This is a genomic window from Streptomyces sp. NPDC044921 (assembly GCF_056432865.1).
This window is the reverse complement of the sequence record NZ_JBWKIF010000004.1, coordinates 397,627-455,129: the sequence shown is the minus strand read 5'-3', so window position 1 is coordinate 455,129 and position 57,503 is coordinate 397,627. Positions and strand designations below refer to the sequence as shown.

Below are 57,503 nucleotides of genomic sequence, written 5' to 3'. Positions count from 1 at the left end.
CCTGGGAGCGCACGAAGTGCTCCGAAGCGAAGACCTGGACGGGCCGGCGCACCACCGCCGGCGTGCCCAGGCCGTTGGTGCCGACGACACTCTCCCGCCAGTCCGCGCCCAGTTCGAAGCCGAGCCCGTCCGCCCGGCGCAGCACCGGCGCGCTGCCCTCGCGCCACAGCACCCGGCCGTCCTCGTCGGCCACGACCATGATGTGGTGGGCGATGTCCGCCGCGGCCAGCAGGCCCTGCCGCAGCACCGGCAGCACGTGGCGCAGCGCCGACGCCTCGCGCCGCCGCTGCACCTCCTCGCGGGAGAGCGGATCCGCCCGGACGTCGCGCTCGGGATCGACGCCGCTGCGCAGCATGCGTTCCCAGGACTGCTCGATCACGGGCCGTGGCCGCACGGGGGAGGGCTGCCCGGACAGCCGGGCGGAACGGACCTCGCTCAGGACCCGGGCCGCGCGCGTGGTGTCCACAGCGGCCAGGTGCGTGACGTCCATGCGCGTGCGCCCCCCGAAGTTGCATTTTTGACCGTCTGTCTCATAGTGCCGTCTGCCCCGGGGGGTGCGGGCACAGTCCGCACACAGTCACCAGCAAGTTGCAACCCCCTGCAACCCTGGTGGACGGCCCGGCCCTGACCGAAACTTGAGCCGCGCCGTCCCGAGCGGCGTTCAGCGGCTCGAACGGGCCAGTGCGGCGGGGGTGGTGCCGTGTCGGCGCAGCACCACCCCCGCTCCCCGCGCGCGGGTCAGGACGCCGCGTCGGTCTCCGGCCGGGCCCGCTCCACCACCGACGCCAGGCCGAGCGTGTGCGGCAGCGTCCCGAAGGCCGCGCCCCCGTCGCCGCCCAGCCGCGCGGCACAGAACGCGTCGGCGACCTCCGGTGGCGCGAAACGCACCAGCAGCGAGCCCTGGAGCACCAGCGCGAGCCGCTCCGCCAGGCGCCGCGCCCGGCCCTCCACGCCCTCCAGGTCGGCGAGTTCGGTCAGCAGGTTCTTGATGGCCCCGTCCAGCCGGTGGTCGGCGCCGCGCGCCTGACCGACCTCCCGCAGGTAGGCGTCGAACGCCCCCGGCTCCCGCCGCAGCGCCCGCAGCACGTCGAGCGCCTGGACGTTGCCCGCGCCCTCCCAGATCGAGTTCAGCGGCGACTCGCGCACCAGCCGCGGCATCCCGGACTCCTCGACGTAGCCGTTGCCGCCCAGGCACTCCGCGGCCTCCACCGCGACCGCCGGGCACCGCTTGGTCACCCAGTACTTGGCCGCCGGCACCGCGATCCGCAGCAGGGCCCGCTCCTGCTCGCCGCCGTCGTCGCAGGCCGCCGCCAGCCGCAGCGCCAGGGTCGTCGCCGCCTCCGACTCGATCGCGAGGTCGGCGAGGACGTTGCGCATCAGCGGCTTGTCGACGAGCTTGCCGCCGAACGCCTCGCGGTGGGCGCTGTGGTGCACGGCCTGCGCCACCGCCTGCCGCATCAGTCCGGCCGAGCCGAACACGCAGTCGAGCCGGGTCGCCGCGACCATCTCGATGATGGTGCGCACCCCGCGCCCCTCCTCGCCGACCCGGCGCGCCCACGTCCCGTCGAACTCGACCTCCGCGGAGGCGTTCGAGCGGTTGCCGAGCTTGTCCTTGAGCCGCTGGATCAGGAACACGTTGCGCGTGCCGTCCCGCAGTACCCGCGGCACCAGGAAGCAGGTCAGCCCCTGCGGGGCCTGCGCCAGCACCAGGAAACCGTCGGACATCGGGGCCGAGCAGAACCACTTGTGCCCGGTCAGCTCGTACGTTCCCGCCTCGGCGAGCGGCCGCGCGGAGGTGGTGTTGGCCCGGACGTCGCTGCCGCCCTGCTTCTCCGTCATGGCCATCCCGAACAGGGCCCCGGCCTTCAGGTGCGCGGGCCGCAGCTCACGGTCGTAGATCATGGACGTCAGCCGCGGCTCCCACTCGGCGGCCAGGTCCGGATCCGCGCGCAGGGCGGGCACGGCCGCGTGCGTCATCGACAGCGGGCAGCCGTTGCCGGCCTCGACCTGCGTCCACACCACGAAGGCGGCGGCCCGCCGCAGATGCCCCGCGGGCCGTCCCCAGGCCGCGGTCAGGCCGGCCGAGACGCCCTTGCCGAGCAGCCGGTGCCAGGCCGGATGGAATTCCACCTCGTCGACGCGGTGGCCGTACCGGTCGTGCGTGCGCAGCCGCGGCGGGTTCTCGTTCGCCTGCGCGCCCCACTCCTGCACCTGGGCCGAGCCGGAGGTCCGCCCGAGCGCCGACAGCTCCCCGAGCACCTCCTCGCGCAGCTCCGGCTCCAGATGCCGTTCGACCGCGGCGGCCAGGGCCCGGTCCGCGGAGAAGACGTCGTACCCGACCAGCGGCGGGACCTGGTTCGTCACGAGGTGCGTGCTGCCTGCCATGGTGCGAACGTACCCCGCGGTAGCACCCCGGTCACCAGCGGACCCGGCCCGGCCGGCGAAGAGACGGCCTGTGGGTGAGTGGGGCCGGGCTCGACGGATACCGTTAGGGGGTGCAGCCAGCAAGTGAAATCCCCGACACGCCCTCCGGGCGCCTCCACCGGGCACGGGCCCTCTACCGGAACGTCTCCAAGCGCAGGACCGCCTGGCTGCTGCTCAAGGACACCGTCAACTCCTGCATCGAGTACCGCATCCTGGGGCTCGCGGCCGAGGCCGCCTTCTTCACGCTGCTGTCGGTGCCGCCGCTGCTGCTGAGCATGATCGGGCTGCTCGGCTACGTCGACGCCTGGACCGGCGCCGACACCATCCAGAGCCTGCGCACCAACCTCCTGGAGGCCTCGCGCACGGTGCTGTCCGACCGCGGCGTGCGCGAGATCGCCGAGCCGATCCTGCACGACGTGATGAAGGGCGGCCGGGTCGACGTCATCTCCCTCGGCTTCCTGATCGCGCTGTGGTCGGGCTCCCGCGCGGTGAACGTGTTCATCGACACCATCACCGTGATGTACGGCCTCGACGGCGTCCGGGGCATCGTCAAGACCCGCCTGCTGGCCTTCCTGCTGTTCATCGTCGCCCTGCTGATCGGCTCGGTCGCGCTGCCGCTGATGGTGGCGGGCCCGGACGCGGTGGTGGACATCCTGCCCTGGTCGACGACGGTGGTGCAGGTCCTGTACTGGCCGGTGGTGATACTGCTGTCGATCGTCTTCCTCACCACCCTGTACCACGTGTCCGTGCCGGTGCGCTCCCCGTGGATCGAGGACGTGCCCGGCGCGCTCGTCGCCCTCGGCATGTGGGTGCTGGGCAGCTTCCTGCTGCGGATCTACCTCCAGAACACCGTCGAGGGCGCCACCATCTACGGCTCGCTCGCCGCCGCCGTCGCCGTCCTGCTGTGGATCGGCGTGTCCGCGTTCGCCGTGCTCGTCGGGGCCGCGGTGAACGCCGCCATCGACCGGGTCTGGCCGGCCGCCGCGACGGCCGCGGCCCGCGAGGCCAACGAGCGGATGCGGCAGGCGCAGGTCGCCGAGTACGTGGCGCGCGCCGCCGCCCGCGGCGAGACCGACCCCGACATGCCGTCCGAGTTCCCCGAGCGCTGGTCCCGCTTCCTGCCCCCGGAGGACGTCACGGCCCGGCTGCGCACGCAGGTGAAGTCCACCCACACCAAGAACGGCCACAGCCACGGCAACGGGGAGGGGCAGCCGCCCGCCGAGAAGTGACGCGCCGGCCGGTCTCAGGCCTGCCAGGTGCCGGCCGCCGCCTCCTCCCGCACGAAGTCCGCGAAGTCCCTGGGCGCCCGGCCCAGCACCTCCTCGACCCCGCGCGAGAGGTGGGCGTTGCGGCCGTCGAGGAGCGTGCCGAAGATCCCCGTCAGGGCCTCCACCTCCCGCGGCGGCACCCCGAACCCGGCCAGGACCTCGCCGTAGTCCCGCGTCGTGACCGGCCGGTACGTCAGCGGCCGCCCCGTCGCCGCCGCGATCTCCGCGACCGCCTCCCCGAAGGTCAGCAGCCGCCCACCGGACAGGGCGAGGATCCGCCCCGCGTACCGGTCCCCGGCCGTCAGCGCGGCGACCACCACGTCCGCGACGTCCCGCACGTCCAGGAACGGCTCGCGCACCCCGTCGGCCGGGAACACCAGTCCGCCGCGGTCCCGCAGCTCCACCGCCAGCGGACCCTCGCTGAAGTTCTGCGCGAACCACGCGGCCCGCACCACGGTCCAGTCCGCGCCCGAGGCGCGCAGCGCCTCCTCGGCGGGCAGGGCCTGGTCCTCGCCCCGCGCGGACAGCAGCACCAGGCGCCGCACCCCGAGCCCGGCCGCCTCCCGCGCGAGCGCCCCGACCGCCTCGGCCGCACCCGGTGCCCCGACGTCCGAGGGGACCGCGAGGTAGGCCGCGTCGGCACCGCGCAGGGCGTCCGCCCAGGTCGAGCCGTCCCACCAGTCGAACCCGGTCGCGCGTGACGCCGCCCGCACGGTCAGCCCGGCGGCAGCGGCGGCGCGCGCCACCCGGCTGCCCGTGCGGCCGGAGGCGCCCGTCACCACCAGCGTCCTGCCCTCGGCGGGTCCCGTCGTGTTCCGTGTCGCGCCGCGCGCCGTGTTCGTCATGCCGTCGACTCAACTGCCCCACGCCGGACGGAACCATCGCTGAACGGCTCGTTCCCATACGCCCGCGTCTACGCTGGCCGCATGGACGCTCTCGCAGGCCTGCTCGAAGGCCCCCGGGCACGCGGCGCGTTCATGATCAGGGCGTGCTTCGACCCGCCCTGGGCGGTCCGGGTGGCGGACCGCGCGCCGCTCACCGTGATGCTCGCCGTGCGCGGCGAGGCCTGGGTCGTGCCCGACCGGGGCGAACGCACCCGGCTGCGCGCCGGCGACCTCGCCATCGCCCGCGGCCCCGACCCGTACACCTGCGCCGACGCCCCCGACACCGCCCCGCAGGCGCTGATCCTGCCCGGCCAGGAGTGCCGCCACCCCGACGGACGGCCCCTCAACGGCTCGATGGACCTCGGCGTGCGTGCCTGGGGCGACCGGCTCGACGGCTCCACCGTCCTGCTGATCGGCACCTACCCGATGCCCGGCGAGATCGGCGGGCGGCTGCTGGACGCCCTGCCGCCGCTGCTCACGCTCACGCCCGAGGTGTGGGACTGCCCGCTCACGCCCTACCTCTGCGCGGAGGTCGCGCGGGACGAGCCCGGCCAGGACGTCGTCCTGGACCGCCTGCTGGACCTGCTGGTCATCGCCGCGCTGCGGGCCTGGTTCGCCCGCCCGGAGGCGGCGGCGCCGGCCTGGTACCGGGCGCTGGCCGACCCGGTCGTCGGCGGGGTGCTGCGCCTGCTCCAGGACGATCCCGCGCACCCGTGGACGGTCGCCGGGCTCGCCGCCAGGGCCGGGGTGTCCCGGGCCGCGCTCGCCCGCCGCTTCACGGACCTGGTCGGCGAACCGCCGATGACGTACCTCACCGGCTGGCGCCTCGCCCTCGCCGCCGACCGCCTGCGCGGCTCCGACGACACCCTCGGCGCGGTGGCCCGCACGGTGGGGTACGGCAGCGCGTTCGCCCTGTCCACGGCGTTCAAGCGCGTGTACGGGGTGAGCCCGGCGGAGTACCGGCAGCGGCCGGTCTAGGGTCCCGGCGTCCCGGCCCGGCCCCTCGGACCGGCTCCCGGCCCGCGCGGGCCGCCGTCCCGCACGCCGGCGGCGTAGCCTGGCCCACGTGTATGCGGAACGGGCGTCGCGGCTCGCCGGGGCGGTCGTGTGGACCAACACCCCGGAGCGGTCCGGGGCGGGGCGGGTGCTGCCGGACGGGTGCATGGACCTGCTCTGGCACGACGGGCGGCTGCTGGTCGCCGGACCGGACACCCGGGCGTACCTCACCGGCGGCGCGGGCGGCCCCTGGTCCGGCATCCGCTTCCCGCCGGGCACGGCCCCGGCGCTCCTCGGCGTCCCCGCGCACGAGCTGCGCGACCGCCGCGTCGAACTCGCGGACCTGTGGCCCGCCTCCGAGGTGCGCAGGCTGGCCGCCCGCGTGCACGCGGCACCCGACCCCGGGAGCGGCCTGGAGGAGCTGGCGCTGCGGCGGGCGGCCGACACGGACCCCCCGGACCCGCTGCTGCGGCAGGTCGTCGCCGCCCTCGACGCGGGCCGCCCGGTCGCCGCCACCGCCGACGAACTCGGCATCGGGGCACGCCGGTTGCACCGCCGCTCCCTGGCCGCGTTCGGCTACGGACCCAAGACCCTGGCCCGCATCCTGCGGCTGCGCCGCGCCCTCGCGCTGGCCCGGGCCGGCACGCCCTTCGCGGAGACGGCCGTCCGGGCCGGGTACGCCGACCAGGCGCATCTGGCGCGGGACGTGAAGGAGCTGGCCGGGCTGACGCTGAGCGAGCTACTGCCCCGCGGCGGCTAGCGGGGCGAACAGGTCCACGCCGTTGCCGTCCGGGTCGAGCACCACGGCGTACCGCTGGCCCCAGAAGGCGTCCCAGGGCTTGAGCTCACCGCGGTAGCCGGCGCCGGTCAGCTCCGCGTACAGCGCGTCCACCTCGTCAGGTCCGTCGCACCGCAGCGCCAGCGAGGCCCGGCCCCCGCCCGGCGGGGCCTGCCACGCGGGCAGGAAGGAGCGGACCGTCTCCTCGGTGTCGAGCATCAGCCGCAGCCCGCCGGGCAGCCCGGCCTCGGTGTGCGGCTGCCGCCCGGCGTCCTCGGGGAAGGCGAACCCGAGCCGGCGGTAGAAGGCGACGGAAGCGGCCATGTCGGAGACGACCAGGCCGATGGCATCGAATCGTGCGGTCATGGGCGCACCGTAGGCGGGCCCGCGGCGACCGGTCTTGAAGGAAACGGACACCGGCGGCACTGTCCGATCCGTCCAAGACCGCCCCGCGGCCGGCCCGTAGCGTCGCCGCCATGACGACCACGACACGGCCATCGAGGCACCTGAGCGTCTCCATCGACCGCCCGCCGCGGGAGGTCTACGACTACGCCCGCGACCCCGCCCACATCCCCGACTGGGCACCCGGACTGGCGAGCTCCCTGCGGCCGGTGGACGGCCGGTGGGTGGGGGAGTCGCCCCTGGGGCGGATCGTGGTGGACTTCGCGCCCCGCAACGACTTCGGCGTACTCGACCACGACGTCACGCTGCCCTCGGGGCAGACCGTGCACAACCCCATGCGGGTGATCGCCGACGGGCCCGGCTGCGAGGTGGTGTTCACCCTGCGCCGGCAGCCGGGGACGAGCGACGAGGAGTTCCGCCGCGACGCGGAGGCGGTCTCCGCCGACCTGGCCACGCTCAAGCGGGTGATGGAACGGGGCTGAGGGCGGCAGGGGAGGCCGGAGCCCGTGGGGGCGAAAGTTTTCGGCGGCCCCGCGCCCTCCCGGCCGACCCGGATCTCCTAGGTTCGGGTGCCATGGCACCACGACTGCTCGTCCACACCCGCACCACCGGATACCGGCACGACTCCATCCCGGCCGGCGTCGCCGCCCTGCGCGCCCTCGGCGCGTTCGAGGTGCACGCCACCGAGGACCCGGCGGCCCTGGAACGGCCCCTGGACGGCTACGCGGCCGTCGTCTTCCTCTCCACCAGCGGCGACATCCTCACCCCGGCCGGCCGGGAGCGGCTCGCCGCGTACGTCGAGTCGGGCGGCGGCTTCGCCGGCGTCCACGCGGCGGCGTGCACGGAGTACGGCTGGCCGTACTACGGCGAACTGCTCGGCACGTGGTTCGACCGGCACCCCCGCCTCCAGCCCGGCAGGGCCGTCGTCGAGGACCACGACCACCCGGCGACCCGGCACCTGCCCGCGGTCTGGGACTTCACCGACGAGTGGTACGACTTCCGCACCAACCCGCGCGGCTCGGTCCGCGTCCTGGTCACCGCCGACGAGTCCTCCTACGAGGGCGGCGGCATGGGCGAGGACCACCCCCTGGTCTGGTGCCGCGACCACGGCCGGGGCCGGGTCTTCTACACGGCCCTCGGGCACGCCCCGGAGGCCTACGACGACCCCGTCTTCCGGGCGCACCTGCTGGGCGGCATCTCCTGGGCGGCCGCGCTGCCCCTGCCCTGACAGGGGCAGCGCGGCCGCCGAGTGCGCCGGAGCGGGGCGGGGAGGCGACGCTCAGCCGGCGTCCGGCACCGCGGGGCGGACCGCGACCGCGTCGACCTCGAACAGCATGCCGGGCAGGGCCAGTGAGGCGACGCCGCTCAGGGTCTGCGCCGGGAGCCGGTCGCCGAAGCGGGTGTGCAGGGCCTTGCCGAGCACCTCCAGCTTGCCGGGGTCGTGGTCGACGACGAACGTGCCGAGCCGGACGACGTGTTCGAAGCCCAGCCCCACCCCCTCCAGCGCCGACCGCAGCCGGTCGAAGGCCAGGTCGACCTGTGCGGCGAAGTCCCCCGGCACGGGCGCGCCGGTGGCGTCGGACGCGTACTGGCCGGCGATGAAGACCGTCTCGCCGGGGGCCGAGACGGCGTGGCTGTAGCCGAACGGGGTGGGGTCGTGGAGCGTGGCCGGATTGGTGATCGTGCGCGAGTCGCGCGTCATGACCGGGCAGTCCTTTCGCGGTGTGCGGCCGCCGCCCGCGGCGGCCCTGTCCCTCCTGCCAACTCCCGGCGTCCACGGCCGCATTCCGCGCGTGGCGGGCTCCCGGCGCACGCGCGTCACGAACGCCCGCCGTCCGCAGGGGCGGGACTCCCCCTACACCCCCGGCGCGGCCGTGCTCGCCCGTTCCACCAGGCGCGTCGACAGCTCCGTCCGGGTGCTCTCCGGCCGGTGCCCGTCCATCAGGCGCAGCAGCGACCGCAGGGCCGTCGCGGCCATCTCCGCCAGTGGCTGGCGGACCGTGGTCAGCGCCGGGGACGCCCAGCGCGCCTCCGGCAGGTCGTCGAAGCCGACCACGCTCACGTCGTCCGGGACCCTCAACCCCCGTTCGGCGAGGGCCTGGTAGACCCCCAGGGCCATCCGGTCCGAGCAGACGAACACGGCCGTCGGCGGCTCGGGCAGGTCGAGGAGCTCCAGCGTGCGGCGCCGGGCCTGGAGTTCGTCGAACCCGGCGTGGCGGACGTACTCGGATCGCTGCCGGACCCCGGCGGACGCGAGCGCCGAGCGGTAGCCGGCGACCCGGGCGCTGCTGCACAGGGTGCGCCGGGACCCCGCGACCACGGCGATCCGCTGGTGTCCCAGGCGGAGCAGGTGCTCGGTGGCCGTCAGACCGCCCTGCCAGTTCGCCGCCCCCACCGACACCACGCCCTCCGGCGGTTCCTGCACCGGATCGATCATCACGAACGGGATCCGGTGCTGTTCGAGCCAGGCGTACTGCGAGGCGCTCAGCTCGGCCAGGTTGAACAGCACCCCGGCGGAGCCCCGGGCGACGAGCTTGTCCAGCCAGCCGCGTTCCGGGCGCCCCGCCCGGGAACGGGTCAGCGCGGCCGACACCACGACCTCGAGGCCCGCGTCGTGCGCCGCCTCCTCCGCCCCGTGCAGCACGGCGCCCGACCAGGAACTCTCCAGCGAGTGCACGACCAGGTCGACGAGCCTCGGTGCCTTCGCCGCGTCGAAGCGGGGCCTGCGCACGTAACCGAGCCGGTCGAGCGCCTCGGTGACGCGGCGGCGGGTCTCGGGCGCGACGTCCTCGCGGCCGTTGACCACCTTCGAGGCGGTCGGCACCGAGACCCCCGCCTCGCGGGCCACGACCGCCAGCGTCGGACCGGCCGCCGCGCTCGCACTCGCCGTACGCACCATCGGGAACCCGCCTCTCCGGCCCGCCCGAGGGCCGTGGAAAGTTTCGACCAGCGCTGACCGCCGCGGTCCGGCTCCGACCCGGCAGAAAGCGCTTCCTACTGTAGGTGTGGCGCAGGACGGCGGGAAGACGGGCGGATTCACGGGTTCACGCCGGTCAAAACTTTCGAAACCCCGAACAACCCCCTCACTTGGGTGTCCACGTCCGCCGGAACCCGTGAAGTCCGCGGCCCGGGCCGGCCCCGCAGCCGGATCCGGCCCGGGCGGGACCTCGTGCCGGCGGCGACGCTCGCCTCACCACTGATGCCGTACGCCCCGTCACCGGTTACGCCGAACAGCCCTCGCACCCGCTCCCGTGCCGGAATACCGGGCCACGATGAGTTGCTCTGATCCTCACGGTGCACGAGCGCGGTGAGGAGGCTGGTGGACGCATGACGGCACACCGGACGGACCCCGTGGTGAGCACGCCGTACGGTGCCCTGCGGGGCAGGTACGAGCGCGGCGTCGCGGTCTTCCGCGGCATCCCCTACGCGGCACCCCCCTTCGGGCCGCGCCGATTCCGCCCGCCCGTGCCCCCGCCGCCCTGGGACGGCGTCCGCGACGCCGGTGCCTTCGGCCCCACCCCGCCCAAACCCCCGTACTCCGAGGCCTTCGCCCGCTACCTGTCCGACCCCGTCGTCCCCGGCGACGACATCCTCAACCTCAACGTCTGGACCCCCGACCCGGATCCCGGGGCGCGCCTGCCCGTCCTCGTCTGGCTCCACGGCGGCGCCCTGACCCGCGGCTCCTCCGCGGTACCGGTGTACGACGGCCACGCCTTCGCCCGGGACGGTGTCGTCTGCGTGTCGGTCAACTACCGGCTGGGCGTCGAGGGCTACGGACTGTTCCCCGACACGCCCCCCAACCCCGGCCTGCGCGACCAGATCGCCGCCCTGGCGTGGGTCCACGAGGCCGTCGAGGCGTTCGGCGGCGACCCCGGCCGCATCACCCTCTCCGGCCAGTCCGCCGGCGCCATCAGCGTCGGTGCCCTGCTCGCCGCCCCGCAGACCCGGGGCATGGTCCGCCGGGCCGTGCTGCAGAGCGGGCCGCCCGAGGCGTCCGAGCGGGCCAGGGTCCGCCGCATGGTGCGCCGGATGGCGTCCCGGCTGAGGATCCCCGCCACCGCCGAGGCCTTCGCCGCCGTCGACCGGGACCTGCTGCTGCGCACCCAGGCCGAGGTGGGCCGGCTCAGCAGCCCGGTCGTCGGCGGCCCCGCCTTCGGCATCGTCGTCGACGGCGACGTCGTCCCGCGCGACCCGCTGGACGCCCTGGTCGACGGCGCCGCACCCGGCGTGGAGCTGCTGCTGGGCTGGACCCGGGACGAGCACCGGCTCTGGCTCGTCCCGGGCGGCCTCGCCGAGCGCGTCGACCGACTGGGAGCCGTCGCCCTGGCCGGTGCCATGGCCCGCTGCCGCTGCGGCGGCGAGGTCGCGCGCGGCTACCGCGCCCTGCACCCCGGCGCCGGGACCGCCGACCTCGTCGGCCAGCTCGTCACCGACCACCTCCTGCGCGTCCCCCTGCACCGGCTCGCCGACGCCCGTGCGGAACCGTCGTACGTCTACGAGTTCGCCTGGCCCTCGGACCTCCCCGGCCTCGGCGCCTGCCACGCGCTGGAACTCGGCTTCGTCTTCGACACCGGGGACGCCCCCGAGTCCCGCAAGCTCGCCGGGGAGGGCGCGCCGCAGGAACTGGCGGACGCGATGCACGGGGCGTGGGTCCGGTTCGCGGCGGTCGGCGACCCGGGCTGGCAACGCTGGGACGCCACGCACCCGGTGCGGGTGTTCGGCGACAGGGCCCCCGGCGCGCCGGACGCCCTCGCCCACACCGCGTACGGCCCCCGCGACCGCGAACTCGCCCTCTGGGCACGCGACGCCGCCACCCCCGACACCTTCGCCCCGCCCCCGGCCGACGCCGGGCTCCCACGCGGCACGGAACTCCGCGCGGCCGTACGACGCCTCCGCCGCTCCGGGGCTCTGCGCCGGCACTGACGCGACCGGCTGGTCCCCGGCGCGCGGCCCCGGGCACGGTCCTCGTGGCACAGGCGTGGCATCACCGCCCCGCTGTTCGACGTGGCCGCCGGCGGGGGACGCCCGCACGGGACCAGGCGGGAACCGGCCCAGGCGAGGGAGCCGGCCCTGCGGCGGGTGCGCTGTTCGCCGCGGCGGTCGTGCCCCGGCCTGCGTCGCCGTGGCGCCGTACCCGGCCGCCGTCGCGCACGCCGGTGCCACCGCGACCTGGCCGCCTCGGCCGCGGTGCCCGCGTCACGCCGCCGTCAGTGCCTTCGCGATCCCCGCGATCGCCTCCGGACCGACCCGGCAGCACCCGCCGATCAGACGGGCGCCCGCGTCGCGCCAGCTGTCCACCTGGGCGGTGGTGAAGGTGGAGCGGCCCGTCCAGGCCCGGGCCCCGGCGTCCCAGGTCTCGCCGCTGTTGGGGTAGACGACGACCGGCTTGCCGGTCACCCGGGCCGTGGTCGCCGCCGCTGCCTCGACGTCCTCGGGCGCGCAGCAGTTCACCCCCACCGCGATCACCTCCTCCGCGTCGGCGGCCAGGGCGAAGGCCTCCTCCAGCGGCTGACCGGCCCGGGTACGGTCGCCCGCGACCGAGTACGTCAGCCAGGCCGGCACCCCGAGCCCGCGTACGGCCCGCAGCAGCGCCGCCGCCTCCTGCGCGTCCGGGACCGTCTCCAGCGCGAGGACGTCGGGCCGGGTCGCGGCCAGCACCTCCAGGCGCGGGCGGTGGAAGCGCTCCAGCTCCTCCACGGTCAGCCCGTAGCGGCCCCGGTACTCGGAGCCGTCCGCGAGCATCGCCCCGTACGGGCCCGCCGAGGCCGCCACCCACAAGGGCCGGGAGGCCCGGGCCCGTCGTGCCGCCTCCCGCGCCGACTCCACGCTCAGCGCCATCAGCCGGGCGGCCCGGTCGTGGTCGATCCCGCGCTGGGCGAAGCCTTCGAACGTGGCCTGGTAGCTGGCCGTGATGGCCACGTCCGCGCCCGCCCGGAAGTAGGCCAGGTGGGCCTCGGTGACCGCCTCGGGCCGCTCGGCGAGCAGTCGCGCGGACCACAGCTCGTCGCTCAGGTCGTGCCCGGCCGACGCGAGCTGGTTGGACATGCCGCCGTCCAGGACGACCGGCCCGGCGGCGAGGGCTTCGGCGAGGCTGAGGGTGCTGGTCATGCCGTCGACGGTAGTCGACGCCGCCCGCCGCGCCCCAGCGCCTTGTGTCCATCACGTGAACAGATCGACCAGCATGTGGGACAGCGGGTTACGATCACCGGCCTCCCCCCTCCCCACCGCTCGTACAGGAACCCCCATGACCGTCCCCGAGGCCGCAGAACCCCTCCCGCCGTCCGAGGCCGCCCCCGCCCCCGGGGCCGCCGCGACCGCCGCCCCCACCCCCGAGGCAGTCGCGGCCACCGGCTCCTCCTCGGCCGCCGGCCGAACCGGGCCGGCGGGCGTCGCCGGGCCCGCGCCCCGCCGTACCTTCGGCCTCGCCGCGGCCACGGCCCTCGTCACGGGCAACATCATCGGCGGCGGCATCTTCGCCCTGCCCGCCGCGGTCGCGCCCTACGGCACCGTCAGCCTGGTCGCCTTCGTCGTACTGTCGGCCGGGGCCGTGCTGCTCGCGCTGCTCTTCGGCAGGCTGGCGCGGCGCAGCCCGGTCACCGGCGGCCTGTACGTCTACCCGCGCGACGCGTTCGGCGAGTTCGCCGGGTTCCTGTCGGCCTGGTCGTACTGGACGATGTGCTGGGTCAGCATCGCCGCCCTGGCCGTCGCGGTCGTCGGCTACGTCGACGTGCTGATACCGCTGCACGGCGACCGCGTCCTCGAAGCCGCCGTCGCGCTGGCCGCCCTGTGGCTGCCGGCCGCAGCGAACTTCGCGGGCACCCGGTGGGTCGGCACGGTACAGGTCGTCTCCACGGCGCTGAAGTTCGTCCCGCTGCTCCTGCTCGCCACGGTCGGCCTGTTCTTCGTCGACGCCGACAACTTCGGCCCGTTCAACGCCACCGGCCAGAGCGTCCCGGGTGCTCTGGCCGCCTCCGCCGCGCTGCTGCTGTACAGCTTCCTCGGCGTGGAGTCGGCGGCGGTCAGCGCGGGCGAGGTGCGCGACCCGGAGCGTACGGTCGGCCGGGCCGGTGTCCTCGGCACCCTCGCCGCGGCGCTGGTCTACGTGCTCGGCACGGTCGCCGTCTTCGGACTCGTCCCGCACGGCGAACTCGTCGGCTCGGCTGCCCCCTTCGCCGACGCCGTCGACGTCCTCACCGGCGGCGGCTGGGGCGGCACCGCCGTCGCCCTGGTCGCCGTCGCCTCGATCACCGGCTGCCTCAACGGGTGGATCCTGATGGCCGCCCAGATGCCGTACGCCGCCGCCCGCGACGGCCTCTTCCCCGCGCCGTTCGCCCGGGTCGGCAAGGGCGGCGTGCCCGGCTTCGGCGTCTGGGCCTGCGCGCTGCTCGGCACGCTCCTGATCGCGCTCAACCACACGGCGGGCCCGGACACCACGTTCCGCGTCCTGGTGCTGATCACCACGTTCACCGGCTGCGTGCCGTACCTGCTGTCGGCCGCGGCCCAGCTCCACTGGCTGGCCCGGGGCAGCCGCGAGCGGGTCCGGCCCGCCGGCCTGGCCCGGGACCTGACCGTGGCCGCCCTGTCGTTCGGCTTCGCCTTCTGGCTGATCGCGGGCGCCGGGTACGCGGCGGTGTACCAGGGCGTGCTCTTCCTGTTCGCCGGGATCCCGGTGTACGTGTGGCTGCGGGGGCGCGGGGACGGGACCGGGGCGTCGGCATAGCATCGGGGGATGCCCGAGGTCGCTGTCGCAGAAGCCGAAGTACGTGAGGTGCTGGGGGTCCCGGCGGACCGGGCGGTGTGCGAGCCGCTCACGCACGACCCCCGCGACGGCGTCACGGCCGGGGTGTGGCGGGTCACCGGAGGCGGCCGTGCGGCGGTGCTGAAGGTGCTGACGCGGACCAGGGAGACCGGCGTCGCGTGGGCGGCCACCAACGACCCACGGCACCGGAACTTCTGGCGTCGCGAGGCCTACGTCTACCGGTCCGGGCTCGCCCGGGTCTGGGAGCGGTACGGCATCCGCGCGCCCCGGCTGCTGGAGTGCGCCGAACGCCCCGACGGCGACGTGGCGCTGTGGCTGGAGGACGTGCCGGGCGCGCCGGCCACGGTCTGGTCCCCGGCCCGCCACGTCGAGCACGCGCACCGGCTCGGCCGGGCGCAGGGCGCGGTGGGCGCGGGGGAGGACCACCCGTGGCTGTCGCAGCACTTCCTGCGGGACCACACCGCCGGCCCGGCCACGGGCGAGCACCTCCCGGACGAGGACGAGGACGAGGCGTGGCGGCACCCCCTGGTCCGGCGGCGCTTCCCGCCAGGTCTGCGCGCCGACATGGTCCGCCTGCGCCACGACCGCGCGTGGTTCCTGCACGTCATGGAGTCCCTGCCGCGCGCCCTGTCCCACCTCGACCAGCGGCCGGCCAACGTCGTCTCCGGCGGCCCCGGCACCAGCGTCCTGCTGGACTGGGCGTGCGCCGGCGACGGTGCCCTCGGCGAGGACCTCGGCAGTTACCTGCCCGGCTCCGTCCTGGACCACTGCCTGCCCGCCGCCGAGCTCCCCGGCCTGGTCAAGGCGGCCTACGACGCCTACCTGCACGGCCTGCGCACGAGCGGCTGGCGCGGCGACGAGCACCTGGTCCGCCTCGGCGTGTGCGCCTCCGCGGTGAAGTACGGCCGGCTCGCCGCGCTGACGCCGCCCCGGGCGGACGACGAGCCGCTGGCGCACGGCGGTGCGGGTGCCGTCCCGGCCGACCTCCGCTACCGGGAACGGGGCCTGACGCTGGCGTACCTGGCCGAGTGGGCGGACGAGGCCAGGTTCCTGGCTCCCCAGCTCGGTTTCCCGCCGGCCCCGAGCGGGCGCTGACCGCCCGGACGGACGACAAGACCACGACCTCGGCCGGAGTGGCCCACGACCGCAGCCCCATGGTGTGAGCGAGGAGGACGTGTACCGCACACAGCGGCGCCGTTCCCGCCCGGCCGTCGTCCGCCCCGCCCCCACCCCGGCGGCGTCCGGCTCACGCTCACCGCGCCCCGGGCCGAGGCCCTGCGCCTCGCGGTGACACCTCCGGTCCCCGGCGGACGGTCGACGCGTTCGGCACCGCGTACCGGGCATCGACCAGGGTGCCAGCGCGTCGGCCAGCTGTGAGGACCTCCGGCCGGAGCCGAACGGCACGGGCCGAGGGCGCGGGGCAGGCGAACGACTGGTCCCGTCGGACCCGTTGACCTCCTCGTGCCACACCCTTACCTTTTCGGCGTTCGTAATGACAGATGGCGTTCGAAATCCCAAACGACGTCGTGTGTTCCCCCCATGAGAGGCAGGCCGCATGAGCCGCGACCCCGCTCTGCCCGAACCCCCCAGCCGCAGGCTGCTGCTCAAGGGCGCCGCAGCCGCCGGCGCCCTGGCAGCCGTGCCCGCCGTCCCCGCGGTCGCCCGGGCGGCCGAGCCCGCCCGGCCCGCCGCGCCGGCCCCCTTCGTCAACCCGCTCGTCCGCAACCGCGCCGACCCGCACATCCACCGGCACAAGGACGGCTTCTACTACTTCACCGCCACCGCCCCCGAGTACGACCGCATCGTCCTGCGCCGCTCCCGCACCCTGAACGGCCTGGGCGCGGCGGCCGAGTCCGTCATCTGGCGCGCCCACCCGACGGGCCCGATGGGAGCCCACATCTGGGCGCCCGAACTGCACCGCATCGGCGGCAAGTGGTACATCTACTTCGCCTCCGCGCCCGCCGAGGACGTCTGGGCCATCCGCATCTGGGTGCTGGAGAACGCCCACCCCGACCCCTTCAAGGGCACCTGGGTGGAGCGGGGCCAGGTCAGGACGGCCTGGGAGACCTTCTCCCTGGACGCCACCACCTTCACCCACCGCGGCACGCGCTACCTCGCCTGGGCGCAGCACGAGCCCGGCATGGACAACAACACCGGCATCTTCCTGTCCGAGATGGCGAACCCCTGGACCCTCAAGGGCCCGCAAGTGCGGCTGTCCACCCCGGAGTACGACTGGGAGTGCGTCGGCTTCAAGGTCAACGAGGGCCCGTACGTCCTCAAGCGCAACGGCCGCCTGTTCATGACGTACTCGGCCAGTGCCACCGACGCCAACTACTGCATGGGCCTGCTCACCGCCGACGCCGACAGCCACCTGCTGGACCCCATGAGCTGGACCAAGTCGCCGGTCCCCGTCTTCACCAGCAACGACACCACCCGGCAGTACGGCCCCGGCCACAACTGCTTCACCGTCGCCGAGGACGGCCGCACCGACGTCCTCGTCTACCACGCCCGCCAGTACAAGGAGATCAACGGCGACCCGCTGAACGACCCCAACCGGCACACCCGCGTGCAGAGGCTCGGCTGGAAGGCGGACGGCACCCCGGACTTCGGCATACCGGTCGCCGACACGGCCACGGCAGGTGACTGACATGAGACGCGCGTACGCCACCCTTCTCGCCCTGTGCCTCGGCCTGTTCGGCACCCTGGCCACCGCCGGACCCGCCCAGGCCGCGCCCCGGACCATCGCCAACGGCACCCAGTTCACGGACACCTCGGGCAGTCCCGTCCACGCGCACGGCGGCGGGGTCCTCAAAGTGGGCGCCTACTACTACTGGTTCGGCGAGCACCGCAACGCCGACAACACCTTCCGCTACGTCGACGCCTACCGCTCGACCGACCTGAAGAACTGGGAGTTCCGCAACCACGTCCTGACCGAGGCGAGCGACCCCGAACTCGCGACCGCCAACATCGAGCGGCCGAAGGTCATGTACAACGCCTCCACCGGCATGTTCGTGATGTGGATGCACAAGGAGAACGGCACGGACTACAGCGAGGCCCGCGCCGCGGTCGCCGTCTCCGACACCGTCGACGGGAACTACACCTGGAAGGGCAGTTTCCGCCCTCTCGGCCGGCACATGTCCCGCGACATCACGGTCTTCACCGACACCGACGGCGCCGGCTACATGGTCTCCGCCGCCCGGGAGAACTACGACCTGCACATCTACCGCCTCACCGCCGACTACACCGGCATCGCGAGCCTGGTCGCCAACCCCTGGCCCGGCGGCCACCGCGAGGCACCCGCCCTGTTCAAGCGCGACGGCGTGTACTTCATGCTGACGTCGGGCGCGACGGGCTGGAACCCCAACCAGCAGCAGTACGCCACCGCCACGAACATCGCCGGCCCCTGGTCGGCCATGAGGAACATCGGCGACGCGACGGCGTACGGCTCGCAGACCGCGTTCGTCCTGCCCGTGCAGGGCACCTCGGGCACCTCGTACCTGTACCTGGGCGACCGCTGGGGCAACTCCTTCGGCGGCACCGTCAACGACTCCCGGTACGTGTGGCTGCCGCTGACGTTCTCCAACCCGACCACGATGTCCATGTCGTGGTCGCCCGAGGTCACCGTCGACACGGCCGCCGGAACCGTCTCCGGCACCAGTGCCACCTACCACACCCTGATCGCCCGCCACTCCGCCCGCTGCGCGGACGTGACCAGTCAGTCGCTGTGGCAGGGCGCCCAGATCAAGCAGTACGACTGCAACGGCGGCACCAACCAGAGGTACTGGTTCAAGTCCGCCGGAAGCGGCTACTACCAGCTGGTGGTGCGCAACAGCAGCCTCTGCGTGCAGGAGAACGCGAGCACGGTCACCCAGGAGAACTGCGACGCCTCGGCGGCCGGCCAGCAGTGGTCGCTGACCACCACCGGTTCGTACGTGAACGTCAGGTCCCGGGCGAGCGGCGAGTGCCTGGACGTGAACGGCGGCTCCACCGCCAACGGAGCCGCGATCATCACGTACACCTGCAACGGCGGGACCAACCAGCAGTGGACGCGCGGCACCTGACCGCCCCCGGGTGAGCGGGTCGCCCCCGTGCGGCGTCCGTCCTTCGGGACGGGCGCCGGAACTCCCATGGCATGAAAGGGCTTTCACGCCTTTCGGGCCCGCAATGACATGAATACCGGCCAAGCCCTAGAAAGCGCTTGTCCCGAAGGGTACGGTCCACCCCTGGTCCTGTTGTCCACGGGGAGGAACCGAGAGTGAGACGTTTCAGTATCGCCGTCGTGGCGGCGGTGGCCCTGGGAGCCGCGCTGCCGCCCGCACCGGCCACGGCCGCCGAGGCCCGCCCGGGCCCCGCGCAGTGCACCGGAGGTGTCTGCCGCTTCGACGTGCCGCCGGGCACGTACGACGTGCGGGTCGAACTCGGCGGACCCGGCGCGTCCCGCACGAGTGTCGGCGGCGAGACGCGCCGCACCCTGCTGCCCGAGACGGCCGTCCCGGCCGGCGAGCGCGTCACCCGCAGCTTCACCGTGAACGTGCGCACCCCCGAGGGCGAGCCCACCGGCCCCGACGGGACGGCCGGCCTCGACCTGCGGATCGGCGGCTCGGCCCCCGCCCTGGCCGGCATCCGGGTCACCCCGGCGCGGCACGCCCGCCAGATCTTCCTGATCGGCGACTCCACCGTCTGCGACCAGCCCGGTGATCCGTACTCCGGCTGGGGACAGCAACTGCCCCAGTACCTGCGCAAGGGCGTGTCCGTCGCCAACTACGCCGATTCCGGGGAGAGTACGGTGTCGTATCTGGGGAACCCGAGGCTGTGGGCCACCGTACGGCCCCTGATCCGCCCCGGCGATCTGGTGCTCGTCCAGCTCGCCCACAACGACAAGACCACGGACGAGGCCACCTACCGGGCCAACCTGGAGACCTTGGTGGCGGGCGTCCGGGAGCGGGGCGGACAGCCGGTCCTTGTCACTCCGATCGTGCGCCGCTGGTTCAACGCCGACGGCACGCTGAACAACGGAACCGCCCTGCTGGTCAACGGACTCGGCGTCGACCACCCGGCGGTCGTCCGTTCCGTGGCCGCCGCGCGGGACGTCCCGCTGATCGACCTCACGGCGAAGACCAAGCAGCTCGTGGAGTCGCTGGGCGCGGAAGCGTCCAAGGCGCTCTACCTCACCACCGAGGCACGGGACAACACCCACACCTCCGTGCGCGGCGCGACCGCCTACGCGGGCCTGGTCCGCGACGAACTCGTCGCCCGGCGCCTGGTGCCGCAGGGCAAGGTGCGGGTGGGATGAAACCCCTGGGGCGCCCCGACCGGAACCGGGGCGCCCCAGGCCCGGCCCGTTCCGACCGGTCAAGCACGAGAGAGAACCGATGCAGCTGCCCCCCGCCGACCGCACGGCGTCCCCCTTCACCGGCTACACCCGCGCCCACTGGGAGGCGGCCGCCGACGCGCTGCTCGCCGCCGTCGAGCCGTACGCGTCCGAGGACCGCGCCCTGTACCACCTGCCGGGCGACCGCGCGAGCTGGTCCGGGCACCTCTCCGACGGCCTGGAGGGCTACGCCCGCACCCTGCTGCTGGCCGCCTTCCGCCGAGACGAGAACGCCCTGGAGCGCTACGCCACCGGTCTCGCCGCCGGAGTGTCGGGTGTCTGGCCGCGCATCGAGGACCGCGGCCAGCCCCTGGTGGAGGCCGCGTCCGTCGCCCTGGCCCTGCGCCTGACCCGGGACCTGCTCTGGGACCGCCTGGAGGACGCCGTGCGGCAGCGGGCGGCGGCCTGGCTGGCCGACGCGCTCACGGCGGAACCCTGGCCCTGCAACTGGGAGTTGTTCCCCGTCACGGTCGGCGGCTTCCTGGCGGAGACCGGCCACGAGCCGGAGGCGTCCCGCGCCGCGATCGACCGCGGCCTGGAGCGCATCGAGCAGTGGTACCGGGGCGACGGCTGGTACACCGACGGCGACGGCCGCAAGTACGACTACTACAACGGCTGGGCGATGCACCTCTACCCGGTGCTGCACGCCTGGCTGGAGCGGGACGAGCACCTGCTGGAGCGCTACGGGAGCCGCCTCGAACGCCATCTCGCCGACTACGCCCGCCTCTTCGGGGGCGACGGCGCGCCCGTGCGCCAGGGACGTTCCCTGACGTACCGCTTCGCGACGACCGCCCCCCTGTGGCTGGGCGCGCTGACCGGCCGGACACCGCTGGAGCCGGGCGAGACCAGGCGCCTGGCCTCCGGCGCGCTGCGGTACTTCCTGGACCGGGGCGCCGTCGACGACCGGGGCCTGCTGACCCTCGGCTGGCACGGCCCCGACACGTCCGTCCTGCAGGGCTATTCGGGCCCTGCCTCCCCGTACTGGGCGAGCAAGGGCTTCCTCGGCCTGCTCCTGCCGCCGGAGCACGAGGTGTGGACGGCACCGGAACGCCCCGGGCCGGCCGAGCGCGAGGACGCCGTCACGCCCGTCGGACCGCCCAACTGGCTCCTGCAGTCCACCCGTTCCGACGGAGTGGTCCGCCTGCACAACCACGGCAGCGAGGACGTCCGCTACGACCCGCACTACACGCGCCTCGCCTACTCGACCGTGACGGCCCCCGCCGCGTCGTACGACAACAGCGTGATCGTGGGCGGCGACCCGGGCCGCACGGAGATCGAGCCGCTGGGCGCGGGCACGGGCTGGGCGGCCTCGCGGCACACGGCGGGCGGGGGAGCGCGGGTGACGAACGTGGTGCTGGCACGCGGGGCGGTGGAGGTGCGTGCCCACCTGGTCACGGGGGTCCGGCCCGGGACGGCGGTACGCCTGACCGGGTGGAACGCCCCGGACGGCGTCCGCGCGGAACTCCTGCCCGCCGTCGGCCTCGACGACGACCTCCGCGGCGTCACCACCGGGGACGCCACCCTGTTCGTCGCGCTGGCCCGGCTCACCGCCGACGCGGACCCGCCCGCGCTGTCGGACGCGGTGGGCGTCACCGCGGACGAGGACGGCGGGGTGACGGTCCGCTGGAGCGCCGGGCCGGAGGTGCGGGTCCGGCTGGACGGGGCCGGAGTGCACGTGAGCTGACGTGCGCGGACGGCGGCCGTCCGGAGCCCGCCGAAACGACCTGACGTGCGCGGACGGCGGTCGTCCGGCGCCCGCCGAAACGACCCGGGCCGACCGCGGCGGCACGACCGCACCCCCCGGCGCCCCCCCCGGGCACCCTCCCTCGGCGCACCCCCCGGGCACCCTCCCTCGGCGCACCCCCCGGGGCCCACCCTCCCCGGGCGCACCCCGTCCGTCACCGCCTTCGCCGCGCTGCGCCACCCCGGGGGCGACTGCCGCTGCCCGACGCGCGGGGACTTCGCCCCCGCCGGGGGCCTGGCCGGGCGGGGGCTTGCGGGCCATGGCGGGAGGGGGCGAGCCTCCGCGGCGCGGCCGCCACGGGCCTGCCCGACGCGGCGGCCACGACCGCGAGGAGGCGCCGCGACCGGCCTGCGCCCTCGGCTCGCGGCCGCCGCTGCTGTCCGTCGACGCCGGGAGCGGCCGCCCCGACGAGCCGGACGAGGTCGCGCGGTCCGCGCGGGTTCCGTACGGGCCGTACGCCGTCGGCGTCGCCGGGATCGTCCCGGAGGACGGCCCCGGGCCCGCCGGACGGCCGGCCGGTGACCGGCCGCGAAGATCGCCGCGGTGCAGGAGGCCGTTCCGGTCTCTTCGTCGACGCCCGCACCGGCATCCCCTGCGTTCAGGCGCCGGGGGTCCTCTCCTCGCGGGGCCAGTGGAGCAGCAGCACGTGCAGGGCGTCGATCGCCTTGTCCCAGGAGGCCTGCAGGTCCCGGGGCGCACCGAAGGCGCCGGTGGACTCCAGGGCGCAGTAGCCGTGCAACGCGCTGCGCAGCAGGCGTACGGCGTCGGTGAGGTCGGGCTCCTCCAGGCCGTAGGCGCGCAGCATGCCGTAGGTGACCTCGGCGGTGCGGCGCAGGGCGGGGGAGCCCGTCACCGCGGCCGTGTCCAGGGGGATCTGCGTCGCCGCGTAGCGTCCGGGGTGCTCCAGGGCGTAGGCACGGTAGGCGCCCGCGAAGGCGGCGAGCGCGTCGCGGCCGGTGCGCCCGGCGACCGCCGCCGCGATCCGGTCGACCATCTCGCCGCCCGCGAGCAGGGCCACCCGCGTGCGCAGGTCCCGCAGGCTCTTGACGTGCGAGTACAGGCTCGCGTCCCTCACGCCGAAGCGCCGTGCCAGCGCGGACAGGGTGACCTGCTCGAACCCGGCCTCGTCGGCGAGGTCGGCCGCCGCCGCGACGAGACGGTCCGGGGTGAGGCCGGCTCTGGGCATGGGTCTCGGGCCTCCCTTTCGGACGGTGCCGTGTCGGCTGGGGCCGTGTGATCGTAGCGGGCGCCGCACCCCGGGGCGGGGCGGCCGGGCGGACCCGAGCCGGTGCCCGAGGGGCCTGCCCCGGACCGCCGGCGGTCCGGGCGGGCGGACCCGGCGGGAGCCCTCGCCGCGGCCCGTCCTCGGCCGCGCGCGCCGTCCGCGCACGGCCGTACCCCCGCCGGGACTCCCCGTCGTTCAGCGGACCGGTGCGTAGATCACCCCCAGCTTGTCGATCTCGGCGCCCGCGCGGCCCGTGAAGCCCACGATGCGGTGACCGGCGGGGGCGGTGAAGGTCCTCGCGTCGGACGTGGCCGTGCCGGCGGACAGGGTGCGGCCCCGGTCGGTGGTGAAGGACGCCGAGAAGATCCTGGTGCGGCCGTCCTTCTGGCCCTGGGTCAGCTTCACCGAGGTCAGGTGCTCGCCGGGGGCCAGGGTCAGGGACCGGGCCGTGCCGCCGGTGCCGCCGTGGGCGAGGACCGTGCCGCCGTCGTGGGTGAGGGACAGCGCGTCCAGCCGGGCGTCGCCGCGCAGGGTGAGGGTGCGGGGCGCCGGGGGCGAGGGCAGGTCGTCCGCGTCGTTGAACGCCGTGCCGTGCGGGCCGCCGAAGAAGTCGCTCGCGCGCAGCGCGGGGTCGAGGGTGTAGGAGAAGCCGACGGTGTGCGGGAAGTGGTCGGAGAGGTGCTTCCCGTCGGGGCGGAGGAAGGACCGCCAGTCGTTGCCGTACCCGGTGGCGGAGAGGTCCACCAGCGCGCTGCCGCGGTAGAGCACCTTGTCGACGACCTCGCAGTCGTTCGTCGGGGCGGCCGCGTCGCACACCAGCGCCGCGCCGCCCTGCGCCGGCGGGGTGCCGCCCCGGACCCGCTCGACCCACGCGTCCGTCAGGCCGTTCTCCGTCAGCAGGGTGCGGATGTTGTCGCCGCTGCGGGTGTACCTGGTGTTGGTGTCGCCCATGACGATCACCGCGTTACCGGACGAGTTCGCCTGGATGAAGTCCGAGAGCTGCTCGATGTTGGCCCGGCGCGCGGCCAGCGCGTCGTCCGTCGAGTCGGCGTTGGTGTGGACGTTGTACAGGTCGACGTAGGCGCCCTCGGCCAGCCTGACCCGGGCCAGCGTGAAGCCCTTCGGGGTCAGGCAGTTGGTGCCGGTGCACTGCTGCCACTTCACCCGCTGGAAGTCCTCGAAGGGGAAGTCCGACAGCGTGTTGAGGCCGTCGCCGAAGGCCGCGCCGCCGCTGGTCGCCGTGCGGTACGGGTGCTGGTCGTGGGCGTACAGCGACGCGTGGTAGTTGAAGTCCTCCTGCACGTTGACGATGTCGTACGCCCCGAGCCGCTGCCCGATCAGCGGGGTGTTGGTCTCGGGGTCGCTGTCGCCGAGGCCGAGGGGCAGGCCCGCGATGTTGTAGGTGAGCACGTTGAAGGTGCCGGTGGGCGTCGCCGCTGTCGCGGGCGTCGCGGTGCCGGCGGTGAGCCCGGTGAGGGCCAGGGCGGCGGCGGTGAGAGTGCCGAGGAGTCGTCTCATGGTGGGGGTGTCTCCGGTCGGGGAGGCGCGACGGAACCTGAACGGGGCTCAGGTTGCGGGGCAACCAGTGTGACGAACAAGGGGAGTTGAGGAAACAGTGAGGGACGGGGAGATCCGCCGCGCCCGGGCCGCCCGCCGCTCACCCCCTGGTCGTTCAACGTTCACGTTTCGCCTCGATCCTCCACACGCGGCGTGACCACGCGCCGCGGAAGGCAGCCGCCGCACCGGCGGCACACAGGAGGCGCTTCATGGGACACGGGCACGCACACGGCCATCACCACCACGGGCACGACCACGTACACGAGGCCCCGCAGGCCCTGCCCGCCGCCTTCGACACCTCCGTCCCCGACGAGGCCCTCACCCCCGAGCAGGCCTCGCGCCGCTCGCTGCTGCGCCGGGCCGGCCTGCTCGGCGCGGGTCTCGCGGCCGGCGGCGTCCTCGCCCAGGCCGCGCCCGCCGCCTCCGCGGGCCGGCGCCACGGCGGCTTCCTCTGGCTCGCCGGCGACCACCACATCCACACCCAGTACAGCAGCGACGGCAAGTACCGCGTCGTCGACCAGGTCCGCCAGGGCGCCCGGCACGGCATGGACTGGCTCGTCATCACCGACCACGGCAGCGCCACCCACGCCCGGATCGGCGTGGAGAAGGTCAACCCCGACATCCAGGCGGCCCGCGCCGCCCACCGGGACACCCTCGTCTTCCAGGGCCTGGAGTGGAACATCCCGGCCGCCGAGCACGGCACCGTCTTCGTGCACCCCGGCCGGAACGAGGTCGCCGTCCTCAAGCAGTTCGAAACCGACTACGACGGCAGCGTCAAGGGCGCCTCCGACTCCACACCGGCCAACGAGGCGCTCGCCGTCGCGGGCCTGGCCTTCCTCGCCGACCAGGTCAGGCGCCGCAAGGTCAAGGACGCGCTGATGCTCGCCAACCACCCGGCCCGGCGCGGCGTCGACTCCCCGCACGAGATCCGCGCCTGGCGCGACGCCACCGGCTCCGGCCGGCAGATCGCCGTCGGCTTCGAGGGCGCCCCCGGTCACCAGGCCGCGGGCCTGCCCGCCCCGCTCGGCATGGGCCGCGCCCGCGGCATCTACGACAACAACCCCGGAGCCAACTCCTTCCCCGGCTACCCGCCGGAGAGCTACCGCACCTGGGGCGGCTTCGACTGGATGACCGCCACCGTCGGCGGCCTGTGGGACAGCCTCCTCGCCGAGGGCAGGCCCTGGTGGATCACCGCCAACTCCGACTCCCACCAGGTCTACGCCGACACCGCCGTGCGCGGCCCCGGCGGCGACTTCAACGCCGACGGCCGCTACCCGGACCCCGTGTACGGCGGGAAGATCGACATCACCCAGGGCGACTACTGGCCCGGCCAGTACAGCCGCACCCACGTCGGCTCCGACGGCTTCTCCTACGCCGCCGTGATGGACGGCATCCGCGCCGGCCGCGTCTGGGTCGACCACGGGCAGCTCGTCGACGCCGTGGACGTGCGTGTGTCGGGCGGCGGCCGCTGGGCCACGCTCGGCGGCGCGCTGCGCGTCAGGAAGGGCACCCGGGTCACGCTCACCGTCGACGTGACCCCGGCCGGCGGCCCCAACTGGGCCGGATTCGTCCCCGCGCTCGCCCGCGTCGACGTCGTCCAGGGCGAGGTGACGGGGCCCGTCGCCGACCGGGACACCTTCACCGCCCCGACGGCGAAGGTCGTCAAGGCCTACGACGTCAGCAAGGCCACCGGTGCCGTCCGCCTCACCTTCGACCTCGGCCGCGTGGAGGGGCCGGTGTACGTCCGGCTGCGCGGCACCGACGGCAACCGTTCCGCCGTCGGCGCCCTGGGCGCGGCCGTCGACCCGGCGGGCCCCGCGCTCGACGTCGTCGGTGACGCCGACCCGTGGCGCGACCTGTGGTTCTACACCAACCCGGTGTGGGTCCTGCCCTCGTGACGCCGTACACCCTCACCGTCGACCCGGATCTGCGGGACCTGCGCGTGGCCGACCACCTGCTGCGCACCCTGGCGGCCGGACTCGCCCTCCCGGAGGACGCGTTCGGCTGCACCCACCTGGTCCGGGGCGACCGGCCCCGGGTCGTGCTGTCCCTCGCCCTGCCCTCGGAGCCGCCGCACCGCACCGCCGTGGAGCGGCTCACGGCCCTGGGACACGCGGTGACGCCCGGCGTTCCCGACCGGGTGGGGCGCGCGGTGCTCTACCCGGGCGCCGCGGCGCTCACCGGCACCCTGACGGTCGCGGACCTGCTGCTGCGGTCCGCGATCGACCGCGTGTCCGTGCTCGGCACGCCGGACCCGCCCCGCCCCGGCACGCTCCTGACCACCCGGGACCACGTGCGCCCGCAGTGGCGGGACGGCGCGCTGGTGCTGACCGCCATGCCCGCGGCGGGCGGCACCCTGGTCCCCTTCGAGGTACCCGACCCGACCCCGTGCTGCGCGGACCACTGACACCGGCTGCCGGGCCGGAGCGCCCCGGGGCAGGGAGCCGCCGTCGCGAACCCGCTGGAACCACTGGAACCATGGCACACACGGGAGTTCGACGGGCACGGGACACGGGGGAGCCGGCGTGGCGCACGAGGCGGACCGGCGGGAGAGCGAACCGGGCGGCCCCACGGCGGGCACCGGCCAGGAGGTCTCACCCGGCGCCCGTCCGCTGTGGCGGCAGCGGGACTTCGGGGTCTTCTGGGCCGCCCAGACCCTCTCCGTGCTCGGCGACTCCTTCGCGCTGCTCGCCCTGCCCCTGCTGGTCCTGGAGGCCACCGGCTCGGTCGCCCGGATGGGTCTGCTGACGGCGGCGGGCGGGGCCGCGTCCGTCGTGGCGGCCGTGTTCGCCGGAGCGGTGGTGGACCGGGTGGACCGGCGCCGGCTGCTCATCACCTGCGACCTGGTCCGCATGGTGCTGTACGGGGTGATCCCGCTGGTGTGGCTGTTCGGCCCGCGGATCTTGCTGCTGTACGCCGTGCTGCCGCTGTGCGAGGCCGTCGGCATGCTCTTCGCCGTCGGCTACGTCACGGCCGTGCGCGGCCTGGTGGGCACCGGGCGACTCACGGAGGCCAACGGACGGCTGGCCGCCCTGAGCGCCGCCTTCCTGGCCTGCGCCGGGATGGCGGGCACCTGCTCGATGTCGCTGCGCCAGGAGGTCACCCCCGAACACCTCCTGGGCCGCGTCACCTCCGTCTTCTGGGCCCTCCAGTACGCGGCGGCACCCGTCGGCGCGGCCGTCCTCACCTGGGCCGCCGAGGAACGGGGCACGGCCCCGGTCGCCCTGGCCGCCGGCACGACCTGCGTCCTGCTCGCCGGGACCGCCCTGTTCACCCCCGTCCGGGGATCGGGCCGGCCGGTCAGCCGTTGAGCACGGAAGCGGCCGGCCGGCCGTTGGGGACGTCCCGGCCCTGTCGGAATGTCGATCAATCGGTCAATCGATTGATCAACTTCCTACTCGGTGGTCGAGAACACGAACGAGAACTCCGCGGGCTCGGCGTTCAGGTAGTACCGCGGCAACGGGCCGGGCCCGCACGACTGCGAGCCGATGCCGTGCTGCCCGTGGTCGAGGTTGACCCACACCGTGTCGCCGGGTGCGAGGTCGGTGCGGTGCCGGGCCGCGTCCAGCTGCTCGGTCGTCCAGCGCCGCGCGGTGAAGAAGAACTCCGGGTCGCCCTCGATCCGCAGCCCGCCGAGCTCCACCCAGCGCACGTCGGCACGGGCCCCGTTCTCCTGCGGCCGGACGTACGGCGTCTGCAGTCCGTCCACCGTCGACCGCCAGCGGCCCACCATGGACGCCGCCCGGGTGTCCGGGTACGCCTCGCCGGGGCCGCCGCCGAACCACTCCACCGCGTCGGCCTCCGGCAGCCCGAGGCGCACCCCGAGCCGGGGCAGCGGCACCGTCCAGTCGCCCCGGGGCGTCACGGACACGGACAGCCGCAGCCGTTCCCCGTCGGACGTCCAGCGGTACACCGTGTCCAGGCCCACCTCACGGGCCGCCGGTGCCACCCGGGTGCGTACCGTCAGCGCGTCGTCGCCCGCCTCGACCGACACCAGACGGTGCCGCATCCGGTGCAGGCCGAGCGTGCGCCACAGGAGGCCGTAGCGGGTGTCCGACTGCCACTCGGCGCCGTCGTCGTTGTCGGTCGTGGCCCGCCACACGTCCAGTCGCGGCGTCGCCCCGACCGCCACCGCGCCGACCGAGAGCAGCGCCCCGGTGCGGGCGTCGAACGCGGCCGGGCCGAGCACGATCCGGTCACCGTCGGGCACGGGCTTGTCGGTCGCGGGGAAGGTCGGCAGCGGCCGCGCCCCGACGGCGAACTGCCCCCAGGCCACGACGTGGTCCTTCGCGGCCCAGGAGGCGTCGTCCGCGAGCAGCGCCCGCACCGTCCACTGGCGTTCGCCGCCCCGGCCGTCCACGGGCGGCTCGGGCAGCTTGACCTCGGCGCTCTCGCCCGGCGCGAGCGCCGGCACCGCGAGGGAACCCGACTCGACGGTCTCGCCGTCCACCTGGCAGGACCACTCGAAGGCCAGCGCGGACAGGTCGGCGAAGTCGTGCTTGTTGGTGATCCGCACGGTGCCGTTGGACCCGTCGCCCTCGATGCGGACGGGCTCGATCACCTTCTTGTACTCGATCAGGCCCGGTGACGGCGTCCGGTCCGGGAAGACCAGCCCGTCGCAGACGAAGTTGCCGTCGTGCAGCTCCTCGCCGAAGTCGCCGCCGTAGGCGTAGCCCAGCTTTGGGTGTTCGACGCCGTGGTCGATCCACTCCCAGACGAACCCGCCCTGGAGCCGCTCGTGCTTCTCGAACAGCTCCTGGTAGTCGGCGAGTCCGCCCGGCCCGTTGCCCATCGCGTGCCCGTACTCGCACTGGATGAACGGCAGTCCGCGGCGCTTGCGCGTACCGCCGTCGAGCCGCCGGCCGATCCGGTCGACCTCGTCGTGGAAGGCGTACATCCGCGAGTACACGTCGGTGTCGCGGCAGTTCCAGTCGCCCTCGTAGTGCACGAGCCGCTCGGGGTCGCGGTCGTGGATCCACTCGGCCATGGCGGTCAGCCCGCGGCCGGTGCCGGCCTCGTTGCCCAGCGACCAGAACACGACCGACGGGTGGTTCTTGTCCCGCTCGACCATCCGCGCGGCGCGGTCCAGCAGGGCCGGGGTCCAGCGGTCGTCGTCGACCGGGTTGTCCCGCCAGTCCTGCTCGGTGAAGCCGTGGGTCTCCAGGTCGCACTCGTCGATGACCCACAGCCCGTACTCGTCGCACAGGTCCAGGAAGGCCGGGTGCGGCGGGTAGTGCGAGGTGCGCACGGCGTTGAGGTTGTGCCGCTTCATCAGCAGCACGTCCTCGCGCATGGTCTCCAGGTCGAGCGCGCGGCCGGTGCGCGGGTGCCACTCGTGCCGGTTGACGCCCTTGAAGAGGACCGGCCTGCCGTTGACCTTGACGAGCCCGTCCTCCAGGACGACCGTGCGGAACCCGATGCGCAGCGGGATCCGCTCGCCCTCGGTGGCCAGCACGCCGTCGTAGAGCGTCGGCGTCTCGGCCGTCCACGGCCGCACGGCGACCGTCACCGGCTCGCCGGTCGCGACATCGATGTCCAGGGCCGGGACGGTCACCCGCCCGTCGACGTCGCAGTCGACGCGCAGGGTGCCCTCGCCGGTGGTGTGGTCGTAGGAGGCGTGCACGAAGAAGTCGCCCACACTGCCCGCCGGGCGGTGCAGCAGCGTCACGTCACGGAAGATGCCCGGCAGCCACCACTGGTCCTGGTCCTCCAGGTACGACCCGGCCGACCACTGGTGGACCCGGACCGCGAGCACGTTGCGCCCCGGCTTCAGCAGGTGCCCGACCGCGAACTCGTGCGGCAGCCGGGAGCCCTTGAACTCGCCGAGCTCCGTGCCGTTGAGCCAGACGCGGGCGCAGGACTCGACACCGTCGAAGCGCAGCACCGCCCCGCCGTCCGACGGCCAGTCGGACGGCAGGTCGAAGACGCGCAGGTGGTCACCGGTCGGGTTCTCCGTCGGCACGTGCGGCGGGTCCACCGGGAAGGGGTAGAGGTGGTTGGTGTAGATCGGGGACCCGAACGCCCCGTCGCCCTGGAGGACCCAGTGCCCGGGGACCGTGACCTCGGCCCAGTCCCCGGCGTCGTGGCCCTCCTCGGCGAACGAGTCGTCCTCGGCGTCGGCCGTGGCCGACAGCCTGAAGCGCCAGCTGCCGTTCAGCGACAGGGACCGCGCGTCCGAGGACGCGTACCAGGCGCGCGGCGGCAGGGCCCCGCTGCCCGGGGAGACGTCCTCGACGTAGTCGGCGGATGGGGTCGTACGGAAAGACATCGGTCTCCTAGCTCAGCCCTTGATGCCGGTCTGCGCGATCCCCTGCACCAGCCAGCGCTGGAGGAAGAGGAAGACGAAGACCAGGGGCAGGATCGAGATGGCCGTGGCCATGAAGATCAGGTGGTAGTTGACGGTCTGGTTCGTCATGTACGACGACAGCGCCACCTGGACGGTCCAGGCACTCGGATCCTGGCCGATGACCAGGGGCCACAGGAAGGCGTTCCAGCCGTTGATGAAGGTGATCGTGGCGATGGCCGCGAAGAAGTTCAGCGAGTTCGGCACGACGACACGCCAGTAGGCGCCCCAGTAGCCGAGCCCGTCCACGCGCGCCGCCTCCTCCAGCTCCTTCGGGAACCCCAGGAAGTACTGCCGGAACAGGAAGCACGTGAAACCACTGAAGAGGCCCGGGATGATGAGACCCCGGTAACTGTCGACCCAGCCGAGGGACGACACCAGCACGAAGCTCGGCACGAAGGTGACCGCCGTGGGAACCATCAGGGTCGCCAGGACGGCGTAGAACACCTTGTTGGCGTGCTTGTAGGGGATCCGGGCGAGGCCGTACCCGGCGAGCGAGCAGATCAGCAGGATGCCGGCGGTGTGCAGGACGGCGACGACCACGGAGTTCCACAGGGAACGGGCGAAGTCGACGGTGACGTCGTCGAACGGCTCGGTGATGTTTCCCCACTGGACGGTGGTGGGGAACCACTTCCACTCCTCGCCCGTGATCTCCGGGTCCGTCATGAAGGCGTTGCGGACGATCAGGTAGAAGGGGATCAGGAACAGGACGGCGGCGACGCCGGTCGCGACGTAGAGGCCGGTGTTGCCGATGACGCCGCCGCGCCGGGGCCTGCCCGGCTTCGCGGTCTTCCCGGCCTCGGGTGCTGTGGTGGTCACTTGGACTCCTCACCCCTTCCGAAGCCCATGATCTTTCCCTGGAGCAGGGTGACGACGCAGATGAGCAGGGTCAGCACGACCGCGCCCGCGCTGCCCGCGCCGTAGTTCTGGTTCTCCCCGAGGGCCATCTTGTACAGCTCGACCAGCGGGGGCTGGCCCCAGGTGGCCTTGGAGAGCAGGTTGAAGAACTCGTCGAAGGCCTGGTACGCGGCGATCAGCAGCAGCAGGATCACCGCGGTGGACGTGGCCCGCAGCTGCGGCAGCGTGATGTGCCGGAAGGTCTGCCAGCCGGGCTTGGCGCCGTCGATGGCGGCGGCCTCGTACAGCTCCCGCGGGATGTTCTGCAGCGCCGCGAGGAACAGGATCATGAAGAAGCCCGACTGGAGCCAGAGGCGGACGGTCACGATGACCAGCCAGTACCAGGGCGGGTCGGGGCTCGCCAGCCAGGCGATGTTGTCCACGCCGAACCAGCCGAGGACGGTGTTGGCGAGGCCGAAGCGGACGCCGTTGAAGAGGGACATCTTCCAGATCAGCGAGGCGGCGACATAGCTGACCGCGGTCGGCAGGAAGAACACCGACCGGAAGAACGCCCGCATGAACCGCAGCCGGTTCACCAGCAGCGCGAGACCCAGCGACAGGGCCCAGGTCGCGGGCACGATGAACGCGGCGAACACGGTGAACGTGACGAGCGAGTTGCGGAAGTCCGTGTCGGTCAGGACCTCCTTGTAGTTGGCGAAGCCGACGAACTCGCTCGGCGTGACCGTGAACCGCGCCTCGAAGAAGCTGAGCCAGACGCTCCAGCCGATCGGCACGAAGACGAAGACGACCAGGCCGATCAGGAACGGCCCGGTGAAGAGCCAGAAGTTGAAGGTGCTGCTCGCCCCGAGGCCCCGCCGCGGCCGGTCCCGGGAGACCTTGGCCGGGGCGGGGTTCCGGGCGACCCCGGATGTGGTGGTGGTCGACATGTCGAGATCCGTCCGGCGGCCTAACCGAAGAGCTTCTTGAGCTCGGCGCCGACCTTCTTCTCGCACGCGGCGAGCTGCGCCTTCGGGTCGCCGTTCTTGCGGACGGAGTTCGCCATGACGTCGTTGAACGCGGCGATCATGGCCTGCGTCCAGCCGATGTTGTCGAAGTGGCCGAACTCGTTGAACAGCTTCACGCCCTCGGCGGGCAGGCCCGACTTCAGCTTGTCGGCGGACTCGGCGAGGGAGGTGCGCGGCGGGATGTGGAACCCGTAGGAGGTCGCGAAGTCCTCCTGGTACTGCTTCTGGTCGATCCACAGCCACTTGACGTATTCCTTGGCCGCCTCGACGTTCTTGCCCTTGGCGTTGACGAACATCGACCAGCCGCCGTTGTAGACGGACTCCTTGCCCGCGGAACCGACCTTCGGGAAGGGGAAGATGCCGATGTCGTCGCCGAGCGCCTTCTGCATGACCGGCATGGCCCACATGCCGCACCACTGGATCGCCGTCAGGCCCTGGGTGAAGGCCGAGGGGTCCCACCAGTCGGCGGGGGCGCCCAGCAGCAGGTCGCCGCTGGTGAACAGGCCACGCAGCTGCTTGAGGCCGTCGGCGACGGCGTCGGTGTTGAAGGCGGGCTTGTTGTCGGCGGTCAGGGTGTCGGCACCGGCCGACCAGATCAGGTTGTGCTGGACCGGGGTGAGGTCGTTGCCGAGGTAGGCGCCCTTGACCTTGCCGGTCTTCAGCCTGGCGGCGGCCTCGACCAGCTCCTCCAGCGTCTTCGGCACCTCGACGCCGGCCTTCTCGAACATCGACGGGCGGTAGAAGAAGAACTGCGGGTCGTCGATCATCCGGACGCCGTATATCTTGCCGTCGACGGTGTGGGACTTGATGTCGGCCTGGTTGAAGTCGTCCTTGACCGGTTCGATGATGTCCGTCAGGTCGGCCACCTGACCGCTCTTGACGAGCTGGATCTGCGGGTGGAACTCGAAGACGTCGGGCGCGTTGTCGGTGAGCAGCGCGGCGAAGAGCTTCTGCTCGAAGTTGCTGCCCGTGATCCACCGCGTGGTGACGTTGGCTTCCTTGTAGGCCTTGGCGTAGCGCTTGACGGCCTGCTCGACGCCGGCCTCGCCGTAGGCGTGGAAGTACTGGACCAGGTTCTTGCCCGAACCCGACCCGCCGCCCCGCCCGGTGTTGCCGCCGCAGGCGGCCAGTCCGCCGGCGGCGGCCAGGCCCATCGCGGCCCGCAGTACGGTTCGGCGGTCCCAGTTCATGTTGCTCGATGCCGACATGCTGACGTCCTTGTCTCGAGTACGGCTGCGGCTCTTCGGCTCACGGCCCGGTGGCGCTCGGCCCGGTGGCTCGCGCCGGATGGCTCAAAGAGGGGGTGCGGAGCGGGACGCTAGAGCTTCGACTAAGGCTTCGGCAAGGGGTTGGACGAAGTCTGTGCGAAGCGTTGTCTCCGGTTCGCGATTTCGAACGCCCGGGAGGGCCGGAGGAGTTGCCTCCGAGGCGTTCGGTGCCTCTGTCGTTACGAGGGGGGCGCGGCGGCACGGCTGCGCACCGCGGTGCGTGTGCCGTTCTTCTGCCCGACCGCCTGCAGCGCGCCCTCCAGCGCGAACGTCGCCGCGCCCAGGCACACCGAGTCGGTGGGGATCGGCGAAAGGACGATCTCGGTGGCGGCCAGCGGCCGCGGCAGCGCGTGCCGGGTCACGGCGTCACGCACCTCGTGCAGCAGCGGCTCGCCCAGGGTGCGGGCGACCCAGCTGCTCAGCACGACGATCTCGGGGTTGAACAGGTTCACCAGATCGGCGACGCCGGCGCCCAGGTAGCGGGCGGTCTCCTGGACGGCCCGGCGCGCCACCGGGTCGCCGGCCACCACGCCCCGGGCCAGCGCGTCGATGGTCGCCGTCTGGTCCTCGGGGTGCAGCAGCGCACTGTCGGGGCTCAGTTCGCGCAGGTTCAGCATGATGCCGCGGGCGCCGACGTAGGCCTCGACGCAGCCGTGGTTGCCGCACCGGCACAGGCGTCCGTCCAGCACCATCGTGGTGTGGCCCCACTCGCCGGCGCTGTTGCTCACGCCCCGGTGCAGCCCGCCGCCCAGGACGAGCCCGGCGCCCACGCCCGTCCCGAGGTTGACCACCACGGCGTTCCCGCGCCCGCGCGCGGCTCCGAACCACAGCTCGGCCACCGCGCTGGCGCGCAGCGGGTTGTCCAGGTACAGCGGGTAGGCGATGTGCTCGGTGAGCAGGTCGAGCAGCGGCACGTCGTGCCAGTCCCAGTTGGGCGCGTACTCGGCGATGCCGGTGGCCCGGTCCACCTGCCCCGGCACGCTCACGCCCACCCCGAGCACGCGGGCGCCCTCGACGCCGGCCTGGGCGACCACCGAGCCGACGGCGGTGGCCACGTGGCCCACCACCTGCTCCGGCAGGCTCTCGCTGGGCCTCACGTCCTCCTCGGCCCGGGCCAGGACGTCGAGTCCCAGGTCGAACAGCTCGACGTGGACGTACGTCTCGGCGATGTCGACGCCGATCAGCGCGCCGCCCGACGAGTTGACCGCGACCAGGCCCCGGGGGCGGCCGCCGGCCGAGTCCTCGAAACCCACTTCCGTGATCATGCGGAGGTCGAGCAGCTCGCCGACGAGGGTGGCGACCGTGGCGAGGCTGAGGCCGGTGGCGGCCGCCAGCTCCTGCCGGGAGGTGGGGGACGCCGCGATGATCTGGCGCAGCACCTCGTAGCGGTTCGCGGTGCGGATGTCGCGTGATGTGCGCTTCACCGGGTGCCCATCCCTTCCCAGACCGGCTCGGGCCGGGTCGACGTCGGCACCGGCGCGGCGCAAGGCTATGGGCTGCCGTGGACTTTCGACAAGGGGTTTGGAAAGGGGCTTTATAAAGTGCGGGCCGGGGGCGGCGTCCGATGCCCCGGAGTGGCTCGCCCATGATGCATCAGGCAGCGGAGCGGGAGGCCTCCGGGGTGGGAGGCCGGGTGCGCCGGGCGGGCGCCGCCCCGGCGGGCAGGGCGGCCGTGTCTTCGTACGTGCCGCGGGTCAGGCGGCTGGCGCGGCCGCGGACGCCGGGCCGCCCGCCTGTCCCGGCCGGCTCTCCGCGGCCTCGAACAGCTCCCTCGTGCCCGTCAGGTCGAGCAGGCGTCCCACCGCCGTTCCGCAGGAGCGGACGGTGACCGCCTTGTCCTGCCCGAGGGCGCGCGTGCGCAAATCCAGGAGCACGCCGAGACCGGAGCAGTCGCAGAAGCCGACCGCGTCCAGGAAGAGGTCGATGCCGGTGCCGGACACGGTGAGGGCGCTGTGGAGTTCGGGCAGGAGCCGCCGGGCGCCCAGATCCAGCTCGCCGTGCAGGGTCACGCGCATCCGCTCGCCGTCCGGTGTCACGTCCAGGGCCGCCATGCAGGGCGGCAGCTCCGCGGCCGCCCCGTCGCTCGCCGTGCCCGCGGCGCCCCCCTCGGGGTGCGGCCGCGCGGGGTGCGCGGACTCCGGCATGGCTGTCGCTCCCTCTTCCGTTCGCCCTGCCTCCGGTTCCAGCCTTGCCCCTCTACCCCAAATCCGTCAGCCGATACATGAAACGCAGTACGTGTTTTTGGGTGCGCGAATGTTCGGTCAGTAGAGTGGGGGCATGGATGGAGTGCCCGAGCCACACACCGGATGGACGTTCCTCACCAACCACGCCCGGGTGCTGGCGGCCATCGCCGACAACCACAGTGCCCGGATCAGGGACATCGCGGCCCACTGCCGGCTCACCGAACGCGCTGTCCAGAAGATCATCTCCGACCTGGAGCGGGACGGGTACCTCTCCCACACCCGGGAGGGCCGTACGAACACGTACCGGATCGACCCCGGCAAGGTGCTGCGCCACCCCGCCGAGGCCGGCCTGACCGTGGCGTCCCTGCTGTCGCTGCTGCTGCGGGACGAGGCGGACCGCGCCGTGTTCCCGGACGCCCCCGACCGGCCGCACGCCACGGCCTGACCGGGACGGCCGGCGGTGCGGGGCCGGTCCACCGGCACCGCTTCCCTCCGGCCGTGCCCACGCCCCGGCCCGCCGTACACCGCGGCGTGCCCTACGCCCCGGTCAGCACGTCCCGCACGAAGGCGTTGGCGAACGTGCCGCGCGGGTCCAGCTCCCGGGCCAGCGACCGGAAGTCGTCCAGACGCGGGTACAGCGCGCCCAGGGCAGCGGCGGGCAGGGTGAACACCTTCCCCCAGTGCGGCCGCGCCCCGAAGGGGGCCAGCGCCTCCTCCACCCGCCGCACCACCGGCAGCACCGCACGGGTGTCCGCCACCCACGTGAAGTGCACCGCCACGGTGTCCCGGCCGTAGGACGGGCTCAGCCACTGGTCGTCGCCGGCGACGGTGCGCACCTCGCAGGTCTGCAGCACGGGGGCGACGGTGTCCCTGATCGCGTCGAGCGCGCGCAGCATCTCCACGGCGTGCCCGCGTGGCAGCAGGTACTCCGACTGCAGTTCCTCCCCGCTGCTGGGCGTGAACTCCGCCCGGAAGTGCGGCAGCCGCTCGTGCCACGGGCCCGGCACGCCGAACTGTTCGGTGCAGTTGACCGCCGGCATGCCCGGCACCGGGTGCAGCTTCTCGGTGGCCGGAGCGGCCCACGGGAAGGCGGGCAGCGGCTGGTCGGTGCGCCGCTTGAGCCACACCTGCCGGAAGCCCGGCGCGCGCCAGTCGGTGAACAGGCTGACGCTGTACGCCGTCGCCATCACCGTCTCGAACACCCCCGGGTCGAGCCCCTCCAGCGGCAGTTCGGTGAACAGGTGCTGCTCCACCTCGTAGGCCGGCTCCAGGTCGAGGGTGAGGGCGGTGACCACGCCCAGCGCGCCGAGCGACGTCACCGCCCCGCCGAACCGTTCCTCGTCCCGGCCGACGACCACGGTCGAACCGTCGGCCGTGACCAGCTCCACCTCCCGGACGGGCGCCGCGAGCGGCCCGTTGAGCACCCCGGAGCCGTGCGTGCCGGTCGCGACCGAACCGGCCACCGAGATGTGCGGCAGGGACGCCATGTTGGGCAGCGCGAGCCCGTGCGCGTGCACCCGCCGGGCCAGTTCCGTGTAGCGCACGCCGCCGCCGGCCCGGACCGTGCGCGCGGCGGTGTCCACCTCCACCTCCGGGGGCAGGTCCGCCAGCGACAGCAGGACGCCCTCGGCTCCGGGCTCGGCTATCGCGTTGAACGAGTGCCCGCTGCCCAGCACCCGCACCCGGTCGCTGCCGGAGACGAGCGCGCGCAACGCGTCGAGCGAGCCCGGCCGGTGCAGTTCCTTCGCCGCGTAGGTGATGTTGCCGGCCCAGTTGGTCACGGTCCCGTTCATCGCGTCGTCCTTCCCCGAGGCAGCGGGGACCGGGAAAGCCCCCGCCGGAACCTACCCCGGCCGCCGTCCATTGCCGCCGCCGCCCGGGGCGGCCTACCGTGGAGGCGTAGTAGAGAGCGGTTTCTGCGGTTCGCCGGGGCCGCTCGCCCGGGTGTCACGAGTGGGAAGGTCACCTCCTTGAGCCAGCGCCCCCAGGCACTGTTCGCCATGGCCGCCGAGCACGTGCCGCAGCTCTTCCCGCCCGAGGTGCTGGCCCGGCTGCGGACGTCCCTGGACCTCGACCCCGCCCTCGTGGCAGGGGACTTCACCGAGCCCGCCGTACTCGACGCCCTCGCCCGGACCGAGATCCTGGTGACCGGCTGGGGCTGCCCCCGGGTGGACGAGCCGGTCCTGGACGCGGCTCCCCGGCTGCGCGCGGTGCTGCACTCGGCCGGGTCGGTGAAGCCCTTCGCCACCCCCGCGCTCTTCGAGCGCGGCATCGCCGTCTCCTCGGCGGCCGCCGCCAACGCGCTGCCGGTCGCCGAGTACACCCTCGCCATGATCCTGCTCGCCGGGAAGGATGTCCTCGCCGCCCGCGAGCGGCTGCGCGCCACCCGGGTCCCGGCGGGCTGGGGCGTCCGGGCCGGCATCGGCAACCACGGCCGCCGCGTCGGCGTGATCGGCGCCTCCCGCATCGGCCGCCGCGTCCTCGAACTGCTGCGCCCCTTCGACCTGCGGCCCGCCCTCACCGACCCCTACGTCGACGAGCGGGAGGCCGCACGGCTCGGCGTCCCCCTGCTGCCGCTCCACGAACTGCTGCGCACCAGCGACATCGTCACCGTCCACGCCCCCGCGACGCCCGAGACCCGCCACCTGATCGGCCGCCGCGAACTGGCTCTCATGCCCGACGGCGCGACGCTGATCAACACCGCCCGGGGCGCGCTGGTCGACCACGACGCCCTCGTGGCGGAACTGCGCGCCGGGCGCCTGACCGCGGTCCTCGACGTCACCGACCCCGAACCGCTCCCGGCCGACTCGCCCCTGTACGACCTGCCCGGGGCGTTCGTCACCCCGCACCTCGCGGGCTCGCAGGGCAACGAGCTGGTCCGGCTCGGCCTGGCCGTGACCGAGGAGGCGGAACGGCTGGCGGCGGGGGACGCTCTGGCCCACCCCGTCGACCCGGCGGCCCTGGACCACACGGCCTGACGGCGACCCCGGCGGCCGCCGGGGCGGGCTCGCCGCTCGCCCGGGCCGTGATCGCCGACGGCGGCCGGGCCCTCGCGGCCCTGGTCGTCCGGCTCGCCGCGCGGGGCGTCGCCGTGGACGACGTCGTGGTGGCGGGCGGCACGGTGCTCGCCCAGCCCGCGCTGTACGAGGCGTTCACCGCCGCCCTCGCCGAGGCCCTGCCCGCCGCGCGCCCGCACCGTCTGCGGATGCCGCCGGTGGAGGGGGCGCTGGCGCTGGCCCGTTCGCTCCCGTGCGCCGGGCGGCCGCCGTTCACCGTCCCGGCCCCGCCCGTTGGCCGGACCCTCCCCGCGGGGTCACGGCCCGGCCGTAGATCCTCGCCCGGGCCGGCAAAAGCCCTGTTCACCGGCACAGGCACCGGCTCGGGGGGACCCGGTACCGCCCACGCACACCCAGGGGCATACCGTGAGGAGTCGTACGTCCGAGCCGGGAGGAGACACGGGATGGGCAGCGGCAGCCGTACCGCGCTGGTCGAGGATCTGATGGAGCGGTTCCCGCACGTCCCGCGGGAAGCCGTCTTCAAGGAGGACCTGCTCCGCGGTGGCGTGGCCTTCGACCCGTCGGCGCTCAGCGACAACGAGGACGGCGAGGTCAAGCCGAAGTCGTACTTCATCTTCTCCTTCGACCACGGCACCCTGCCCGAGCTGGGCGAGGCCGCGCTGCGCCGCCCGCCCGAGGAGATCATCCTCACCGGCGGCCCCTACGACCTGCGCCGCACGGTCGTCTCGGTCCGGGTGAATCCCGCCTCGCCCTACCGCGTCGCCGCGAACGAGGACGGCGTGCTCGGCCTCTACCTGGACGGGAAGCGCATCTCCGACGTCGGCGTGCCGCCGATGCCCGAGTACTACCGGCACACCCTGGCCAGCGGGAAGTCGGTCATGGAGGTCGCCCCGACCATCCAGTGGGGCTACCTGATCTACCTGACCGTCTTCCGGGTCTGCCAGTACTTCGGCGCCAAGGAGGAGTGCCAGTACTGCGACATCAACCACAACTGGCGCCAGCACAAGGCCGCGGGCCGCCCCTACACGGGCGTGAAGGACGTCGAGGAGGTCCTGGAGGCCCTGGAGATCATCGACCGCTACGACACGGCGAGGACCTCCACCGCCTACACCCTCACCGGCGGCGCCATCACCAAGACGGTCTCCGGCCGCGACGAGGCCGACTTCTACGGCCACTACGCCAAGGCCATCGAGGAGCGCTTCCCCGGCCGCTGGATCGGCAAGGTCGTCGCCCAGGCGCTGCCGCGCGACGACGTCCAGCGCTTCAAGGACTACGGCGTGCAGATCTACCACCCCAACTACGAGGTGTGGGACGAGTACCTGTTCAAGATGTACTGCCCCGGCAAGGAGCGGTACGTCGGCCGCGACGAGTGGCACAAGCGGATCCTGGACTCCGCGGAGGTCTTCGGCGCCCGCAACGTCATCCCGAACTTCGTCGCCGGGGTCGAGATGGCCGAGCCCTTCGGCTTCAAGACGGTCGACGAGGCCATCGCCTCCACCACCGAGGGCCTGCGCTTCTTCATGTCGCACGGCATCACGCCCCGCTTCACCACCTGGTGCCCGGAGCCGACGACCCCGCTCGGCAAGGCCAACCCGCAGGGCGCGCCGCTGGAGTACCACATCCGCCTGCTCCAGGCCTACCGGCAGACGATGGAGGACTTCGGCCTCTCCTCGCCCCCCGGCTACGGCCCGCCCGGCGCCGGCAACGCGGTCTTCTCGGTCAGCTCCTTCATGGACAGCCTGCCCGCGGACGAACCCGTCGAGGTCTGAACCGGCCCGTTCGAGACGGACCGGCCTGCCGTACGTATGCACTGCCGGAGCCGTGGATCAGGATTTGAATACGCCGCTTGTCAGTTGTGTCGGAAGCGTGAAAAACTCCTCCCCCCCCCGAGGTTTCCCCCAACTCCAATGCCGACATGGTGAGTTGACCTCGCTTGCGGATGCAGGAGACTCATGCCCGACCTGCCGACCCCTCAGGACGCCACCGAGGCCGCGCTGTTCTCGGAGTGCTGGGACGCGGTCCTCGCCTACGCCGACCTGTGCACGTCCGGCTCGACGGCCGCCGCGCAGCTCGCCCGTGAGGCGTTCGCACACGGCATACGCGAGGCCCGCGCGGCCGAGGCCGGGCCCGTAAGGGGCGCCGGCCGCCGCCCCGCACGGCTGCCCCGCATACCCCTGCTGCTGACCTCCGTGCGCACCACGGCGGCGGCCTGGGAGGAGGGCGGGCAGGGCCACAAACTCGACCCCGACCTGCGGCTGTGGCTCAACTCGGACAAGGCCGCCCGGTACACCGGGCCCCCGCTGCGGCGCCCGCTCGCCCTGCGCGGTCTGCGCGACCTGCAGCAGGCGGACGCCGAACTGCTGTGGCTGGCCGAGGTGGAGGCGCTGCCGCTGTCCGTCGTCGCCCGGCGCCTGGGCCTGGACCCGGCCACCGCCGCCGAGGAACTGGCGCAGGTGCGCACCCTGTTCCGGGACCGCTGCCACCGCAACCACCTCGACACCCCCATGGACGCCCGCTGCCGCAGCTACGCCCGGCTGCTGGACGCCGTCACCCGCTCGTCGGACGCCGACACCCCGGACGACCTCTCCCGGCACCTGGCCACGTGCGTGGAGTGCGCCGAGGCCGCCGCCTGCCTGCGCCTGCACGGCGGGGGACTGCCGGGGGCGCTGGCCGGCGGGGTGATCGGCTGGGGCGGTCTCGCCTACCTGGAGCGCCGCCGCCGCGCCGCCGAGGTGCGGCTCGGCGCGGGCCGACCCGGCGCGGCCGACCGGGCGGCCGAGGAGGCGGAGGAGGGGGCGCAGAAGGCACGCGTCGCCCGCAACGGCCTCCTGGTCGCCGCCGTCCTCGTCTCCGCCCTGGCGCTCGGCGTCTCCCTGATGCCCTTCGGCGGCTCCGGCGACGACCTCGGGGCGCGCGACGGCGGCCGCCAGCCCGTGGCCGACCCGGGCCCGTCGCTGCCCTCCGCCCCCGCGCTGCCGCCCGCCACCTCCCAGCCGGCCGGCCGGGCCACCGGTGACACCGGCGAGCCGGACACGCCCCGCTCCTCGCAGAGCAGCAACCGCCACACCGAACCGCAGGGCACCGCCTCGCCCACCGCGCCGACCGCGCCCGCCGAGCGCGGCAAGCCCACCTGCCGCGTCGAGTACGACCTGGTCAACCAGTGGCCCGACGGCTTCCAGGCCACCGTCAGCGTCACCAGCGCCGCCGCCCTCGACTCCTGGCGCGTGTCCTGGTCGTTCCGGGACGGCCAGCAGGTCGGCCAGATGTGGGACGCCTCCGTCTCCCAGGACGGCTCCCGCGTCACCGCCACCGCGGCCGACTACAACAAGTCGGTTCCCGCGGGCGGCGACCTGGCCTTCGGCTTCCTCGCCTCCTGGCGCGGCAAGAACTCCCCGCCGTACGACTTCACGCTGAACGGCCGGGCCTGCGCGAAAAGCGGTTGACGCGGCCGGGCCGGTACCGGATACGGTGACGCCGGTCGCTGCCGCAGGAGCACGACCGGTCGAGGAACGAGGAGGTGTTGACCGATGGCTGTCATTGCGATGAGCGCTGCCCGCATCCAGTCCGTCACGTCCACCTCCATGGCCACCGGCTGATCCGACCCGTCGTCGAGCCGGGGCCGACCTTGGAAAGGGTCACCCTTGACTTCCAGCTCCGCCTCTTCCGTTTCCTCCGCGCTCACCCCCTACGGCTGGGACGACGCGTGGGCGGACGAGTTCGCCCCCTACGCCGCCGAAGGGCTGCTGCCCGGACGCGTCATCCGGGTCGACCGCGGGCAGTGCGACGTCGTCACCGCCGACGGTGTGCTGCGCGCCGACACCGCGTTCGTCACCCCACACGACCCGATGCGGGTCGTGTGCACCGGCGACTGGGTCGCCGTCGAACCCGGCGGCAACCCGCGCTACGTCCGCACCTACCTGGAGCGCCGCACCGCGTTCGTCCGCTCCACCTCCTCCAAGCGGTCCGAGGGGCAGATCCTCGCCGCCAACGTCGACCACGCCGTCGTCGCCGTGTCCCTCGCCGTCGAACTCGACCTCGGCCGCGTCGAGCGGTTCCTGGCCCTCGCCTGGGAGTCCGGGGCGCAGCCCGTCGTCGTCCTCACCAAGGCCGACCTCGTCCCGGACGCCGTCACCCGTTCCCACCTCGTCCAGGACGTGGAGACCAGCGCGCCCGGCGTGCCGGTGGTCCCCGTCAGCGCGCGGGACGGGGAGGGGCTCGACGTGGTCGCGGCGATCGTCGCCGGCGGTACGTCCGTGCTGCTCGGACAGTCCGGCGCGGGCAAGTCGACCCTCGCCAACGCGCTCCTCGGCGAGGACGTCATGGACGTCCGGGCCACCCGGGACGTCGACGGCAAGGGCCGCCACACCACCACCACCCGCAACCTGCTCGCCCTGCCCGGCGGGGGCGTCCTGATCGACACGCCCGGACTGCGGGGCGTGGGCCTGTGGGACGCCGAGACCGGCGTCGGCCAGGTGTTCTCCGAGATCGAGGACCTGGCCGAGCGGTGCCGCTTCCACGACTGCGCCCACGAGGCCGAACCCGGCTGCGCGGTGCTCGCCGCCGTGGACTGCGGTGAACTGCCTGAGCGGCGGCTGCGCAGCTACCGCAAGCTGCTGCGCGAGAACCAGCGCATCGTCGCCAAGACGGACGCCCGCCTGCGTGCGGAGATCCGCAAGGACTGGAAGCGGAAGGGGGCGATCGGCAGGGCGGCGATGGAGGCCAAGCGGGGAGCGCACCGGCGCTCCTGACCGCGGTGTCCGATTTCCGCCAGCGGATGCCCCGCCGACGGCGGAGACTGGACCCGTGAGCGACCAGGGAACGGACGAGGACACCAGGTACGAGGCCGTGCGCAGCCGGGACGCCCGTTTCGACGGCGTGTTCTTCTTCGCCGTCGAGACGACCGGCATCTACTGCCGGCCCAGCTGCCCCGCGGTCACCCCGAAACGGGCCAACGTACGGTTCTTCGCCACGGCCGCCGCCGCGCAGGGCGCGGGCTTCCGGGCCTGCCGGCGGTGCCGCCCGGACGCCGTGCCCGGCTCCGCCGAGTGGAACGTCCGCGCGGACGTGGTGGGCCGGGCCATGCGGCTGATCGCCGACGGCGTCGTCGACCGGGAGGGCGTCGCCGGGCTCGCCGCCCGGCTCGGCTACAGCGCACGGCAGGTGCAGCGGCAGCTCACCGCCGAGCTCGGCGCCGGACCGGTCGCCCTCGCCCGGGCCCAGCGGGCCCACACCGCGCGCCTGCTGGTGCAGACCACCGAGCTGCCGATCACGGAGATCGCGTTCGCCTCCGGCTTCTCCAGCGTGCGGCAGTTCAACGACACGATCCGCGCGATCTACGCCTCCACCCCGAGCCGGCTGCGCTCCGCCGCCGCCTCGCGGGGCGGCCGGACCCGGCGCACCGCCACCCCCGGCACCGGGATCCCGCTACGGCTCGCCCACCGCGGCCCCTACCAGGCCGGACCCGTCTTCGACCTGCTGGAACGCGAGGCCGTGCCCGGCGTCGAGGAGGTGAGCGGCCCGCCCGGCACGCGCACCTACCGGCGCACCCTCCGCCTGCCCTACGGCACCGGCATCGCCGCCGTCGGCGAACGCCCCGGCGCCGCCCGCACCGCGGCCGGCGCCCACCCGGGCGGCTGGCTCGACGCCCGGCTGCACCTCACCGACCCCCGCGACCTGACCACCGCCGTCCAGCGGCTGCGGCGGCTGTTCGACCTCGACGCCGACCCCTACGCCGTCGACGAGCGGCTCGGCGCCGACCCGCGGCTCGCGCCCCTGGTCCGCGCCCGGCCCGGCCTGCGCTCGCCCGGCGCCGCCGACCCGGAGGAACTCGCGGTGCGCGCACTGGTCGGGCGCACGGCGGCGGAACGCCTGGTGCGCCGGTACGGCAAGGCCCTCGACGCCCCCTGCGGAAGCCTCACCCACCTCTTTCCCGAGCCGGCCGTCCTCGCGGGGGCCGAACCCGGCGCCCTCGGCGCGCTGGCCACCGCCCTCGCCGACGGCGCCGTACGCCTCGACCCGGGTGCGGACCGGGACGCGGCACAGGACGCGCTGCTGGCCGTGCCCGGCCTGGACGCCCGTACGGTCGCCGAGATCCGCACCCGCGCCCTCGGCGACCCGGACGTCGCCCCGCCCGGCCTCGACACCCCCGGCACGTGGCGCCCCTGGCGCTCGTACGCCCTGAACCACCTGCGCGCAGCAGGGGAGTGGGAGCTCCGATGACCCGGCCGACCTATTGGACGAGCGTGCCCAGCCCCCTCGGGCCGCTCCTGCTCACCGCCGCCCCGACCGGCGAGCTGACCTCGCTGTCCGTGCCCGGGCAGAAGGGCGGGCGCGAGGTGCGCGACGACTGGCGGCGGGACGCCGGGCCCTTCCGTGCCGCACAGGAGCAGCTGGCCGCGTACTTCGCCGGGGACCTGAAGGAGTTCCGGCTGGCGTGGCGCACGGAGGGCACACCCTTCCGGGAGCGGGTGTGGGCCGCACTGGACGACATCCCCCACGGCTCGACCGTGACGTACGGCGAGATCGCCCGGCGGATCGGGGCGCCCCGGGCGGCCGTGCGGGCCGTCGGCGGCGCGATCGGAGCGAACCCGCTGCTCGTGGTCCGCCCGTGCCACCGGGTGATCGGGGCCGACGGCACCCTGACCGGCTACGCGGGCGGCCTGGACCGCAAGGTACGGCTGCTGACGCACGAGGGGGTGCTCCGGCCCCCGCCGGGGGCGGGTGCGGACCCCCGCATCAGCCCCAGAGGACCGCGCCCAGCCACGCCGCCGCGATCAGCTGGCAGGTGAAGAGTTCCGCCAGGATGCCGGAGCCCCCCATGCGCATCACGGTGCGCAGGGCCGACCTCGCCTCGGCGTGGCGGCCCAGCCGGACCCGTTCGAAGAGGTAGACGCCGGCCAGGAAACCGGGGATCGCGCCGAGGACGGGAAGCAGGACGAAGCCGACGGTGGAGCCGGCTCCGGCGCAGGCCAGCATGCGGCGGCCGGTGCGGTTCGCGCGCAGCCTCCTGGGGGGCAGCGCCCAGCGCACGGCCTGGGAGACGAGCAGGAGGAGCGTGGCACCGACCAGCACCCACCAGGCGAGGGGCTGCGGGTCCGTCAGCGCCCACCACAGGAGCGCGGCCCACACCAGCAGCGATCCCGGCACCGCGGGCAGCAGCACTCCGCACAGGCCGAGCAGGATGACCAGCCCGACCAGCAGGAGGTCCCACACTCCCATCTGACCAGCCTGCCGGAACACCGAAGAAGCCGCAGGTCAGCAGGTGGCCGGGACCCGGACCCGCAGGTCAGCCGCCCGCGGCCGCGAGGAGAGCTGGTTCGCACGGCCGTTCTACGGCTCACTCGACGCGCGGGGTACGGCGAGGTGACGAGCCGGTTTTTTCCACAAGCCCCGTTTTCATCCCGCTCGCGCGGTGGACAATTACCGGCATGAGCCAGCAGGGGGGAAGGCCCACCGGTCACGAGGACGACTGGTGGGGGCAGTTGTACGACGACTCCACCGGCGACACGGGCCCGGCACCGGCCCCCGATTCCCTGGACGACCGCTTCGCCTCGGCGGCGGGGACGGTGGGCGGCCCGGAGACCGGATCCGCCGGCCGCGGCCGGAGACTCGGCCCGCCGGACGGTCCGCCCCGGCGGTCCGCCGAAGCGGAACCTGAGCCACCGGGGTGGGCCGCCGGTGTGGAGCCGACGGTTCCGGGGCCCCGGTCCGGGGCGGACGACATGCCGGGCGCCCGGCACCCCGCAGGCGGTGCCCCACATCGGGCGCCCTGGGAACCGCCACCCGCCCGGCCCACGGGCCCGGTGACCTTCCCGACGGCGTCCCGCCCCCCGAACCGCGGGGACTCCGCTCCCGCGAGGCCACCCCAGGGCCCGCCCGCACCCGGCGGTACGCCCACGTCGGACCCGGGGGACCCCCGGACGGAGCCGACCGAGACCTCGCGCACACCCCCGGGCCCCGCGGCCCCGCCCGCCGGGGGCGAGGCGGCTTGGGGAGGCCGGGGGGAGGATCTCGGGGCGTCGTCGGGGGCTGCGGGGGCACCCTCGCGTCCTGCCTTTCCGCCTGCCGGGGGTGATGTGGCTTGGGGAGGCCGGGGGGAGGATCGCGGGGCGTCGTCGGGGGCTGCGGGGGCACCCTCGCGTCCCGCCTTTCCGCCTGCCGGGGGCGATGTGGCTCGGGAAGACCCGGGTGCGGCCCCCGGGGCATCGGACCGGGCTCCGGGGACGGCCGCGGGTTCCCGGACCTCGTCCGCCGGAGCCGACGGGTCCTCCGCTGGCCTGGCGGACCTCCCCGGATCTCCGGGCAAGACCACCGGCTCCGGCGCCTTGCCCGGCCGGGGCGGTGTCTCCTCGGACGCCTCGGGGGAGGCGCCCGGGGCGGCGGACCGCTCCGCGCGGACGCCCCCGGTGCCGCCGTCCGTTCCCCCGCCACCTCCCACGGCCCCTCCGGGCCGACCCGACCTCGAACCCCCTTCCGGTCGCCGCGACCCCGAACCACCGTCCGGCCGTCGCGACTGCGAACCCCCTTCCGATCCTCGCGACTCCGACCCCCCTCCCGGCCCTCGCGACCCCGAACCTCCGTCCGGCTCGGCGGCCGACCCGTCCCGGGGCGGCGCACCTCCCTCGGCGGCCGGCTGGCTCGCTCCACCGGCGCCGGCCGACCCGCCGGCCGTGACCCCGGGCGCGGCCGAAAGGCCCTCCGTGTCCGCGCGGCCCATCAGGCCTGACGGGCACCCCGGGTCTGAGGGGCCTGCCGGGATGACCACCGGGTCCGCGGGGCCGGCCAGGTCGACCTCGGGGGCCGCCGGGCCGGCTGGAGTTCCGCCCGTGCCGCCGGCCGCCGCCGGACCGCCGCCGTCCGCACCCCCGGGTGTCCCCGGGCCGTCGTCCGTGCCCCCTGCTGCCGTCGGGCCGTTGCCCGCGGCGCCCGGCGGGTTCGCCGCCGAGTCCGGCGGCTCCGGACCGCGGATCGAGCCGCCCGAGTCCGTGCCCCGGGCCCGGGGCCACGTCGGATCGCGGCCTCCCACCTACGACGCCGAACCCACCGCCCTCCCGCCCGCCGACCCGGACGACCTCGGCGACCTGGTCGCGGACACCGTGCTCGACGGGGCCCGCTACGGGGTCTGCACGTTGCGGGCGGCGTCCGTGCGCGGGGACTCCGCGCGGTACCGGGGGGAGCCGCGGCGCGACGCGCTGCTCACCGCCCGGTTCGGAACCGGCGAGCACGCGTTGCTGCTCGTGGCCGTGGCGACCGGCGCCCGGACCGCTCCGGGGGCGCACCGGGCCGCCGCCGAGGCCTGCCAGTGGATCGGCCGGGCCGTCGGACGCAGCCACGCGCGGCTCGTGGAGGACATAAGGGGCGGCCGGCGCGGTGACCTCAAGTCAGGTCTGCACCGCCTCACCGACCGCAGTCTGGGCAGACTCCGCGCCAGCGCCTCCGAACAGGGAGTCGAACCGGACCAGTACGCGGCCAGCCTGCGCTGCCTGCTGCTGCCCGCCGACCCCGAGTGCCGGACGCGCGTGTTCTTCGGCGTCGGCCCGGGCGGACTGTTCCGGCTGCGGGAGGGGGAGTGGCAGGACATCGAGCCGCAGGTCACCGACGTCCGGGGCGAGGCGGTCGTGGGCTACGGGTCGCCGCCGCCCGAGACGCCCGAGGGCGACCGGCTCACCATGGACCTGGGCATCCCGACCCCGCCCAGCCCTTACGAGCCCGCCCCCGAGCCGCCCCGGGAACCCTTCCGCTTCCGCACCTCCGTCGCCCGCCCGGGTGACACGCTCCTGATGTGCAGCGGCGGGCTCGCCGAGCCCCTGCGCGGCGAACCCGAACTGGGCGAGTACCTGGCCGAGCGGTGGTCCCGGCCGGAGCCGCCCGGCCTCGCCGCGTTCCTCGCCGACTCCCAAGTGCGGGTCAAGGGTTATGCCGACGACCGTACGGCCGCGGCCGTTTGGGAGGCGTGAGCGCCCGCCCTGTGACTTGATGGAACCCGGAGGGATCCCAGGAGACCGAAGGGGCAGACGAGAACCATGGCCAAACAGAACGTCGCGGAACAGTTCGTCGACATCCTGACCCGCGCCGGCGTGAAACGCCTCTACGGCGTCGTCGGCGACAGCCTCAACCCCATCGTCGACGCGGTCCGCCGCAACTCCGCCATCGACTGGATCCACGTCCGGCACGAGGAGACCGCCGCCTTCGCCGCCAGCGCCGAAGCACAGATCACCGGCGGCCTCGCCGCCTGCGCCGGCTCCTGCGGCCCCGGCAACCTCCACCTCATCAACGGCCTCTACGACGCCCACCGCTCGATGGCCCCGGTCCTCGCCCTCGCCTCGCACATCCCCTCCAGCGAGATCGGCCTCGGCTACTTCCAGGAAACCCACCCCGACCGGCTGTTCGCCGAGTGCAGCCACTACAGCGAGATGATCTCCAGCCCGCAGCAGATGCCGCGGCTGCTGCAGACCGCCATCCAGAACGCCGTCGGCCGCAGTGGCGTCAGCGTCGTCACCCTGCCCGGCGACATCGCCGACCGGCCCGCCCCGGAGCAGGCCGCCGAGACCGCCCTGGTGACCTCCCGGCCCACGGTCCGCCCCGGCGACGCCGAGATCGACCGGCTGGCCGAGATGATCGACGAGGCGGGCAAGGTCACCCTCTTCTGCGGCAGCGGCACGGCCGGGGCGCACGCGGAGGTCATGGAGTTCGCCGGGAAGATCAAGTCACCGGTCGGGCACGCCCTGCGCGGCAAGGAGTGGATCCAGTACGACAACCCCTACGACGTCGGCATGAGCGGACTGCTCGGCTACGGCGCCGCCTACGAGGCCACCCACGAGTGCGACCTGCTGATCCTGCTCGGCACCGACTTCCCCTACAACGCCTTCCTCCCCGACGACGTGAAGATCGTCCAGGTCGACATCCGGCCGGAGCACCTGGGCCGCCGCTCCAAGCTGGACCTCGCGGTCTGGGGCGACGTACGGGAGACACTGCGCTGCCTGATCCCGCGGGTGAAGGAGAAGACGAACCGCCGCTTCCTCGACCGGATGCTGAAGAAGCACGCCGACGCCCTGGAGGGCGTGGTGAAGGCGTACACCCGCAAGGTCGAGAAGCACACGCCGATCCACCCCGAGTACGTGGCGTCCGTGCTCGACGAGGTCGCCGCCGACGACGCCGTGTTCACCGTCGACACCGGCATGTGCAACGTCTGGGCCGCCCGCTACATCTCGCCCAACGGCCGCCGCCGCGTCATCGGTTCGTTCTCCCACGGCTCGATGGCCAACGCCCTGCCCATGGCGATCGGCGCGCAGTTCACCGACCGCAAACGGCAGGTCGTGTCGATGTCCGGCGACGGCGGTTTCTCCATGCTGATGGGCGACTTCCTGACGCTGGTGCAGTACGACCTGCCGGTCAAGGTCGTCCTCTTCAACAACTCCTCCCTGGGCATGGTCGAGTTGGAGATGCTGGTCGCCGGGCTGCCCTCGCACGGCACCGCCAACAAGAACCCCGACTTCGCGGCCGTCGCCCGTGCCTGCGGCGCCTACGGCGTGCGCGTCGAGAAGCCCAAGGATCTCGCCGGGGCGCTGAAGGACGCCTTCAAGCACAAGGGCCCGGCCCTCGTCGACGTCGTCACCGACCCCAACGCGCTGTCCATCCCGCCGAAGATCAAGGCCGAGATGGTGACCGGGTTCGCCCTGTCCGCCTCCAAGGTCGTGCTGGACGGCGGGGTCGGCCGGATGCTGCAGATGGCCCGCTCCAACCTGCGCAACGTGCCCCGGCCGTAGGGCAGTCAGCGGTACGGCGTCCACCGGCGCGCCGAGGTGTCGTACGTGTAGCGGGGCAGGCCGGTGATGCCGCTGGTGCGGAACGGGCGGCCGGCGTCGTCGATGCGGACGGTGCCGCTGCGGCCCTGGGAGGACCAGTCCAGCTCCAGGTACCAGCGGCAGTCGCAGCCCCGCGTCCGGGCGTTGACCAGCAGCACCTCCGGGTCCCGCGCCGAGACGCGGTACGGCATGCTCACCGCCGGGATCGGCGTGCCGGCGTCGCTCCCGGCGACCGCGCGGACGATGGGGCGGTCCTTGTCCAGGTCCACGTCGAAGGAGCGCGGGGTGATCGAACCACCACAGCCCTGGTCCATGGCGTAGGCGTTGCCCTGGACGGGGTCCGACCGCCCGGCCACGCGCACGCGCAAGGCGTCCAGCACGACGGCCGTGTCGCTGCGCCCCTGCAGGGACAGCCGCACGAGGGTCTCGCCGCCGTGCACCGCGCTCTGCGTCGCCGCCCAGACCCCGGCGTCCTGGGGGACAGGGGGCGGCGGGACCCGGGCCGGGGGCTTGTCGACCACGTAGTCGTGACCGCAGCCCAGCTTCCAGGCCTGGGAGTCGGCGGACCAGGTGAGGGGCGCGGCCCGGTCCGCACCGCCCTTCGGCGGGGCGGTGGTGCGGGCGGACGGCGCCGGGGCGGGCTTCCCCTCTCCCTTCCCCTTCTTTCTCTCCTTTTCCTTCTCCTTCGGGCCGGTGGAGGGCGCTGAGCGTTCGGGGTCCGGGGAGGTGCTCGGTGAGGGCGAGGCACCGCGCCCCTCCGGGTCCCCGGTGCCCCTCGCCCCGGGGGTGGCCGGACCGGCTTCACGCGCACGGTCGTCGGCGGCCGCGCGCCGTCCGTCCGGCAGCGCGGCCAGACTCACGAGGGTCGCGAGCACGGCACAGGCAGCGGCCAGCCCGGCCGCGAGACGCCTGCGGCGGTACCAGGGGCGGCGGGGGAACGCGGCTTCGGCGGCCGGCGGGAGCAGGGGGTCCGCTTCGGCCGTCGGCTTCTCCTCCTCCTCCGCCCTCTCAGCCTTCTCTCCCTTCTCCGCCTTCTCCTCCCTGGGGGTGTGTGCCGTGCCCGGGGCGTTGGTGGCGCCCGCGCCGCGCGGTCGCTGTCGGGCCGCCGCCGCGAGCAGCCAGCGGCGGTGGAGGTCCAGGCGTTCCTCGGACGAGGCCCCGCACAGGGCCGCGAACCGTTCCACCGGGGCGAAGTCGAGGGGGACCGCCTCGCCCGCGCAGTAGCGGTGCAGGGTCGAGGTGTTCATGGCCAGGCGGCGGGCCAGCGAACCGTAACTGCGGTCCGTGCGCTCCTTCAGTGCCCGCAGCAGTGCCGCGAACTCCGCGACGTCGTCCGCGTCGTCCCCGTCGTCCGCGCCGTTCACGTCGTCCCGTGTCGACACCGTGCCCCCGTCTCCTAGGTGCGAACCGGCCCGGGACGGCATCCCAGGCACCCGTGTACCTGCACGTCAGGAGGGCTGGGATGGTTCCACCCCGCTGGATCGGGCGCCGGCTGTTGCGCCCGCCCCCTGTGACCGCTGATGCTCTTGGTGTCGCCACCGGCCAGGCCCGCCCGACCGACGGGCGTCGTCGCCGCGGCACACCGCATCCACGCACCGACCCACGGGGGACACCCATGTCCATGCGCATCCGAGCAGGCGCGCTCACCGCACTCACCGCCGCCGCCCTCACGGCCGGCACGGTCCTCACGGCACCGGCCGCCGGCGCCGCGCCGAAGGCCGCCCCACCCAAGTTCCTGTCGGCGTCCCAGCTGCCGCCGCACCCGACGTCGTCCTGGACCGCGGGCCCGGTCACCGAAGGGTTCCCGGAGGCGCTCGGCTTCTGCGTCAGCACGGAGGGCGTGTCCTCCTACGACTACCGGCACCGGGAGTTCCGGACCGACCTGGACACCGGCGCCGTGCAGCTGACCGTCGTGGCGGACACGGCCGCCCTGGCCAAGGCCCTGGCGAAGCACTACGACGACCTGATCCGCACCTGTGCCGACCGCATCGAGAAGTCCGACCCGGACGTCGAGGCCGAGGGCCGGGACTACGGCAAGCTGCCGGTCGAGGAGGGCGCCCGCGTCCGCGGGCTGCACACCGAGACCTCCTGGGGCGCCACCGACATCTCCCTGATGTCCGTCGGGCGGGACGGCAGGACCGTCACCGTCGTGCAGTGGGGGCAGATGGGTGACTTCGACGACGCGCCCGTGGCCGCCTTCAAGAAGACGACGACCACCGCCGTCAACAAGCTGTACTGACGGGCGAACACCGGAGAGGGACCGGGGTCGTCCTCCCGCCACGGGGGTCGGGAGGACGGCCCCGTACCGGTCGGTGCCCCGGGAACACCGTCGTACTTCGGCCAACTTCACCGCGGCGGCGGGCCCGTGGTCCGCCGCCCCGGTTCACCGCCGGGTACGCAGGGATCGGCAGCCGGCCGTCGGCACATCGTCCGATCTCCGGCGGTCAGGATCCACCCACGCCCCCGAACCGGCTACCCTCTTGTCCCCCGCCTCGTCCGCGCCGCCCTGCTCGGCGGCCCGCCCCCGGCGCCTCCGGCCGTCCCCGCGTGGCCGAACACCTGGTCGTTGACGATTCGACATGACTGCCGCGTGCCCCACGGGGCATGGATCCCCGTGAACGTGTTCGAGCAGGAGGGGAACCGACATCGGCGCGCGGGCGGGGGTCATGGAGAGGCAAGCACGAGGAGGCGGTCCCATAGCGATCGGGGCCTTCTCGGCGAAGACCGTGGAGGACAGGACCGACGACGTCACGGAGCGGGAAGCGGCGCCCCAGCTGAGGCGCCGACTGGGCAGGTCGGACCTGCGAGCCGTACCGGAAGCCCGCAGGGCCCTGCGGGAACTGCTCGGGCGGTGGGGAGAACCGGGGCGGTCCGGCCTCTCCGACGTGGCGGAGCTGCTCACCAGCGAACTCGTCACCAACGCGATCGTCCACACCGATCACGACGCGGTCCTGACGGCCACCGTCGGACCCCGCGGACTGCACGTGGAGGTACGGGACTTCGTGGCCCGCAGACCCCGGTTGCGGACGCCGGTCCCCGACGACAGCACGAGCGGCAGGGGCCTGTTCCTGGTGCAGTCCCTCGCGGACGCCTGGGGAGTCCGGCCGCACGGCGTGGGCAAGGCCGTCTGGTTCGAGCTGGAGGCCGGGGCGGCGTGAACGCCGAAGGGGGCGCGGCCCGCAGGCCACGCCCCCTTGCCGTCGCGGTGCCGCCCGGCTAGCCGAACTGCTGCTCCAGGTCCTTGAGCTTGCGCTCCAGGGAATCCAGACGCGGCAGCGCCATGGTGTCGTCCTCCGCGGTGAGGTCGACGGTCACGGGGTCATTCCCTTTGCGCACGGGCTGCAGGGAGGGACGCGAGCGGACGGGCAGTTGCTCCGGCCCGGATATGGCAGGCTCCGCGGTGACCTGCGAGGAGCCGCGCTCCACCTGCACCTCCAGCTGCCGGCCGCCGCCGCGGCCGAGGTGGCCGCGGTGACCGCGGCTGATCGCCTTCAGCTGGGCCCGCTCCACGCGCTGCTGGTCGCGGCGCCGCTGCCGTTCGGCGTCCTTCCTGCGCTTGTCCTCGCGGACCTCGTCGACCGCCTCGTCCAGGCTGCGCACACCCTCCAGCAGCATCAGCGACCAGGCCTTGTAGGTCTCCCGGGGCGCCCGCAGCCAGCGCACGATACGGATCTGCGGCAGCGGACGCGGCACCAGGCCCTGCTCGCGCAGGGCGGCCCGGCGGGTCTGCTTCAGGGCGCGGTCGAACAGGACCGCGGCGGAGAGGGACATGCCGGCGAAGAAGTGGGGGGCGCCGTCGTGGCCGACGCCCCGGGGCGCGTGCACCCAGTTGAACCAGGCGGCGGCGAAGGCGAACGTCCAGACCAGTATCCGCGACCCGAGCGCCGCGTCACCGTGGCTGGCCTCGCGCACCGCGAGCACGGAGCAGAACATCGCCGCGCCGTCCAGGCCGAACGGGACGAGGTACTGCCAGCCGCCGGTCAGGCCGAGGTTCTGCTCGCCGAAGCCGACCAGGCCGTGGAAGGAGAGCGCGGCGGCGACGGCCGCGCAGCAGAACAGCAGGACGTAGGAGACGGTGCCGTAGACGGCTTCCTTGCGTCTGCGGCGTTCCTCGCTGCGCTCCCAGGAATCGTCCGCGCTCGTGTCCTTGACCGAGGAGCGCTTGCCGCGCGCGAGCACCGCCACCGCCGCCAGCATGCCCAGGAGAAGCACGGCGCCCGGAAGCAGCCAGTTCAGCGATATGTCGGTCAGTCTCATGTGGGTGGTCCCTTGCATGGGGATAGGGCGTAACGCCCGCCATAGTGGCCCAATCCCACCGGCCCTCATCGGGTTTCGGGGCAAGAGGCCGCCAAGGAAGTGCAAGGGGATGCCCAGGGCGGCGTTCTGCTCGAACTGCCGCTTGAGGGGCGGGAGTTGAGTTCGAACAAGACTACCCGTACGAGTGGTTCTCCGGAAAGTTCCCGTGACTCGTGGGGAAGTTGTGAATCGCCTGTGGGCGTGTGGGTGTCCGCTTCCGCGATGATCCTACGGGAAGCGGGGAGGGGCTACTGTCGACGGTGTGTCAACTGGCCGTGGCCACCAGCTTGTCGACCCGGTCGGCGTCGCAGGTGCGCGGGCAGGTGGCGCAGGTGTCCTCGGGGCGCAGCGTGTAGAACATGCAGCAGCTCGCGCGGTCCCGGGTGCGCAGCGGTTCGCCGCCGGGGCCGGTCAGCTCGCGGAACGCGGCCGTGCCGACGTACGGCTTGGTCGCGCCCGGCAGGAGCAGCTCCAGCTCGCGCATCGCGCGCCGCTCCTCCAGCTCGCCGAGGAGCCGGCCGACGTACCACAGGCCCTCGACGATCTCGTCGGTCGCCATGCCCCACAGGGCCCGGCCGCGGCGCCGCATCCGGGGACCGAAACCGGTCAGGACCGGCTCCAGGTGCTCGGCGACCGCCGACCGCACCTCCGCGCGCAGGGCCTCCTCGTCCGCCACGACCCGGGAGCCGGGCAGCGCGGCGGCCTCGTCACCGGGCAGGCAGGCGAAGCCGGCCGGGCGCACGGCCAGGTGCCCCAGGGCGTGGGCGGGGTCGGTGCGGTCGTAGGAGACGTGCGTCACGGGGTAGCGGGGCACGCGGCGGTGCAGGAACCACGGCACGGTGATCAGCAGGCAGGCGGGCCAGGCGTAGCGGTGCAGGCCGAAGCTGGCGACGACGTCGGGGCGGGCCTGCCGGTCGTAGTCCCGGCGGATCTGGTCCTCGTCCCAGGCGAGGAAGGCGTCGAGGCCGGACCCGGCCGCGGCGAGGTCGGCGGCGGCGACCCAGCCGCCGCCGTGCGGGGCCGGTTGCTCCGGGGCGAGTTCGGTGACGGTGAGTCCCGGGAGGACCTCGGCCAGGCGGGTGTAGGCGCCGGAGACGGCCGAACGGGTCGCGGGCATGTGATCACCGATCCGTGTCTGTAGACGGTCCCGTGAGGGCAAGTCCTGAAGGTAAGGCTTACCTTACCGAAGATCGCCGGGATTTGAACTGGGGGCCGGTGCGCTTATCGTGCTTGACGGGCGAGTAACAACCCGCCGTAATGACCCCAAGTACCGATACGTCCGGAGGAGGACCCGTGAAGCAGGGCGCGCAGGGCTCCGCCGGGACGGGGGTCCCGCAGGTCCGCGCGGGAGCGCAGCAGGTCCGCGCGGAGGCGGCCGGGCAGGCCGGGGTGCCCCAGCAGGCCGGGGCCGTACGCGGGGAGCACACGCATTCCGAGCCCCCGGCGCCGGCCGTGGCCCGGGCGCGGCCGGTGGTGCAGCGGTCCTCGGTGCGGGGGCAGGTCCTCGACGCGCTGCGGGCCGCTCTGGTGGCCGGTGACCTGCGGCCCGGGGAGGTGTACTCGGCGCCGGTGCTGGGGGAGCGCTTCGGGGTGTCGGCGACGCCGGTGCGCGAGGCCATGCAGCAGCTGGCGCTGGAGGGCGCGGTGGAGGTGGTGCCCAACCGCGGGTTCCGGGTCGTCGAGCGGGGGACACGGGACCTGGCGGAGCTGGCCGAGGTCCGGGCGCTGATCGAGGTGCCGGTGATGCTGCGACTGGCCCGGACGGTGCCCGCCGAGCGGTGGGCCGAGCTGCGCCCGCTGGCCGAGGCGACGGTCCGCGCGGCGTCCTCGGGGTGCCGGGCGACGTACGCGGAGTCGGACCGTGGGTTCCACCGGGCGGTGCTGTCCCTGTCCGGGAACCGGCAGCTGGTGCGGATCGCGGAGGACCTGCACCGCCGGGCGCAGTGGCCGCTGGTGGGGGGCGGGCCCGGGGGGCGGGGGCGCGCAGACCTGGTGGCGGACGCGCACGAGCACACGGCGCTGCTGGACGCGCTGATCGCGCGGGATCTGGACGTGGTGCGGGCGCTGGTGGGGGAGCATTTCGCGGGTGCGGCGGGGTGCGGGTAGCGCCTGACGGTGGGTGGGGGGTCGGGTCCGCGCCGGGGGGTGTCCGTCCTCGGAACGGCGTGCTGGGGTTGCGTGGCGGCTGACTGTGCGTTGACGCGCCAACCGCGGAGACTCCCCGGCACGGCCCCTTCCGTGCGTCGGCGGCCGCGGGTGCGTTGCGGGTGCGGGCGGTGACTCGTGGCGGCCGCGGTTTGGCGGGCGGCCGCCATCGTCGGA

General features: G+C 74.1%; 47 protein-coding genes (1 of these 47 running past the window's edge). 27 read left to right on the top strand and 20 right to left on the bottom strand.

The window, feature by feature from the left end; translation table 11 throughout:
• Both AC07DA_RS09235 and AC07DA_RS09230 read right to left on the bottom strand, forming a co-directional pair.
• Positions 1-490, bottom strand: the 5' end (the start) of a protein-coding gene (locus AC07DA_RS09235; RefSeq protein WP_479126039.1) for a GAF domain-containing protein. It extends 788 nt beyond the left edge of the window; only the first 490 of its 1,278 coding nucleotides appear in the window; its start codon is at positions 488-490; the stop codon falls past the left edge of the window.
• Positions 491-738: 248 nt separating this feature from the next.
• Positions 739-2,385 (bottom strand): acyl-CoA dehydrogenase family protein, encoded by a 1,647-nt coding sequence (locus AC07DA_RS09230; RefSeq protein WP_479126038.1) that lies wholly within the window; start codon positions 2,383-2,385, stop codon positions 739-741.
• A 110-nt stretch (positions 2,386-2,495) separates the two neighbouring features.
• On the opposite strand from AC07DA_RS09230, the gene AC07DA_RS09225 reads away from it, so the two are divergent.
• Positions 2,496-3,653, top strand: a complete 1,158-nt coding sequence (locus AC07DA_RS09225) for a YihY/virulence factor BrkB family protein (RefSeq protein WP_479126037.1) — start codon at positions 2,496-2,498, stop codon at positions 3,651-3,653.
• Positions 3,654-3,667: 14 nt separating this feature from the next.
• Here the strand turns inward: AC07DA_RS09225 and AC07DA_RS09220 are convergent, their stop codons facing one another.
• Positions 3,668-4,537, bottom strand: coding sequence for an NmrA family NAD(P)-binding protein (locus AC07DA_RS09220; protein WP_479126035.1), 870 nt, complete (start codon positions 4,535-4,537; stop codon positions 3,668-3,670).
• Between the two features lie 81 nt (positions 4,538-4,618).
• On the opposite strand from AC07DA_RS09220, the gene AC07DA_RS09215 reads away from it, so the two are divergent.
• Together AC07DA_RS09215 and AC07DA_RS09210 are read left to right on the top strand one after the other, a co-directional pair.
• The gene (locus AC07DA_RS09215; protein WP_479126033.1) at positions 4,619-5,554 is read left to right on the top strand and encodes an AraC family transcriptional regulator; all 936 of its coding nucleotides are present in this window, start codon (positions 4,619-4,621) and stop codon (positions 5,552-5,554) included.
• 88 nt (positions 5,555-5,642) lie between these two features.
• On the top strand, positions 5,643-6,332 hold the full coding sequence (locus AC07DA_RS09210; RefSeq protein ID WP_479126031.1) for a helix-turn-helix domain-containing protein: 690 nt from the start codon (positions 5,643-5,645) through the stop codon (positions 6,330-6,332).
• On the opposite strand, the gene AC07DA_RS09205 is transcribed toward AC07DA_RS09210, so the two are convergent.
• Positions 6,312-6,716 carry a VOC family protein gene (locus AC07DA_RS09205; protein WP_479126029.1) on the bottom strand — a complete coding sequence of 135 codons (405 nt, stop codon included), beginning with the start codon at positions 6,714-6,716 and terminating at the stop codon, positions 6,312-6,314. The two genes, AC07DA_RS09210 and AC07DA_RS09205, sit on opposite strands and share 21 nt — an antisense overlap.
• A gap of 110 nt (positions 6,717-6,826) precedes the next feature.
• Here AC07DA_RS09205 and AC07DA_RS09200 point away from each other — a divergent pair, with 110 nt between their 5' ends.
• Entirely contained in the window at positions 6,827-7,234 is a 408-nt protein-coding gene (locus AC07DA_RS09200) for an SRPBCC family protein (RefSeq protein ID WP_479126027.1), read from the top strand.
• A gap of 92 nt (positions 7,235-7,326) precedes the next feature.
• On the top strand, positions 7,327-7,980 hold the full coding sequence (locus AC07DA_RS09195) for a ThuA domain-containing protein (protein WP_479126025.1): 654 nt from the start codon (positions 7,327-7,329) through the stop codon (positions 7,978-7,980).
• A gap of 51 nt (positions 7,981-8,031) precedes the next feature.
• On the opposite strand, the gene AC07DA_RS09190 is transcribed toward AC07DA_RS09195, so the two are convergent.
• The gene (locus tag AC07DA_RS09190) at positions 8,032-8,454 is read right to left on the bottom strand and encodes a RidA family protein (RefSeq protein ID WP_479126023.1); all 423 of its coding nucleotides are present in this window, start codon (positions 8,452-8,454) and stop codon (positions 8,032-8,034) included.
• 153 nt (positions 8,455-8,607) lie between these two features.
• A complete protein-coding gene (locus AC07DA_RS09185) occupies positions 8,608-9,651 on the bottom strand; it encodes a LacI family DNA-binding transcriptional regulator (RefSeq protein ID WP_479126021.1) in 1,044 nt (347 codons plus the stop codon).
• Positions 9,652-10,079: 428 nt separating this feature from the next.
• Between AC07DA_RS09185 and AC07DA_RS09180 the strand changes: the two genes are divergently transcribed.
• Positions 10,080-11,675 carry a carboxylesterase/lipase family protein gene (locus AC07DA_RS09180; protein ID WP_479126020.1) on the top strand — a complete coding sequence of 532 codons (1,596 nt, stop codon included), beginning with the start codon at positions 10,080-10,082 and terminating at the stop codon, positions 11,673-11,675.
• Positions 11,676-11,948: 273 nt separating this feature from the next.
• On the opposite strand, the gene mmuM is transcribed toward AC07DA_RS09180, so the two are convergent.
• Positions 11,949-12,860, bottom strand: a complete 912-nt coding sequence (gene mmuM / locus AC07DA_RS09175; RefSeq protein WP_479126018.1) for a homocysteine S-methyltransferase — start codon at positions 12,858-12,860, stop codon at positions 11,949-11,951.
• A gap of 136 nt (positions 12,861-12,996) precedes the next feature.
• On the opposite strand from mmuM, the gene AC07DA_RS09170 reads away from it, so the two are divergent.
• The 6 genes from AC07DA_RS09170 to AC07DA_RS09145 all read left to right on the top strand — a co-directional run bounded on the left by AC07DA_RS09170 (position 12,997) and on the right by AC07DA_RS09145 (position 21,566).
• Entirely contained in the window at positions 12,997-14,472 is a 1,476-nt protein-coding gene (locus tag AC07DA_RS09170) for an amino acid permease (RefSeq protein WP_479126016.1), read from the top strand.
• Positions 14,473-14,481: 9 nt separating this feature from the next.
• Positions 14,482-15,606 (top strand): aminoglycoside phosphotransferase family protein, encoded by a 1,125-nt coding sequence (locus AC07DA_RS09165; RefSeq protein ID WP_479126014.1) that lies wholly within the window; start codon positions 14,482-14,484, stop codon positions 15,604-15,606.
• A gap of 460 nt (positions 15,607-16,066) precedes the next feature.
• Complete coding sequence (locus AC07DA_RS09160) at positions 16,067-17,158, top strand: glycoside hydrolase family 43 protein (RefSeq protein WP_479126012.1); 1,092 nt, start codon at positions 16,067-16,069, stop codon at positions 17,156-17,158.
• A gap of 1 nt (position 17,159) precedes the next feature.
• Positions 17,160-18,572, top strand: a complete 1,413-nt coding sequence (locus AC07DA_RS09155; RefSeq protein WP_479126010.1) for an RICIN domain-containing protein — start codon at positions 17,160-17,162, stop codon at positions 18,570-18,572.
• 194 nt (positions 18,573-18,766) lie between these two features.
• Positions 18,767-19,804 (top strand): rhamnogalacturonan acetylesterase, encoded by a 1,038-nt coding sequence (locus AC07DA_RS09150; protein ID WP_479126008.1) that lies wholly within the window; start codon positions 18,767-18,769, stop codon positions 19,802-19,804.
• A 79-nt stretch (positions 19,805-19,883) separates the two neighbouring features.
• Positions 19,884-21,566 carry a DUF2264 domain-containing protein gene (locus tag AC07DA_RS09145; protein ID WP_479126006.1) on the top strand — a complete coding sequence of 561 codons (1,683 nt, stop codon included), beginning with the start codon at positions 19,884-19,886 and terminating at the stop codon, positions 21,564-21,566.
• Positions 21,567-22,224: 658 nt separating this feature from the next.
• On the opposite strand, the gene AC07DA_RS09140 is transcribed toward AC07DA_RS09145, so the two are convergent.
• Positions 22,225-22,812, bottom strand: coding sequence for a TetR/AcrR family transcriptional regulator (locus AC07DA_RS09140; RefSeq protein WP_479126004.1), 588 nt, complete (start codon positions 22,810-22,812; stop codon positions 22,225-22,227).
• A gap of 234 nt (positions 22,813-23,046) precedes the next feature.
• Entirely contained in the window at positions 23,047-24,369 is a 1,323-nt protein-coding gene (locus AC07DA_RS09135) for a jacalin-like lectin (RefSeq protein ID WP_479126002.1), read from the bottom strand.
• Positions 24,370-24,617: 248 nt separating this feature from the next.
• On the opposite strand from AC07DA_RS09135, the gene AC07DA_RS09130 reads away from it, so the two are divergent.
• From AC07DA_RS09130 to AC07DA_RS09120, 3 genes are all read left to right on the top strand, one after another.
• On the top strand, positions 24,618-26,306 hold the full coding sequence (locus tag AC07DA_RS09130; RefSeq protein WP_479126001.1) for a PHP domain-containing protein: 1,689 nt from the start codon (positions 24,618-24,620) through the stop codon (positions 26,304-26,306).
• A complete protein-coding gene (locus tag AC07DA_RS09125) occupies positions 26,288-26,815 on the top strand; it encodes a hypothetical protein (RefSeq protein WP_479125999.1) in 528 nt (175 codons plus the stop codon). Before AC07DA_RS09130 ends, AC07DA_RS09125 begins: the two co-directional genes overlap by 19 nt.
• Before the next feature lie 118 nt (positions 26,816-26,933).
• Complete coding sequence (locus AC07DA_RS09120) at positions 26,934-27,719, top strand: hypothetical protein (protein ID WP_479125998.1); 786 nt, start codon at positions 26,934-26,936, stop codon at positions 27,717-27,719.
• 83 nt (positions 27,720-27,802) lie between these two features.
• Here the strand turns inward: AC07DA_RS09120 and AC07DA_RS09115 are convergent, their stop codons facing one another.
• From AC07DA_RS09115 to AC07DA_RS09090, 6 genes are all read right to left on the bottom strand, one after another.
• Positions 27,803-30,676 carry a glycoside hydrolase family 2 TIM barrel-domain containing protein gene (locus AC07DA_RS09115; protein WP_479125996.1) on the bottom strand — a complete coding sequence of 958 codons (2,874 nt, stop codon included), beginning with the start codon at positions 30,674-30,676 and terminating at the stop codon, positions 27,803-27,805.
• Positions 30,677-30,688: 12 nt separating this feature from the next.
• The gene (locus AC07DA_RS09110) at positions 30,689-31,570 is read right to left on the bottom strand and encodes a carbohydrate ABC transporter permease (RefSeq protein ID WP_479125994.1); all 882 of its coding nucleotides are present in this window, start codon (positions 31,568-31,570) and stop codon (positions 30,689-30,691) included.
• Positions 31,567-32,535 carry a carbohydrate ABC transporter permease gene (locus AC07DA_RS09105; protein WP_479125992.1) on the bottom strand — a complete coding sequence of 323 codons (969 nt, stop codon included), beginning with the start codon at positions 32,533-32,535 and terminating at the stop codon, positions 31,567-31,569. Before AC07DA_RS09105 ends, AC07DA_RS09110 begins: the two co-directional genes overlap by 4 nt.
• 20 nt (positions 32,536-32,555) lie before the next feature.
• Entirely contained in the window at positions 32,556-33,821 is a 1,266-nt protein-coding gene (locus tag AC07DA_RS09100) for an ABC transporter substrate-binding protein (protein ID WP_479125989.1), read from the bottom strand.
• A gap of 239 nt (positions 33,822-34,060) precedes the next feature.
• Positions 34,061-35,305, bottom strand: coding sequence for an ROK family transcriptional regulator (locus AC07DA_RS09095; protein ID WP_479125988.1), 1,245 nt, complete (start codon positions 35,303-35,305; stop codon positions 34,061-34,063).
• 270 nt (positions 35,306-35,575) lie between these two features.
• On the bottom strand, positions 35,576-36,025 hold the full coding sequence (locus AC07DA_RS09090) for an STAS domain-containing protein (protein WP_479125987.1): 450 nt from the start codon (positions 36,023-36,025) through the stop codon (positions 35,576-35,578).
• 133 nt (positions 36,026-36,158) lie between these two features.
• Between AC07DA_RS09090 and AC07DA_RS09085 the strand changes: the two genes are divergently transcribed.
• The gene (locus tag AC07DA_RS09085; protein ID WP_479125985.1) at positions 36,159-36,509 is read left to right on the top strand and encodes a helix-turn-helix transcriptional regulator; all 351 of its coding nucleotides are present in this window, start codon (positions 36,159-36,161) and stop codon (positions 36,507-36,509) included.
• A 91-nt stretch (positions 36,510-36,600) separates the two neighbouring features.
• Here AC07DA_RS09085 and AC07DA_RS09080 read toward each other — a convergent pair whose 3' ends face one another.
• Complete coding sequence (locus tag AC07DA_RS09080; RefSeq protein ID WP_479125983.1) at positions 36,601-37,857, bottom strand: D-arabinono-1,4-lactone oxidase; 1,257 nt, start codon at positions 37,855-37,857, stop codon at positions 36,601-36,603.
• Positions 37,858-38,034: 177 nt separating this feature from the next.
• Between AC07DA_RS09080 and AC07DA_RS09075 the strand changes: the two genes are divergently transcribed.
• The 6 genes from AC07DA_RS09075 (at position 38,035) to AC07DA_RS09050 (ending at position 45,869) form a co-directional block, all read left to right on the top strand.
• On the top strand, positions 38,035-39,042 hold the full coding sequence (locus AC07DA_RS09075) for a hydroxyacid dehydrogenase (RefSeq protein WP_479125981.1): 1,008 nt from the start codon (positions 38,035-38,037) through the stop codon (positions 39,040-39,042).
• Between the two features lie 482 nt (positions 39,043-39,524).
• On the top strand, positions 39,525-40,850 hold the full coding sequence (locus AC07DA_RS09070; RefSeq protein WP_479126115.1) for a radical SAM protein: 1,326 nt from the start codon (positions 39,525-39,527) through the stop codon (positions 40,848-40,850).
• A 183-nt stretch (positions 40,851-41,033) separates the two neighbouring features.
• On the top strand, positions 41,034-42,524 hold the full coding sequence (locus tag AC07DA_RS09065) for a cellulose binding domain-containing protein (protein ID WP_479125979.1): 1,491 nt from the start codon (positions 41,034-41,036) through the stop codon (positions 42,522-42,524).
• A gap of 198 nt (positions 42,525-42,722) precedes the next feature.
• Positions 42,723-43,829: a ribosome small subunit-dependent GTPase A gene (gene rsgA, locus AC07DA_RS09060; RefSeq protein WP_479125977.1), complete on the top strand. Its 1,107-nt coding sequence runs from the start codon at positions 42,723-42,725 to the stop codon at positions 43,827-43,829.
• 55 nt (positions 43,830-43,884) lie between these two features.
• Positions 43,885-45,300: a DNA-3-methyladenine glycosylase 2 family protein gene (locus AC07DA_RS09055; RefSeq protein WP_479125976.1), complete on the top strand. Its 1,416-nt coding sequence runs from the start codon at positions 43,885-43,887 to the stop codon at positions 45,298-45,300.
• Entirely contained in the window at positions 45,297-45,869 is a 573-nt protein-coding gene (locus AC07DA_RS09050) for a methylated-DNA--[protein]-cysteine S-methyltransferase (protein ID WP_479125975.1), read from the top strand. The genes AC07DA_RS09055 and AC07DA_RS09050 overlap by 4 nt, the downstream gene beginning before the upstream one ends.
• Here AC07DA_RS09050 and AC07DA_RS09045 read toward each other — a convergent pair.
• Positions 45,817-46,299 carry a DUF456 domain-containing protein gene (locus tag AC07DA_RS09045; RefSeq protein WP_479125973.1) on the bottom strand — a complete coding sequence of 161 codons (483 nt, stop codon included), beginning with the start codon at positions 46,297-46,299 and terminating at the stop codon, positions 45,817-45,819. The two genes, AC07DA_RS09050 and AC07DA_RS09045, sit on opposite strands and share 53 nt — an antisense overlap.
• A gap of 1,058 nt (positions 46,300-47,357) precedes the next feature.
• Between AC07DA_RS09045 and AC07DA_RS09040 the strand changes: the two genes are divergently transcribed.
• Positions 47,358-49,037 carry a protein phosphatase 2C domain-containing protein gene (locus AC07DA_RS09040; RefSeq protein ID WP_479126113.1) on the top strand — a complete coding sequence of 560 codons (1,680 nt, stop codon included), beginning with the start codon at positions 47,358-47,360 and terminating at the stop codon, positions 49,035-49,037.
• A 66-nt stretch (positions 49,038-49,103) separates the two neighbouring features.
• Positions 49,104-50,846, top strand: coding sequence for a pyruvate dehydrogenase (locus tag AC07DA_RS09035; RefSeq protein ID WP_479125972.1), 1,743 nt, complete (start codon positions 49,104-49,106; stop codon positions 50,844-50,846).
• 5 nt (positions 50,847-50,851) lie between these two features.
• On the opposite strand, the gene AC07DA_RS09030 is transcribed toward AC07DA_RS09035, so the two are convergent.
• Complete coding sequence (locus AC07DA_RS09030) at positions 50,852-52,267, bottom strand: helix-turn-helix domain-containing protein (RefSeq protein ID WP_479125970.1); 1,416 nt, start codon at positions 52,265-52,267, stop codon at positions 50,852-50,854.
• Between the two features lie 233 nt (positions 52,268-52,500).
• Here AC07DA_RS09030 and AC07DA_RS09025 point away from each other — a divergent pair, with 233 nt between their 5' ends.
• Together AC07DA_RS09025 and AC07DA_RS09020 are read left to right on the top strand one after the other, a co-directional pair.
• Positions 52,501-53,124, top strand: coding sequence for a hypothetical protein (locus AC07DA_RS09025; protein ID WP_479125969.1), 624 nt, complete (start codon positions 52,501-52,503; stop codon positions 53,122-53,124).
• Positions 53,125-53,611: 487 nt separating this feature from the next.
• Complete coding sequence (locus AC07DA_RS09020; protein WP_479125967.1) at positions 53,612-54,043, top strand: ATP-binding protein; 432 nt, start codon at positions 53,612-53,614, stop codon at positions 54,041-54,043.
• A 58-nt stretch (positions 54,044-54,101) separates the two neighbouring features.
• Here AC07DA_RS09020 and AC07DA_RS09015 read toward each other — a convergent pair whose 3' ends face one another.
• On the bottom strand, positions 54,102-55,142 hold the full coding sequence (locus AC07DA_RS09015) for a DUF2637 domain-containing protein (RefSeq protein ID WP_479125965.1): 1,041 nt from the start codon (positions 55,140-55,142) through the stop codon (positions 54,102-54,104).
• 304 nt (positions 55,143-55,446) lie between these two features.
• Positions 55,447-56,298 carry a (2Fe-2S)-binding protein gene (locus AC07DA_RS09010; protein WP_479125963.1) on the bottom strand — a complete coding sequence of 284 codons (852 nt, stop codon included), beginning with the start codon at positions 56,296-56,298 and terminating at the stop codon, positions 55,447-55,449.
• A gap of 176 nt (positions 56,299-56,474) precedes the next feature.
• Between AC07DA_RS09010 and AC07DA_RS09005 the strand changes: the two genes are divergently transcribed.
• Positions 56,475-57,287 (top strand): GntR family transcriptional regulator, encoded by an 813-nt coding sequence (locus AC07DA_RS09005; RefSeq protein ID WP_479125960.1) that lies wholly within the window; start codon positions 56,475-56,477, stop codon positions 57,285-57,287.
• Positions 57,288-57,503 lie beyond the last annotated feature (216 nt).

Bases quoted from the DNA above. Each gene is read 5' to 3' on its own strand.
- AC07DA_RS09230 (WP_479126038.1), bottom strand. From the start codon at position 2,385: ATGGCAGGCAGCACGCACCTCGTGACGAACCAGGTCCCGCCGCTGGTC.
- AC07DA_RS09220 (WP_479126035.1), bottom strand. From the start codon at position 4,537: ATGACGAACACGGCGCGCGGCGCGACACGGAACACGACGGGACCCGCC.
- AC07DA_RS09215 (WP_479126033.1), top strand. From the start codon at position 4,619: ATGGACGCTCTCGCAGGCCTGCTCGAAGGCCCCCGGGCACGCGGCGCG.
- AC07DA_RS09205 (WP_479126029.1), bottom strand. From the start codon at position 6,716: ATGACCGCACGATTCGATGCCATCGGCCTGGTCGTCTCCGACATGGCC.
- AC07DA_RS09200 (WP_479126027.1), top strand. From the start codon at position 6,827: ATGACGACCACGACACGGCCATCGAGGCACCTGAGCGTCTCCATCGAC.
- AC07DA_RS09195 (WP_479126025.1), top strand. From the start codon at position 7,327: ATGGCACCACGACTGCTCGTCCACACCCGCACCACCGGATACCGGCAC.
- AC07DA_RS09190 (WP_479126023.1), bottom strand. From the start codon at position 8,454: ATGACGCGCGACTCGCGCACGATCACCAATCCGGCCACGCTCCACGAC.
- AC07DA_RS09185 (WP_479126021.1), bottom strand. From the start codon at position 9,651: ATGGTGCGTACGGCGAGTGCGAGCGCGGCGGCCGGTCCGACGCTGGCG.
- AC07DA_RS09180 (WP_479126020.1), top strand. From the start codon at position 10,080: ATGACGGCACACCGGACGGACCCCGTGGTGAGCACGCCGTACGGTGCC.
- mmuM (WP_479126018.1), bottom strand. From the start codon at position 12,860: ATGACCAGCACCCTCAGCCTCGCCGAAGCCCTCGCCGCCGGGCCGGTC.
- AC07DA_RS09170 (WP_479126016.1), top strand. From the start codon at position 12,997: ATGACCGTCCCCGAGGCCGCAGAACCCCTCCCGCCGTCCGAGGCCGCC.
- AC07DA_RS09165 (WP_479126014.1), top strand. From the start codon at position 14,482: ATGCCCGAGGTCGCTGTCGCAGAAGCCGAAGTACGTGAGGTGCTGGGG.
- AC07DA_RS09160 (WP_479126012.1), top strand. From the start codon at position 16,067: ATGAGCCGCGACCCCGCTCTGCCCGAACCCCCCAGCCGCAGGCTGCTG.
- AC07DA_RS09155 (WP_479126010.1), top strand. From the start codon at position 17,160: ATGAGACGCGCGTACGCCACCCTTCTCGCCCTGTGCCTCGGCCTGTTC.
- AC07DA_RS09145 (WP_479126006.1), top strand. From the start codon at position 19,884: ATGCAGCTGCCCCCCGCCGACCGCACGGCGTCCCCCTTCACCGGCTAC.
- AC07DA_RS09140 (WP_479126004.1), bottom strand. From the start codon at position 22,812: ATGCCCAGAGCCGGCCTCACCCCGGACCGTCTCGTCGCGGCGGCGGCC.
- AC07DA_RS09135 (WP_479126002.1), bottom strand. From the start codon at position 24,369: ATGAGACGACTCCTCGGCACTCTCACCGCCGCCGCCCTGGCCCTCACC.
- AC07DA_RS09130 (WP_479126001.1), top strand. From the start codon at position 24,618: ATGGGACACGGGCACGCACACGGCCATCACCACCACGGGCACGACCAC.
- AC07DA_RS09115 (WP_479125996.1), bottom strand. From the start codon at position 30,676: ATGTCTTTCCGTACGACCCCATCCGCCGACTACGTCGAGGACGTCTCC.
- AC07DA_RS09105 (WP_479125992.1), bottom strand. From the start codon at position 32,535: ATGTCGACCACCACCACATCCGGGGTCGCCCGGAACCCCGCCCCGGCC.
- AC07DA_RS09100 (WP_479125989.1), bottom strand. From the start codon at position 33,821: ATGTCGGCATCGAGCAACATGAACTGGGACCGCCGAACCGTACTGCGG.
- AC07DA_RS09090 (WP_479125987.1), bottom strand. From the start codon at position 36,025: ATGCCGGAGTCCGCGCACCCCGCGCGGCCGCACCCCGAGGGGGGCGCC.
- AC07DA_RS09085 (WP_479125985.1), top strand. From the start codon at position 36,159: ATGGATGGAGTGCCCGAGCCACACACCGGATGGACGTTCCTCACCAAC.
- AC07DA_RS09080 (WP_479125983.1), bottom strand. From the start codon at position 37,857: ATGAACGGGACCGTGACCAACTGGGCCGGCAACATCACCTACGCGGCG.
- AC07DA_RS09070 (WP_479126115.1), top strand. From the start codon at position 39,525: ATGGGCAGCGGCAGCCGTACCGCGCTGGTCGAGGATCTGATGGAGCGG.
- AC07DA_RS09065 (WP_479125979.1), top strand. From the start codon at position 41,034: ATGCCCGACCTGCCGACCCCTCAGGACGCCACCGAGGCCGCGCTGTTC.
- AC07DA_RS09050 (WP_479125975.1), top strand. From the start codon at position 45,297: ATGACCCGGCCGACCTATTGGACGAGCGTGCCCAGCCCCCTCGGGCCG.
- AC07DA_RS09045 (WP_479125973.1), bottom strand. From the start codon at position 46,299: ATGGGAGTGTGGGACCTCCTGCTGGTCGGGCTGGTCATCCTGCTCGGC.
- AC07DA_RS09035 (WP_479125972.1), top strand. From the start codon at position 49,104: ATGGCCAAACAGAACGTCGCGGAACAGTTCGTCGACATCCTGACCCGC.
- AC07DA_RS09025 (WP_479125969.1), top strand. From the start codon at position 52,501: ATGTCCATGCGCATCCGAGCAGGCGCGCTCACCGCACTCACCGCCGCC.
- AC07DA_RS09015 (WP_479125965.1), bottom strand. From the start codon at position 55,142: ATGAGACTGACCGACATATCGCTGAACTGGCTGCTTCCGGGCGCCGTG.
- AC07DA_RS09010 (WP_479125963.1), bottom strand. From the start codon at position 56,298: ATGCCCGCGACCCGTTCGGCCGTCTCCGGCGCCTACACCCGCCTGGCC.